The sequence below is a fragment of the Amycolatopsis sp. NPDC051758 genome, assembly GCF_044453095.1.
Lineage (GTDB): Bacteria > Actinomycetota > Actinomycetes > Mycobacteriales > Pseudonocardiaceae > Amycolatopsis.
In genome coordinates this window covers 139,833-181,263 of the sequence record NZ_JBITCJ010000017.1, presented here as the reverse complement: position 1 = coordinate 181,263, position 41,431 = coordinate 139,833, and the positions used below count along the sequence as shown (strand labels likewise).

General features: G+C 67.6%; 33 protein-coding genes and 5 pseudogenes (1 of these 38 running past the window's edge). 22 read left to right on the top strand and 16 right to left on the bottom strand.

The features are described from left to right. Positions 1-468: 468 nt before the first annotated feature. Genes ACIA5G_RS48845 through ACIA5G_RS48830 form a run of 4 tightly spaced genes read right to left on the bottom strand, consistent with a single transcriptional unit; the run spans position 469 to position 4,599 of the window. Positions 469-1,608 (bottom strand): acetyl-CoA acetyltransferase, encoded by a 1,140-nt coding sequence (locus ACIA5G_RS48845; protein ID WP_395936475.1) that lies wholly within the window; start codon positions 1,606-1,608, stop codon positions 469-471. Next, positions 1,605-2,018 (bottom strand): Zn-ribbon domain-containing OB-fold protein, encoded by a 414-nt coding sequence (locus ACIA5G_RS48840; protein ID WP_395936473.1) that lies wholly within the window; start codon positions 2,016-2,018, stop codon positions 1,605-1,607. Before ACIA5G_RS48840 ends, ACIA5G_RS48845 begins: the two co-directional genes overlap by 4 nt. Next, positions 2,015-2,986, bottom strand: coding sequence for a cyclase family protein (locus ACIA5G_RS48835; protein ID WP_395936471.1), 972 nt, complete (start codon positions 2,984-2,986; stop codon positions 2,015-2,017). Before ACIA5G_RS48835 ends, ACIA5G_RS48840 begins: the two co-directional genes overlap by 4 nt. Continuing rightward, a complete protein-coding gene (locus ACIA5G_RS48830) occupies positions 2,983-4,599 on the bottom strand; it encodes an AMP-binding protein (RefSeq protein WP_395936469.1) in 1,617 nt (538 codons plus the stop codon). Before ACIA5G_RS48830 ends, ACIA5G_RS48835 begins: the two co-directional genes overlap by 4 nt. A 121-nt stretch (positions 4,600-4,720) precedes the next feature. On the opposite strand from ACIA5G_RS48830, the gene ACIA5G_RS48825 reads away from it, so the two are divergent. From ACIA5G_RS48825 to ACIA5G_RS48790, 8 genes and pseudogenes are all read left to right on the top strand, one after another. Beyond that, positions 4,721-5,509 carry an IclR family transcriptional regulator gene (locus tag ACIA5G_RS48825; RefSeq protein WP_395936467.1) on the top strand — a complete coding sequence of 263 codons (789 nt, stop codon included), beginning with the start codon at positions 4,721-4,723 and terminating at the stop codon, positions 5,507-5,509. Positions 5,510-5,657: 148 nt separating this feature from the next. Beyond that, positions 5,658-7,028 (top strand): MFS transporter, encoded by a 1,371-nt coding sequence (locus ACIA5G_RS48820; RefSeq protein WP_395936465.1) that lies wholly within the window; start codon positions 5,658-5,660, stop codon positions 7,026-7,028. A 14-nt stretch (positions 7,029-7,042) separates the two neighbouring features. Further along, positions 7,043-8,392: a RidA family protein gene (locus tag ACIA5G_RS48815; protein WP_395936463.1), complete on the top strand. Its 1,350-nt coding sequence runs from the start codon at positions 7,043-7,045 to the stop codon at positions 8,390-8,392. Positions 8,393-8,403: 11 nt separating this feature from the next. Further along, positions 8,404-9,054, top strand: a complete 651-nt coding sequence (locus tag ACIA5G_RS48810) for a flavin reductase family protein (protein ID WP_395936461.1) — start codon at positions 8,404-8,406, stop codon at positions 9,052-9,054. Next, entirely contained in the window at positions 9,051-10,373 is a 1,323-nt protein-coding gene (locus ACIA5G_RS48805; RefSeq protein WP_395936459.1) for an MFS transporter, read from the top strand. Before ACIA5G_RS48810 ends, ACIA5G_RS48805 begins: the two co-directional genes overlap by 4 nt. Next, on the top strand, positions 10,370-13,225 hold the full coding sequence (locus ACIA5G_RS48800) for an FAD-binding and (Fe-S)-binding domain-containing protein (protein ID WP_395936457.1): 2,856 nt from the start codon (positions 10,370-10,372) through the stop codon (positions 13,223-13,225). The genes ACIA5G_RS48805 and ACIA5G_RS48800 overlap by 4 nt, the downstream gene beginning before the upstream one ends. Positions 13,226-13,478: 253 nt before the next feature. After that, positions 13,479-14,051: pseudogene (locus ACIA5G_RS48795) on the top strand (radical SAM protein); the annotation flags it as partial. Positions 14,052-14,086: 35 nt separating this feature from the next. Beyond that, on the top strand, positions 14,087-14,359 hold the full coding sequence (locus tag ACIA5G_RS48790; protein ID WP_395936487.1) for a hypothetical protein: 273 nt from the start codon (positions 14,087-14,089) through the stop codon (positions 14,357-14,359). Between the two features lie 601 nt (positions 14,360-14,960). Here ACIA5G_RS48790 and ACIA5G_RS48785 read toward each other — a convergent pair. From ACIA5G_RS48785 to ACIA5G_RS48775, 3 genes are all read right to left on the bottom strand, one after another. After that, positions 14,961-16,490, bottom strand: coding sequence for a UvrD-helicase domain-containing protein (locus ACIA5G_RS48785; RefSeq protein ID WP_395936455.1), 1,530 nt, complete (start codon positions 16,488-16,490; stop codon positions 14,961-14,963). Further along, positions 16,487-18,391: an ATP-dependent nuclease gene (locus ACIA5G_RS48780; RefSeq protein ID WP_395936453.1), complete on the bottom strand. Its 1,905-nt coding sequence runs from the start codon at positions 18,389-18,391 to the stop codon at positions 16,487-16,489. The genes ACIA5G_RS48785 and ACIA5G_RS48780 overlap by 4 nt, the downstream gene beginning before the upstream one ends. 611 nt (positions 18,392-19,002) lie before the next feature. Beyond that, positions 19,003-20,721: a caspase domain-containing protein gene (locus tag ACIA5G_RS48775; protein ID WP_395936451.1), complete on the bottom strand. Its 1,719-nt coding sequence runs from the start codon at positions 20,719-20,721 to the stop codon at positions 19,003-19,005. Positions 20,722-20,957: 236 nt separating this feature from the next. Here ACIA5G_RS48775 and ACIA5G_RS48770 point away from each other — a divergent pair, with 236 nt between their 5' ends. Beyond that, positions 20,958-22,022 carry a DUF4238 domain-containing protein gene (locus ACIA5G_RS48770; RefSeq protein ID WP_395936449.1) on the top strand — a complete coding sequence of 355 codons (1,065 nt, stop codon included), beginning with the start codon at positions 20,958-20,960 and terminating at the stop codon, positions 22,020-22,022. A gap of 342 nt (positions 22,023-22,364) precedes the next feature. Here ACIA5G_RS48770 and ACIA5G_RS48765 read toward each other — a convergent pair whose 3' ends face one another. The 3 genes from ACIA5G_RS48765 to ACIA5G_RS48755 form a co-directional block, all read right to left on the bottom strand. Then, complete coding sequence (locus ACIA5G_RS48765) at positions 22,365-22,706, bottom strand: hypothetical protein (RefSeq protein ID WP_395936447.1); 342 nt, start codon at positions 22,704-22,706, stop codon at positions 22,365-22,367. A 158-nt stretch (positions 22,707-22,864) separates the two neighbouring features. Continuing rightward, positions 22,865-23,119, bottom strand: a complete 255-nt coding sequence (locus ACIA5G_RS48760) for an ATP-binding protein (RefSeq protein ID WP_395936445.1) — start codon at positions 23,117-23,119, stop codon at positions 22,865-22,867. Then, positions 23,116-23,673: a transposase gene (locus tag ACIA5G_RS48755; RefSeq protein WP_395936443.1), complete on the bottom strand. Its 558-nt coding sequence runs from the start codon at positions 23,671-23,673 to the stop codon at positions 23,116-23,118. The genes ACIA5G_RS48760 and ACIA5G_RS48755 overlap by 4 nt, the downstream gene beginning before the upstream one ends. A gap of 56 nt (positions 23,674-23,729) precedes the next feature. On the opposite strand from ACIA5G_RS48755, the pseudogene ACIA5G_RS48750 reads away from it, so the two are divergent. Beyond that, a pseudogene (locus ACIA5G_RS48750) lies at positions 23,730-23,825 on the top strand (enoyl-CoA hydratase/isomerase family protein); the annotation flags it as partial. A gap of 60 nt (positions 23,826-23,885) precedes the next feature. On the opposite strand, the gene ACIA5G_RS48745 reads toward ACIA5G_RS48750, so the two are convergent. Next, positions 23,886-24,077 (bottom strand): hypothetical protein, encoded by a 192-nt coding sequence (locus tag ACIA5G_RS48745; RefSeq protein ID WP_395936441.1) that lies wholly within the window; start codon positions 24,075-24,077, stop codon positions 23,886-23,888. A gap of 986 nt (positions 24,078-25,063) precedes the next feature. Here ACIA5G_RS48745 and ACIA5G_RS48740 point away from each other — a divergent pair. Further along, a complete protein-coding gene (locus ACIA5G_RS48740; RefSeq protein ID WP_395936439.1) occupies positions 25,064-27,784 on the top strand; it encodes a dsDNA nuclease domain-containing protein in 2,721 nt (906 codons plus the stop codon). A 111-nt stretch (positions 27,785-27,895) separates the two neighbouring features. Here the strand turns inward: ACIA5G_RS48740 and ACIA5G_RS48735 are convergent, their stop codons facing one another. Next, positions 27,896-28,456 carry a hypothetical protein gene (locus ACIA5G_RS48735; RefSeq protein WP_395936437.1) on the bottom strand — a complete coding sequence of 187 codons (561 nt, stop codon included), beginning with the start codon at positions 28,454-28,456 and terminating at the stop codon, positions 27,896-27,898. 205 nt (positions 28,457-28,661) lie between these two features. Here ACIA5G_RS48735 and ACIA5G_RS48730 point away from each other — a divergent pair. The 5 genes and pseudogenes from ACIA5G_RS48730 to ACIA5G_RS48710 form a co-directional block, all read left to right on the top strand. After that, positions 28,662-29,234, top strand: a pseudogene (locus ACIA5G_RS48730) (radical SAM protein); the annotation flags it as partial. Between the two features lie 33 nt (positions 29,235-29,267). Next, a pseudogene (locus ACIA5G_RS48725) lies at positions 29,268-29,538 on the top strand (hypothetical protein). A gap of 394 nt (positions 29,539-29,932) precedes the next feature. Continuing rightward, positions 29,933-32,335, top strand: a complete 2,403-nt coding sequence (locus ACIA5G_RS48720; RefSeq protein ID WP_395936435.1) for a hypothetical protein — start codon at positions 29,933-29,935, stop codon at positions 32,333-32,335. Between the two features lie 279 nt (positions 32,336-32,614). Further along, positions 32,615-33,187: pseudogene (locus ACIA5G_RS48715) on the top strand (radical SAM protein); the annotation flags it as partial. A gap of 32 nt (positions 33,188-33,219) precedes the next feature. Continuing rightward, positions 33,220-33,486, top strand: coding sequence for a hypothetical protein (locus ACIA5G_RS48710; RefSeq protein ID WP_395936485.1), 267 nt, complete (start codon positions 33,220-33,222; stop codon positions 33,484-33,486). Positions 33,487-33,491: 5 nt separating this feature from the next. Here the strand turns inward: ACIA5G_RS48710 and ACIA5G_RS48705 are convergent, their stop codons facing one another. Beyond that, positions 33,492-34,172 carry a TetR/AcrR family transcriptional regulator gene (locus tag ACIA5G_RS48705; protein WP_395936433.1) on the bottom strand — a complete coding sequence of 227 codons (681 nt, stop codon included), beginning with the start codon at positions 34,170-34,172 and terminating at the stop codon, positions 33,492-33,494. A gap of 71 nt (positions 34,173-34,243) precedes the next feature. Here ACIA5G_RS48705 and ACIA5G_RS48700 point away from each other — a divergent pair, with 71 nt between their 5' ends. After that, a complete protein-coding gene (locus ACIA5G_RS48700) occupies positions 34,244-35,353 on the top strand; it encodes an FAD-dependent oxidoreductase (RefSeq protein ID WP_395936431.1) in 1,110 nt (369 codons plus the stop codon). On the opposite strand, the gene ACIA5G_RS48695 is transcribed toward ACIA5G_RS48700, so the two are convergent. After that, complete coding sequence (locus ACIA5G_RS48695; RefSeq protein ID WP_395936429.1) at positions 35,341-36,228, bottom strand: SDR family NAD(P)-dependent oxidoreductase; 888 nt, start codon at positions 36,226-36,228, stop codon at positions 35,341-35,343. The genes ACIA5G_RS48700 and ACIA5G_RS48695 overlap by 13 nt on opposite strands. A 130-nt stretch (positions 36,229-36,358) precedes the next feature. Here ACIA5G_RS48695 and ACIA5G_RS48690 point away from each other — a divergent pair, with 130 nt between their 5' ends. After that, positions 36,359-37,219, top strand: a complete 861-nt coding sequence (locus ACIA5G_RS48690; RefSeq protein ID WP_395936427.1) for a helix-turn-helix transcriptional regulator — start codon at positions 36,359-36,361, stop codon at positions 37,217-37,219. Here the strand turns inward: ACIA5G_RS48690 and ACIA5G_RS48685 are convergent, their stop codons facing one another. Beyond that, positions 37,220-37,660, bottom strand: a complete 441-nt coding sequence (locus ACIA5G_RS48685; protein ID WP_395936425.1) for a MerR family transcriptional regulator — start codon at positions 37,658-37,660, stop codon at positions 37,220-37,222. A gap of 24 nt (positions 37,661-37,684) precedes the next feature. On the opposite strand from ACIA5G_RS48685, the gene ACIA5G_RS48680 reads away from it, so the two are divergent. From ACIA5G_RS48680 to ACIA5G_RS48665, 4 genes are all read left to right on the top strand, one after another. After that, positions 37,685-39,085 carry an MFS transporter gene (locus ACIA5G_RS48680; protein WP_395936423.1) on the top strand — a complete coding sequence of 467 codons (1,401 nt, stop codon included), beginning with the start codon at positions 37,685-37,687 and terminating at the stop codon, positions 39,083-39,085. Between the two features lie 151 nt (positions 39,086-39,236). Continuing rightward, complete coding sequence (locus tag ACIA5G_RS48675) at positions 39,237-39,602, top strand: YciI family protein (RefSeq protein ID WP_395936421.1); 366 nt, start codon at positions 39,237-39,239, stop codon at positions 39,600-39,602. Between the two features lie 78 nt (positions 39,603-39,680). After that, positions 39,681-40,505 (top strand): NAD(P)H-binding protein, encoded by an 825-nt coding sequence (locus tag ACIA5G_RS48670; RefSeq protein ID WP_395936419.1) that lies wholly within the window; start codon positions 39,681-39,683, stop codon positions 40,503-40,505. An 8-nt stretch (positions 40,506-40,513) separates the two neighbouring features. Next, complete coding sequence (locus tag ACIA5G_RS48665; RefSeq protein WP_395936417.1) at positions 40,514-41,389, top strand: M48 family metalloprotease; 876 nt, start codon at positions 40,514-40,516, stop codon at positions 41,387-41,389. On the opposite strand, the gene ACIA5G_RS48660 is transcribed toward ACIA5G_RS48665, so the two are convergent. Next, a protein-coding gene (locus ACIA5G_RS48660; RefSeq protein WP_395936414.1) for an NAD(P)-dependent alcohol dehydrogenase crosses the window boundary here: on the bottom strand, positions 41,379-41,431 show its final stretch. It continues 910 nt past the right edge of the window; 53 of the gene's 963 nt are visible here — the last part of the coding sequence; its start codon lies beyond the right edge, outside the window; its stop codon occupies positions 41,379-41,381. The genes ACIA5G_RS48665 and ACIA5G_RS48660 overlap by 11 nt on opposite strands.

The following is a 41,431-nucleotide window of genomic DNA, read 5'->3' as shown; positions in this document are numbered from 1 at the left end:
CGCGCGGCCGGGGGGGGGGGGCGCCCTTACGGGGGGGGGGGGGGGGGGTGGCCGCCGGGGGGGGGCCCCCTCGGGGGGGGGGCGCCCCCGGGGCGCCGCCCCCCCCCCCCCCCCCCCCCCCCCCCGGCCGGGCCGGGTCACCCCGACCCGGCCCGGGCGGTATTCGGTGCGGTGCCAGCCCGTGCCCCGCCGCGACTCCAGGACCGTGCTGCCCTGCGTGACCAGCGTCAGGTGCAGGCTGTCGACGGCGGGCAGGTCGAACCGCTCGGCGACGGCGGTGTGGTCCACGAGCTGGACGAGCGGGGTCGGCCAGCCGTTGTCGCGCCGCGTGCACAGCCGCAGCCGCGCGACGGAGCTCTGCTCGTCGAACACCGCACGCACCCCCTCACCTCGGCGCTGGACACTCACGCTGCCCGGGCCGGCCGGCCGTTATCCAGCACCCGCTTTGCGTACGTCTGTCAGGGACAGTCACGGCGTGGTCCCGAGGATCGCCGTGGCGTGGGCCGCGAGCGTGAGGCCCATGCCGTGCACGAGCGACACCGCCGCGCCGGGTTGCTGGCGCGCCCCCGCTTCCCCGCGAAGCTGGCGGACCGCCTCGGTGATCAGGAACATCCCGAGCATGCCGGGGTGGGTGTAGGAGAGCCCGCCGCCGTTGGTGTTGAGCGCGAGCGAGCCGCCCGGCGCGGTGTTGCCGTCCGCGACGAACGGGCCGCCTTCGCCCTTGGCGCAGAACCCGACGTCCTCCAGCAGGATCAGGAGGCTGATGGTGAACGCGTCATAGACGTGCGCCGTGCTGATGTCGGCGTGGGTGACCCCGGCCATGTGCAGCGCCCGCTCGGCGCTGCGCGCGGCCTCGGTCGCCGTGAGGTCGGGCATCTGCGAGATGTTGCGGTGGTTGGCCGCTTCGCCGGTGCCGAGCAGGTAGACGGGCGGCTTCGCCAGGTCCCGCGCCCGCTCGGCCGAGGTGAGCACGACCGCCGCACCGCCGTCGGTGACCAGGCAGCAGTCCAGTTTGTGCAGCGGGCTCGCGATCGGTGTTGAGGCCAGCACGTCCTCGACCGTCAGCGGTTTCGGGTACGGCGCGTCCGGGTTGAGCAGGGCCCATTCCCGGGCGGCGACGGCGACCTGGGCCAGCTGCTCGCTGGTGGTGCCGTACTGCGCCATGTGTCGCTGAGCGATCAGCCCGAAGCTCCCCACCGGGTGCAGCAACCCGTACGGTTGCTCGTAAGCCAGCCATTCGGCGTTGCTGACCAGCTTGCCGCGGTCGCTGCGCTGGGTGCTGCCGTAGCAGACGAGCGCGACGTCGCAGAGCCCCGCTTCGATGGCTGCGGCGGCGTGCCCGAGGTGGGCGATGAAGGAACAGCCGCCGAGCGCGGTCGAGTCGGTGTACCTCGGGTTGATGCCGAGGTACTCGCTCATGGTGAGCGTCGGCATCGAGTAGTACGACGACGTCGTGAACAGCCCATCCACATCGGACAGTGTGAGGCCGGCTTCCTCGAGCGCGCGTTTCGAGGCGGCCGCCGCGAGGCCGGCGGGGGAGCGCCCGTGCGTCTGGAAGGTGTCGACCTCGGCGATGCCGGCGATGGCGGTCCTGCCGCGGATGCTCATTTCGGTTGCTCCTCACGGGCGCGCGGCCGGAAGTACGGCAGCGTCAGCTCGTCTTGTGGGCGGAACACGGCCTCGACGGGCATTCCCACCGTCACGTCGTCGACGTCGTCGAGCGTGGCCAGCAGCCGGAAGCCTTCGTCGAGATCCACCAGGGCCAGCGTCATCGGGCTCCGGTCGGCGAAGTACGGGTGGCTCGCCCGGTGCTGCACCGTGTAGCTGTAGACCGTCCCGCGGCCCGCCGAGTCGCGCAACCGCAGGCTTTCCCCGCCGCAGTGCGGGCAGACGGCCCGGAGGTAGAACACCGTCGACCCGCACCTGTCGCAGGTCTGGTAGGTCAGGCGGTTCTCCGCCGCGGCGTCGAAGTAGACCCGCTCTTCACCGCGCGGGGCCGGGTTCGGGGGCGTGGTCACTTGATCGCCATCGGGTTGACCGGCGAGCCGACCGCGCGACTGAACGGCAACGGCGGCGCGCAGAAGAAGAACTCGTACTGGCCGTCCTCGGCGCAGTCCTCGGCCAGGCTCTCGAGGTCGAAGATCTCCCCGACGTAGAGGCCCATTCCCACGAGGAAGACGCAGTGCAGTGGCTGGAACACATCGGGCGTCTCGTTCGGCAGCACCTCCATGCCCCAGGTGTCAGTGGCGAGTCCCGCGATCTGCCGGTCGGCGACCCACGGCACGCTGGCGAGCCCCATGCCGGGGGCGTGGCCGCCGGCGTAATCGCCCCAGTTCCCGCGCCGCGCCCCGAGCTGACCGGTGCGGACCAGCACAAAATCTCCTTGGCGCACCTCGACCTTCTGGCTGTCCGCGCAGGCGTCGAGGTCGTCGGCGGTGATCGCGTAGCCGTCTTCGAGCGCGTCGACTCCCTTCGCTCGCGCGATGTCGAGGAGCACGCCGCGGCCGGCGATGCGGTCGGCGGCCTGCGCGATGTCGTTGCGCGTGGCGCCCTTGCTGGTGACGGCGGTGGGGGCATAGCCGTTGTACATGCTGCCGTCGAAGAGGATGTGCGACAGCGCGTCCCACTGGGTGCCGGACTGCAGCGGCATGATGACGAGGTCGTCGGTGCCGCGGCAGTGCCGGTCGTTGCCGCCGTAGAAGTCGTCGACGATCGTGCCGGTCGCGATGTCCCCGCCGTCGCGGAACATCAGGTGGATCGGGTTGAACCGGCCGAACCCGCCGCGCTGCGGGCCGTCGGCGTCGAAGGGCAGCGCGAGCGAGAACCGCTTGCCGGTCCTGATCGCGGACGCGGCCGCGGCGACGGCTTCGGGGGTGACGTGGTTGAGCGTGCCGACCTGGTCGTCGGCGCCCCAGCGCCCCCAGTTGCCGTGCTTGGCGATGAGCGCGCGCACCGTCTCGACGTTCGGGGTGGTGGCGGTGGTCATGCTTCCTCCTGGCTCACGGTCACGGGTGCGGACAGGCGGGTGGCCGCCTCGCCGATGTCGATGCGGTCCCCGCGGGCGTAGTCGCCGTCGCGGAGCCGGTGCTTTTCGATCTTGGCCGTCGGTGTCATCGGGATCTCGGTGACGAACTCGACGTAGCGGGGAACCTTGAAGCGCGCCAGCCGTTCCGTGCACCACGCGACGAGCTCGCCGGCGGTGGGGGTGTGGCCGGGCTGGGGCACGACGATCGCGCAGAGGTCCTCGTCGAGCAGGTCGGACGGCACGCCGATGACGGCCGAGGTTCGGACGCCCGGGTGCGTGTTGAGCGTCTGTTCGACTTCCAGGGACGAGACGTTCTCCCCGCGGCGGCGGACGATGTCCTTGACGCGGTCGACGAAGTAGAACCAGCCATCCTCGTCACGCCAGGCGCTGTCGCCGGTGTGGAGCCAGCCGTCGCGCAGCGCCTCCGCGGTGCGCTCGGGGTCCTTGAAGTAGCCGAGCATCATGGCGGCGTTCTTCAGGACGAGCTCGCCGACTTCGCCCGGGCCGACCTCATCGCCGTTCTTGTCGACGATGCGTGCCTCGGTGCGGGGGACCGACGGGTCGGGGTGGTGCCGGGGCAGGCCCATCGTCCCGGCCCGTCGGGGCTGGTCGCGGGGTTCGAGCAGGCCGTAGGTCGTCTCGCTCATGCCGAACCCCGAGATGGCGCCCAGGCCGAAGCGCTGCTCGACCTGTTCGCGGACGTCGTGCGGCAGCGCGGGCACGCCGTACGCGACGCGCACGTCGTGGTCCTTGTCGAGGGGCGACGGCTCGCTCTTGCTGAGGATGACCGCCATCGCGCCGATGTAGTTGAAGACGGTGACGCGGTGCCGGCGCACCTCGGGCCAGAACCGGCTCGCGCTGAACCGCGGCGCGAGCACGAGCGCGCCCTCCGCGCCGATCGCGCCCATGGTCGAGTACGCCTGCGAGTTGATGTGGAACAGCGGGAGGCACGCGTACACGCGGTCGCCCTTCGCCATGTCCATCCAGTACGGGTACGCCTGGCCGGTCAGCACGTAGTTGCGGTGCGTCTGCATGACGCCCTTGGGCCGCCCGGTGGTGCCCGAGGTGTAGATGAGCGAGATGACGTCGTCGCCTCGCAGGTCGACGACAGGCACCGAGGCCGGATCGGCCTGCGCCATGGCCTGGGGGAAGTCGAGGAACCCGGCGCTGTCGCCGAAGCTGCAGAGGGTCCGCAACGCCGGTGCCGACTGCCGGATCGCCGTGAAGAAATCCGCGTGTTCCGGGTCGACCAGCGCGGCGACCGCTTCGGAGTGCTCGACCAGGTACCGGGCCTCGTCCAGCTTGAACCCGGTGTTGACCGCGACCAGGATCGCGCCGAGCTTCGCCAGGCCGAGCCAGGCGTGCAGGAACCCGGGGGAGTTGCCGGCCATGAAGGCGACCCGGTCGCCCTTGCGCACGCCCAGCCCGTGCCAGACGGCCGCGGCGCGGCCGACCTCGGCGACGAACCGCGCGTAGGTCTGTTCCTCGTCCTGCCAGATCAGGAACGGCTGATCGGGGTTGCGGGCCGCTGCCGCCTCGAGGAAGTCACGGACGTTGAGCTTGTCCAGATCCACCACGTCTCCTATGTCTCGTTCAGCAAGACTGTGTCTCGAAAATTGCACGAAGACCTCGCGCTGTCAAGGCTCTGAGTGAGACACTGTCGCGCAGAGGCTCCTTGAGGAAAGGAAGACTGTGGTGAGTGAAGAGCGGGCGGGCGCCGGGCGGCCCGGGGTCCTGGACCGGGCGGTCGTGCTGGTCGAGCTGGTGGCGGCGCAGGAAACGGGGATCGGTGTCCGGGAAGCGGCGCGGCAGACCGGCATCGACCGCAGCGCGGTCAGCCGGATCCTCACCCAGCTGGAAGAGCTCGGCTGGGTCGAGCAGACCGGCGAGCGGGGGGTGTACACCGCGGGCTCCCGGCTGTTCTCGCTGGTGGCGGTGCTGCGCGACCGGGACAGCCTGTGGAACGCGGCGAAGCCGATCCTGCGGGAGATCGTCGACGTCTACAACGAGACCTGCTACCTGGCCGTGCGGGAGCACCACCGGCTGGTCTTCCGGGACAAGATCGACTGCGACCAGCCCATCCGGTACGTGCTCGAGCTGGGCAAACCGATCCGGCTGACCTCCGGCGCGGCCGGCACGGCGATCCTCTGCGGCATGCCGGCCAGCGAGGTCGAGCTCGTCTTCGGCGAGGGCCTGGAGCGGCATACCCCCAACAGCATCACCGATCTGGCCGAATACCGGGAAACGCTCGAGCGGGACCGGAAGCTGGGTTATTCGGTGAGCCGCGGCCGCTGGGTGCGCAACGGCGCCGGCATCGCCGCGCCGTTCTTCGACGCGAGCGGGTCGTGCGCCGGGGCGGTCACGCTGAGCATGCCGGGAGACCGGCTCGAGCTGCTGCCCGTCGAGAAGGTGGGCGAAGCGGTCCTCGACGGGGCTCGGCGCCTGTCGCGCCGTCTCGGTTATCTGGGCACCTGGGGGAGGTGAAACCAGAAAAAATGAGACAGTGTCTTGACTTGAGGCGGTGGGTTACGCAGACTACGAACACGCTCGGCCGGTAGCCCGCGAGATCGCGAGGCAACTTGCCGTGGAGGCCGCCGGGCGCATCCCTTTCCCTGTTCGCCAGGAGGTGCGCATGACCGCGTCAACGCCGACGCCGTCGCAGCCGGGAGACCAGCGGGCCATGCGGCGCATCGCCGTCGCGGGCGTCGCGGCGACGACGGCCGAGTGGCTGGACTTCTACGTCTACACAACGGCGGCGGCCCTGGTGCTCGGCCCGCTGTTCTTCCCGGCCCAGAGCGCCGCGATGGGCACGATCGCCGCCTTCGGCACCCTGGCGGTCGGGTTCCTGGCCCGCCCGGTCGGCGGGATCATCGCCGGCCACCTGGGCGACCGCTGGGGCCGGCGCCCCACACTGGTGCTCGCCATGGTCGTCATGGGCACCGCGACGACCCTGATCGGGCTGCTGCCCACCCACGCCGTGGTGGGCGCGCTCGCCCCGGTCCTGCTCGTGCTGCTCCGGCTCGTCCAAGGTCTGGGTGTCGGCGCGCAGTGGGCCGGAGGCGCGCTGCTGCTCACCGAACACGCCCCCGTGCGGCTACGCGGCTTCTACGGCAGCCTCGGCCAGCTGGGCGCGTGCCTCGGCGCGGCGCTCGCGAACGGCATCTTCCTGCTGCTGACGCTGCTGCTGTCCGACGCCGACTTCCGCGCCTGGGGCTGGCGGCTGCCGTTCCTCGGCGGGTTCGTCGTCGTCCTCTTCGGAATGTACGTCCAACGGCGCATCGAGGAGACGCCCGTCTTCCTCCACCTGCAGCAGGCGAACGCCGCGAAGGCTTCGCCGGTCAAGAAGCCGCTTGTCGAGGTGTTCCGGACCCACCGCAAGGCGGTCGCCCAGGCCGCCGGGGCCTTCCTCGTGGGCAACGCGGCGTTCTACGTCCTGAGCACGGGGATGGTCGACTACGGCAGCCGCGTGCTCGCGCTGCCCCGCAGCACCGTACTGGCCTTGGTGATGTGCGCCGGGCTGGTGCAGGTCGTCGCGCTGCCGTTCTTCGGCTGGCTCAGCGACCGCGTCGGGCGCAAGAAGCTGTTCCTGGTCGGGACCGCCGCCATGGCGGTCTGGGCGTGGCCGCTGTTCTTGTTCGCCGACACGGGAAACCGGTGGCTGCTCGGCCTCGGCCTGGTGATCGCGTACGTGATCCATTCGTCGATGTACGGGCCGCTCGCCGCGATGTTCGTCGAGATGTTCCCCGCCGAGGTGCGCTTTTCCGGCGCCAGCCTCGGTTACCAGATCGCTTCCGTGGTGGCCGGCGGGTTCGCGCCGACCATCATGGCGACCCTGGTGGCGGTGACCGGCCGCAGTTGGTCCGTGTCGCTCTACCTCAGCGTGCTGGCGGTCATCACGTTCGCCGCCGTCTGCACGATCACCGAAGTCTTCCGGCGTGACCTCTTCGCCACCGGCACCGGTGCCGTCGAGGACGTCCGGTCGCCCAGCGTTCGCACCCAGTAGAAGGAGAGACCCCCATGGGGCAGCAGGAAACCGTCACGACCTCCGCCGACGGCCGGGGCCGGCTGATCGGCCCGTACAGCAAGATCGCCGACAGCGCGGCCGACCTGGTGTTCATCGGCTCCGTCACCCCGCACCTGCCCTCCGGCGAGCTCGTCCGGTCGTTCGAGCAGGTCGACGCGGACGGATCACGCGTCCGGCGCAACCAGATGCTGATCGACGTGCCCGAGGAGCCGGCCGCCGCGCAGGCGTACTTCGCCTTCGACCAGCTCGCCGAGGTGCTCGCCAGCTACGACCTGGACCTCCGCGCGATCGCCCGGCTGCGGGTGTTCGTCACCGACCGCGAAAACCTGGCAGTCGTCAACCGCGTCGTCCGCGACCGCCTCGGCGGCCACCGCCCAGCGATCAGCGTCGTGCTGGTGACGTCGCAGGGGCTGGACGAGCAGGTGGAGGTCTATCTCGACGCCGTCGCTTACACCGGAGAGAGCGGTGTCGAGGTCATCGAGGGCGAAGACGGCAGCACGGTGGCGCGCGCCGGGGACTACGTCTTCGTGCCCAGCACCACGGGCGTGACACCGGCGGCGGCGCCGCCGCGGCTCGGCGACCTGCCCGACGAGCTCGCCGGCCTGGAGTTCAGCACCCCCAAAGGCGCCGAGTCGCTGCGGCAGTCGTGGACGCTGTTCCAGAAGGTGGACGCCGCGCTCGAAACCGCGGGCGGTGGCGTCGAGGACGTGCTGAAGGTCAACGGCTGGCTGCCCGAGTCGATGCGCTACTTCGGCCCGGTCGTGCTGGCGCGCCAAGCCTTGGTCGACCACAACGAAAAGCGGCTGGTGGCGAGCACCGGACTGAGCATCGGCGGCCTGCCCGACCCGGCCGCCCGCATCGCTTTCGAAGCGGTCGCCTACCTGCCGCGCACCGGCGGCGACGCCAAGGAGGTCAAGTTGCCGCAGGCGGACATCGCGCGCTACTACGTCGGCGCCGTCCGGGGTGGCGGGCTGGTGTTCACCTGCGGCGAGGTGCCCATCGACGGTGCCGACCGGCGGCTCGTCGACCGGAACGCCGAGCTGACCGGCGAAGACCGCCGCCTGTCCTTCGGCCACCTCGAAGCGGACACCGGCATCCGGGCCAAGGCCTGGTACGTCTACCAGCTGCACGTCGGCTACCTCGAGGCGTACGGCCTCGACCTCACCGACGTGGTCCACCAGACCGTGTATCTGAAGGACGCGAGCGAACGCGCGGTCGTCGAGCGCGTCGGCACGATGTTCTTCGGGCCGGTGCTCCCGCCGACGACCTTCATCCCGATCGTCGACACTTCGCCGTTCGGCGAGGCGTCGATCGAAATCGAAGTTGTCGCCCGGCAGCGGTGAAGGAGCGACGGATGACCGGGTACGACGTTTCCGCACTGACCCCGCACCAGAACTACAAGCTGCTGTGCGGCGGCGTGGTGCCCCGCCCGATCGCGTGGGTGTCCTGCCGGTCGCTGGACGGGGAGCCCAACATCGCGCCGTTCAGCTTCTTCAACATCGTGTGCTCCGACCCGCCGATGCTCGGGTTTTCGGTGTCGAAGCCGCTGGTCCCCGGCAAGGACGTCAAGGACACTCTGGCGTTCGTCCGGGACAGCCGCGAGTTCGTCGTCAACATCCCCACCGCGGACCTGCTCGACCCGCTCGTCATCACCTCGATCGAGTACCCGCCGGACGTCGACGAGTTCGCGGCCGCCGGGCTGACCCCGGCGGCGTGCGAACGTGTTGCGGCGCCGCGGATCGCGGAAGCGCCGGTGAGCTTCGAGTGCGTCCTGCACTCGGCGATCGACCTCGGCCGCAGCACGTGGGTGATGGGCACGGTCGTCTACGCGCACTTCCGCGAGGGAATCGTGGCCGGCGACTGCAAGCCGGACCCGGCGAAGCTGCGTCCGCTCGGTCGCATGCCGGGGCCGACCTTCAGCACCGAGATGAACGTCGTCCCGCGGTCGGCGAGCCTGGCTGACCCGGCCGCGGGCCTGGCGTCGAGCGTGGTGTGGCAGCGGTGACGGCTCCGCGCGAGGCCGTCGCCGCCGGCACCGCCGTGGTGAAGCAGTCCAGGCGCGCCGCCCTCGGCGGCCTGGTGGGCACCACGATCGAGTGGTATGACTTCTTCATCTACGGCCAAGCCGCGGCGCTGGTGTTCGACAAGCTGTACTTCCCGGGCCTCGCCGCGCCGGCGGCCACGCTGGTGTCGTTCGCGACACTCGGCGTCGGGTTCGTCGCGCGGCCGGTCGGCGGGGTGGTGTTCGGCCACTTCGGCGACCGGCTGGGGCGCAAGCGCGTCCTGATCACCACGCTGCTCCTGATGGGCGGCGCGACCACGCTGGTCGGCCTGCTGCCCAGTGCGGCCGCGATCGGCGTGTGGGCGCCGATCCTGCTCGTGCTGCTTCGCCTGGTGCAAGGCATCGCCGTGGGCGGTGAATGGGGCGGTGCCGTGCTGATGGCCGTCGAGCACGCGCCGGACGGGCGTCGCGGCTTCTACGGGAGCGTCCCGCAGATGGGGGTCCCGCTTGGCTTGATCACCTCGGCGGGCGTCTTCGCGCTGCTTTCCGGTGTCATGTCCGACCAGACGTTCCTTGCGTGGGGCTGGCGCGTGACGTTCCTGTCGAGCATCGTGGTCGTCGCCGTCGGGCTGTTCATCCGGCTCGGCATCGACGAATCCCCGTCGTTCGCCAGGGTGAAGGCTCGGTCGGAACAGGTGCGGGTGCCACTGTTCGAGGTGGTCAAACACGCCAAGCGGGCCACGGTGCTCACCATCGGCAGCCAGGCGCTGCTGAACATCGCGTTCTACGTCACCAGCGTGTACGTGCTGACGTACGCGAGGGACCATGCGGGGTTCTCCCGGACGGAAAGCCTGTTCGCGCTGCTGCTCGCCGCGCTGGCCGACCTGGCCGTGATTCCGGTCTGGGCCGCGGTGTCGGACCGGATCGGGCGGCGCACGGTGTTTCTCATCGGAGCTGCCTTCGCCGCGCTCCTGGCCTATCCGATGTTCTGGCTCGTCGACACCGGCAGCTTCGGGCTGCTCGTGCTCGCCCTCGTGCTGATGCTCATGCTCGGGCAGGCGCCGATGTACTCGACGCTGGCCTCGTTCCTCTCCGAGTCGTTCGACGTCCGGGTGCGCTACAGCGCGATCTCGCTGAGCTACCAGGTGGCCGGCGCGCTGTGGGCCGGGCCGGCACCCCTCGTCGCGGCGGCCTTGGTCGCGGCGACGGGCGGAGTCGGTGTCCTCGTGGGCCTCATCTTCGGCGCCTTCGCGGTGACCGTGGGCTGCGTGCTCGGGCTGCAGGAGACGTACCGCGACCGGCTCGACGCGGTCGGCCGATGAGGTCCGGGGTGGTCACCGAGCTGGAACGAGCCGGAGTGGCGGTGGAGACCGACGGCCACCGCCTCGCCGCGTACGCCTACGACGCGTCCAACTACCGGGTCGTTCCGCTCGGCGTCGTCTTCCCGCGCAGCGTGGCGGAGGTCGCCGCGGCCGTCCGGGTGTGCCAGGCCGCCGGCACACCGCTGATCTGCCGGGGCGGCGGGACTTCGATGGCGGGCAACGCCATCGGCCCCGGGGTCGTGCTGGACTTCTCGCGGCACCTGACCCGGGTGCACTCGATCGACGAGGAGCGCGGCGTGGCCGACGTCGACGCCGGGGTCGTCCTGACCGACCTCGCGCGGGAAGCCGAGCAGGCCACCGCCGGCCGGTTGACCTTCGCTCCGGATCCGTCGTCGAAGACGCGGGCGACCATCGGCGGCGCGGTCGGCAACGACGCGTGCGGCAACCACTCGGTCCGTTATGGACGGACGTCGCACCACGTCGTCGAGCTGGATGTCGTGACCGCGGACGGGGCGCGGCTGACCGCACACCACGGTGGGCTGCGGGCGACCGATCCGGACGACGTCTTCGCCGTTGGCCGCGCCTTCGAAATCGAAGGCCGGCTCAAGTCCCTGGCGCGGGCGAACCTGGCCGCGTTCCGGACGGAGCTCGGCCGCATTCCCCGTCAGGTGTCGGGCTACCACCTTTCGCACCTGCTGCCGGAGAACGGGTTCAACGTGGCCCGGGCGCTGGTCGGTGCGGAGGGCACCTGCGTGGTCGTCGTGCGTGCCCGGATGAGGCTCGTGCCGAAGGCTCCCGCGGCATTGCTGGTCTGCCTCGGATACGTCGACGTCGTCGACGCCGCCCGGGACATCCCCGCGATCCTGGACTTCTCGCCCGCCGCGGTCGAAGGGATCGACCAGTCCATCGTGGACACGATGCGGATGCGCCGTGGGCACGACGCGGTCGGAGGCCTGCCCGAGGGCAACGCGTTCCTTTACGTCGATCTCGACGGTGAGCACGCCGATGACGTCGCCGACGCGGCCGACCGGCTCTTGGACCGGCTGCGCCTCGACGGCCGCGTCCTGGCGGGCCGTGCGGTTCCCGACGCCGGTGAGCGGGCCGCGCTGTGGCGGGTCCGCGAGGACGGTGCGGGGCTCTCGTACCGGCCCGCGAGCGGGGGCGAGTCGTGGCCGGGGTGGGAGGACTCGGCGGTCGCCCCGGAGAACCTGGCCGGCTACCTCGCCGATTTCCGCGCCCTGCTGCGCGAGCACGAGCTGACCGGCGTCATGTACGGCCACTTCGGGGCCGGCTGCATGCACATCCGCGTCACGTACGACCTGCGAACCGGGCAGGGTAGGAATGTCTACCGCGAGTTCACCACCGCCGCCGCCCACCTCGTGGTCCGGCACGGCGGATCCCTGTCCGGCGAGCACGGCGACGGGCGAGCCCGCTCCGAATTGCTCGGCGCGATGTACACGCCGGCGATGCTCGCCGCGTTCGCGGAGTTCCGCCGGATCTGGGACGGCTCCGGCCTGCTCAACCCGGGGTCGATCACCGCGCCGGACCCGATCGACGAGAACCTCGCCCTCGCGGGCGTTCCCGCCCGTGAGTGGCGCACCCACTTCACGCTGACCCCGGCCGGGTCCGGCGTCGACCCCTGGACCCACGCGGTCCAGGGCTGCATCGGCATCGGGAGGTGCCGTGCCGACACCGGCGGCGTCATGTGTCCCAGCTTCCGGGCCACCCGGGACGAGAAGGACTCGACGCGGGGGAGGGCGCGCGTGCTGCAGGAGATGGTCCGCGGCGCCGGTGAGAGCTGGGCTTCGGAAGACGTGCGGGAGGCGCTCGACCTGTGCCTCGGCTGCAAGGCGTGCTCGTCCGACTGCCCGGCGGGCGTCGACATGGCGACGTACAAGTCCGAGTTCTTCGCGCACTACTACGAGGGACGTCGGCGGCCGTTGTCGCACTACTCGCTGGGTTGGCTGCCGGCGTGGCTGAAGGTCACCGGGTACGTGAGCGGTCTGGTCAACGCCGTTCTGGCGAAGCCGGTTCTGGCGCGGCTGGGCGGGGTGACGACCGAGCGGAGGCTGCCCCGGTTCGCTTCCCGGAAAGAGCTGCGACGAGAACTCGCCTCGGTTCCCGACGCACGGGGACAGGCGGACGTCATCCTGTTCGTCGACTCCTTCACCAAGGGCTTCCGACCCCGGGTCGCCGGAGCCGCGGCGCGCGTGGCCGCCGGCACCGGCCGGCAGGTGGCCTGCGAAACCGATGCCTGTTGCGGGCTGACGTGGATCTCCACCGGACAGCTCGAGACGGCTGCGAAAGTCATGGCGCGCACGGTGCGGAAGCTCGACGACGGGGCGAATACGCCCATCGTCGTCGTGGAGCCCAGCTGCGCGGCCGCTCTGAAGAAGGATCTGCCGGAATTACTGGGATCCGCCGCGGCCGAACGGGTCTCGAACCGGGTCCGGAGCTTCGCTGAGGCCGTGGCCGCATGGGTCGCGGAAGGCTGGGAACCGCCTACGGTGCCACCTGGTGTCACCGTGCAGATGCACTGCCACGAGTACTCGACCTTCGGCGCCGGCACCCAGCAGCGGGCGCTGGCCGGCATCGGGGTCACCGAAGTGGTCGAAGCCACCGGATGTTGTGGTGTCGCTGGAAACTTCGGCTTCGAGGCCGAGCACTACGACGTGTCCATGCGCGTCGCCGAACAAGCGTTGGGACCGGCTCTGAGGGAGACGCCAGTAGACACCCCGGTCTTGGCCGACGGATTCAGTTGCGCTGTGCAGATCGGGCACCTCGAACCCGAGCGGCGGAGTCTGCACCTCGCCGAGCTCCTGGACCCGGACAGGCACGGAGCCCGGAGGTGACCGTCACGTCGAGGCGAAAGAGCTCCCGTCTGCCGGTCCACCCAGGGGGTCGGTGGGTCGGTGCTCTCGGTCCAGGGCAATCTGCGTGATCTCCGAAGGCGGACGTCCGTCGAGCGGCTGATCGAGAAGGGCGAAGCGGCCCAGGTGACCGTCAGATGTGATGCCCGCCCATGCTGCGGGTGACTAGGAACACAGTCAGCTCTACTGTGGCTCTGACCTGGTCAGATGTTGCTGCAGAGGGAATTGTAAAAGGGTAGGCATGGGTGAACCACTCGCGAACTTTCGTCGCGTTATATCGGCGATATATCGGATCGTTGATCCGGCTCCTGCTGGGCTTGGCATCTCTCAGCGGTCGGTGACGGTGTCGACGGTCGGTCTGGCGCCGGCGATCCGAAGGCTGGCGGACGAGAAGATGCAGGTGCGGCTGGCGGTGTCGCTGCACACGCCGGACGATGAGCTGCGGGATACGTTGGTGCCGGTGAACAACCGGTGGTCGGTGGACGAGGTGCTTTCCGCCGCCCGGTATTACGCCGACACCTCTGGTCGGCGGGTGTCGATCGAGTACGCGTTGATCCGGGATATCAATGACCAGCCGTGGCGGGCGGAGTTGCTGGCGAAGCGGCTGCGCAAGCACCTGGGCCAGTTGGTGCACGTGAACGTGATTCCGCTGAACCCGACGCCGGGTTCGAAGTGGGACGCGTCGCCGAAGCCGGTGGAGCGGGAGTTCGTGCGGCTGGTGAACGCCGGCGGTGTCGCGTGCACGGTGCGGGACACCCGAGGCCAGGACATCGCCGCGGCGTGTGGTCAGTTGGCCGCTGAGGGTTGAGATTTGTTCGTTTCTACGGTGGAGAGTTTGTCGTGATGTATGCCCCCAGCCTGTTGGATCCGGCTGCGGAGGAGCTTCGGCTCGCGGACGTGGTCGGTCGCGGCGCTACCGAGGTGGCTCGTGAGGCGCGGACCCTGTTGGGTGAGCGGTTCAGCTCGGTGACGTTCATGTACGTGTTGATGCGGGCGTTTGAGGTCGAGTACACCGCGGCGTGTGATGCGGCGCGATGGCACGAGTTCCACGGTGGGCCGCGGGCGCTGTCGGATGCTGATCTTGAGAAGCTGCTCGCTCCGTGGCTTGATCGCTGATTGAGCGTCTGAGGTGGGGCGTCGGCGGCCTCATTGGCTCGAACGTTTCACAGTTGGACAGCGACTGGCAGCTGAGTGTGTTGAGCTGCCACCGTTCGATCCGGCTGCATGCGACGCGGTCGCCCGGACGTCTGCCTCACGACGGACGTGCGCGGATGCTGAGTCGGTGCCTGGTGACTCGAGAGGCCTCAGGCTGGTGGAGGCACTGCATGCGGCTCCGGCGGCAGCGCAGGTCGCGACAGGGGGCAGGGTTCCGATCCGTCCCAATGTCGGGCGTTGAGACGCGAGTTTCAATGCCCGACGTGGGACGGCATGAGCAGCCGGCTGCTGGTCGTTCGCCTAGATGACCGGACATGGTCGAGGTTCCTCCTGCAGGTCACGCCCGCGCTCGATCCGCGGAGGTGACATGGTTACGACCTCTGGTGCGCCGGCTGTGCCGTCAAGTCACGCTGCCGCCACTCTCAGAGAATCCAGAACGCACCACCAACCGGCCCGACAATTCGGTCAATTGCAGCAGCTTGCTTCAACGGGACAAGAGAATTATCGCTGGTCATTATCTGCCTTGGGAGAGATGTACGTCCTCGTCATTCGCGGCCAGCCGCTATTCCGCAGTGTCGGTAGCTATCTGCACGGTGCATATCCGGGCACGGGTGCAGGCGACGTACAGCTTGCGGTCGGTGTCTTCCTTGTGGGTAAGTCCGCCTTGGAGTCGAGTTCGTTCGGACTTCGACAGCACTACGCCTACGGTGTCCCACTCGCCGCCCTTGGCCTGATGGGTGGTCAAGCCGGGAATCAGCCGACCACGTTGTTCTAGGCGAGCCGCGATGAGCTTCAGACGAATAGTGTGCGCAGCGTGTGGCCGTCGCAGTCGGCGTGGCGAGAAGGACTCGGTGATCGCTGTCAACTTGGCGTACGCAGATCTCACGGGGTCCTTTTCCGAGCCCATGAGCGTCTCGACGACTTGGTGGAGTTCGTTGTTCAGCCGTTCGGCGGCGTCCGGCGCGTTGATGGACAGCGTCATCAACGCGTCAGCGAGGTAAGTGGCGTTCTCGCCGAGCGCGGAACGCGTGAGATGGTTGAGCAGGAGAGTTGCGGCTGCTTCCTCAATTCCCCCCTTGAAGGAGTGGAACGCGAGGGGGAGGATGTCTTCGCTGGCTTGCCAGAGCGGTTTCCACTCGGTAGAGAGGGCCACGTTGAGGTTGCCTGCAAGCGCATCCGATGCCGTCGGGTCAAGCGTGACGCCATGACCCTTTCTGAGATTCGCAGCGAGCTTTCGTTGCTTCTGGCCGCGCCAGCGGAACGACTCGGTGAGCGCCAACGTTGTGATGCCGGTCCGGGCCAGTAGTGCGGGAATCGCATCGGGGCGGGCGCCGCGGAACACGTAGAGCGCCTGCCACGGATCGCCAACGAGCGTGACGGACAGTCCGGCTCGAGTGGCTAGCTCGATGATGGCTATGTCAAGGTCATTGGCGTCGAAAACCTCGTCGACGATCAGTGCTTTCGCGCTTACCCTCAGGCGGTCACGGGCGCGCGCTGCCATGGTCTCGTCCTTCAAGGCGTTTTCAAGCGCGTCCCGGACATCCTGATGAGTGCAGACGCCCTCGGCGAGATGCTTGCGGATCTCTGTCAGAGGTACGCGCGCGCCACGTTCGAGACGCACTTTGGCGAACTTCACGTCCGCAGTTTCGACATACACCTTGTAGGCTTCTCTGGTCCACTTCGTCTGCGCAAGCGCGTTCCAGCTGTCGATTACCGTGAGCTCCGTGTGCCTATTAGGCCATCGAAGGAGGCCAGCGCGGAGAAGGTCGTGCAAGAGGTCGCACATGATCGTGTCGAGAGTGACGATGCGGTGCGGCCATGTAAGGGCGGCCGGACCCCAGATACGTCTCACCCGCTGCCTCAGAGTCCAGGTGGCTGCTCTGGTGAAGCTCACGGCGATGATCGCGCGGTGGTCGGTTCTAGATTCTGGAGCGAAACGGAGAGCTCCGAAGCGCTGAGCTGCAACGGTTGTCTTGCCGGTACCGGGACCCGCGTCGATGAACAACCGCCGTTCCAGGCTGCCGCTCGCGGCAGCCTGCTCGCCTGTCAAGTTCTTGGGGCGGGCGTCACTTGGCGACGCGATCGACGTCATGTCGGCTCATTCGGAGGGTTCTCTGCAGGTTCCGCTTGCGCCGTGGGTTGATCTGTTGCGTAGAGGAATTCGAAGATCTCGGTGAAGTGGGTCGGCACCGCCGCGGTCAGAGAACCTGAGTGTCGCTGGTCCGACAGGCGTACAGCCAGAGCGAGTGCGAACTCGCCCTTGCGTGATGCGGCAGGGCCGGCAGACGTTGCGTCCCTTGACTTGGTCTTCTTGCGGGCGCTGCGAAAGAGCAGATGCACGGCGGCGACATCGAGCGGGATTGGGCGGTCGATCTCGAGATCCTCAAGTGCCGCAGCGATCAATGCTTCGTTCCCGGTGGTGATGGACGGCTCCAGCGTGGGATGACTGTGCACGACCTTAACGACGTCTGGGTCGTGAGCATCAGTTGTCAGCCAACTTGGAAGGGTTGGCGACTCTTCGAGCGGCTTGTCGCTATCGCGCAACACCGCTAGCCGACTGCATAGTTCGTGGTCGCGGGTGGCCAAGAGACGTACTGCCCACGAACCGACTTTCGTTCCCATGGGAACGATGCTCAAAGCGTCGATGAACGACTGTTTGTCGACATCCGCACCTGACCACACCCACCCGAATTCGCGGACGAGGGCGGCGTCAGTTACCCCTTCGACGAGCAGCAGTCGTTCGGCGAACAGCGCGGCCGATCGGCTCGCGTCGAGGTGCAGCCTCGTTTTCCTCATGACCTCGGCGCGGTCTGGCATGTTGAGTTCGGCGATGCCTCGGCTCACTCGTCGGCCGTCTTGCAGGCGACGCATTACCACGATGTCCTCAGGAGAACACGAGGTGATGATGTCGGTGGCGTGGCTGGAGAGGATGATCTGCAGCTCAGGACGTTCGCGCGCGATTCGCTGGAGATACCGGGCGAGGGAGTGCTGAAGCTGCGGATGTAGGTGGGCTTCCGGTTCTTCGATCAGAACGGTGACATGCAGCGGACGTGAGGGGAAGAACGAGTCTTCCTCGCTGTCGCGCTCGGCGCGTGCCTGGAGCAGCCTTGCTTCCGCGTCTGCGGGATCGACTGGCTCCTCGTCGGAGGTGTCTCCATCAGCGGGGGGCGCGAACACCAGTTGTTGATCCGGAATAGCCGCCAACGTGACTGCGATGTGCAGCAGGTTGACGTACCCCAGCCCGGAGACTTCGAGTGGTCTTGCGTGCTGACGCCCTTCGAGTACGGCGAGCATCAGCTCCAAGACCCTGGCGAGGTAGGTGTCGTCGATGACCTGGCCGCGGACGTAGGGCCAGTTGCGGGAGACGCCCGCCGACAATGAATGGAGGTGTGCCGCGATCCGCTCCTCCACGGCCCCGATGAGGCTGTCTGCGGCGAGTTGTTCGAGGAGCGCTGAGGCGCGGGCGCGTAGTCCGGCCAAATTACGTCCGTGACCAGCGTTCTGGCGCTGTGCTCGAAGCAGCTCCACCAGGACGCGCGCTTCCCGGCGAGCTAGCTCGTCGACAGGGTTTCGCCATGCCGGGAGGTAGACTAGACGGATAGAGTCCATCGCGTCGTGAGCGATCAGCGTTCTGGTGGCCACTCTCCCGAGGTCGCGGCTCAACTCACGTGTCCAGGCTGCGGCTGTTGTACCAGGTGCTGTGATGCCAGCCTGAGCTTGTAAGACGTGACCCAGCATTCCTTCATCGTGCTCAGTGCGTGAGAAGGAGTACTCGACCTCTACCGAGCGTTCGCCCTCGCCCAGAACGGCCGCGGTTGGTGCGGGCAGCCGAGGAAATACCTTGATGTGTGCAAGCTGCAGTGCCTCGGCGACCGTGGTCTTGCCGGCGCTGTTAGCGCCGATCAGCACTGCGAAACGGCCAGGCAGACGGACTTCGAGATCGTGTTCTGCGCTGGCGCGCAGTCCTCGGATCATGAGCTTGCTCAGGTGCACCTTTGAAGGTCGGGCCGGAACGATCTGTTGTTACATCGCGCCATCGGCTACGGAGTGGTGTCGACGAGGGCTCGATAGCGGCCTGAGCGGTCGCCAGCACCGTCCCTCTTGCTCTGCCGCGTTGATCTTCGAGGTGAGAGCGTCTGACTACGCAATCCGCCTGTCGAAGATAACGATTAGGTCCTGGGCGTCGGCCATGCCGAACCGCGAGGGCGAGGTATGCGCGACGACCGTCGGGGGTCCTGGCCGGACCTCGTGGAGGGCACCATCCTGCGCGGGATCGTTATGTGGAGAGCCGGACCTCGGGCGGGAGTACTAAAGGATGGGAACGTGGCTGACCTGCGGTTTATGCCGGCAGCCTGGTCGTGGAGTCAAGGTTCGGCCTATGCGCGCCAGAGTAGCGACTGGGGACGGGTCGCTCGGACCCGTCCTCACCGCGCTGGCGATCCCTCTCCAGTCGAACGACCGTGGGATGGTCTCGACCAGCCGGGAACGCGGGGAGCGGCGGGAGTGACTCGCTGGAGAGATCTTGCGGGAGCCGCTCGGGCTCTGCGGTGTAGGTAGCCGGTTTTGTCATCTCTTGGTGGCGTTGCGCGGAGATTGATGGGTGCTCATTTGCACTTGTAGTACGTTTCAGCGTTGCCGGTCTTCACGAATTGCCAGTTCTGCCCATCAGGTGACTCCGTCGCGTAGACCGGCGTGTCGCCGGAAGAAGCATTTGATTTGAACGGGCCGAAGGACTGCAGGTGCACGGCTGTGTCACCGGCGATCGAGTAGGAGACGTTGAGATTGAAGGTGTAGTTCGCTTTGCATCCGTGCGCGTCGATGCGGACTAAGGCCTGGTTGTCTTGGCTGACCGAGAAAGTCTGTCCGAGAGGTTCGGTTCGTGCGAGTTTGGCGTCAGGGTTGACGCTCGGGTCGAGGGTTTCGTCTGACTCTGAATCGATGCCTTTGTCGACGATTTTTTTGCTATCAAGGTTGAGGTCGAACACCCGGCTGCCGCGGCCTCCGCAGCCTCCTTGCGGTAGGTAGACCCAGGCGGCCTGGTCGTGGTTCGCTGGTTTCAGGGAGGGTGTGATCTCCAGGATGTCGACAGTTTTGCCTGTCTCGGCGGACATGAACAGGTAGATGAAACCTGACAGCCAGAAGGCGCCGCCGCGCGCGACGACCTGCTCGCGCAGGTCTGCGCCGCCGGCCGGGAAGGTGTTCAGGGCCGGTCCCTTGGCCGGCATTGCGACCGCAGTTCCGCCGTCGCAGCCTCGCATCGTCGGCCAGGTGTTTCGGACCAGAAGTGTGGCGTCGGGCGCTTGCTTGTTCGTCGTCGATGTCGTGGGAGCGCTGGAGGTTATTGTCCCGGAGAGTGACGACGGCGGTGCCGCGGAGACCGGCGACGGGTCGCTGGGGGTTGACGTCGGTGGTGGGGCAGCGTGGGATGGGGTGTCTGATTGCGCGGCGATCGCGTAGGTGAGGCCTGATGCCAGAAGGATGGCGGTCGCTGCCGTCGAGAGCGCGATGGTCGTTCGTCGAGACGGCCTTCTAGATTTCACCGGCACCGTCGGTGGCAGAGGTTCGGTTATGGTGATCTCGGTGTCGGTCAGGTCGCTGGTGGCTGTGTTGTGGAACATCGCCAGGTCGGCCGTGTGCCCGGTTGTTCGTTGCTGTGGCTGGGGAAGGCCTCGCTCGTTGAGTGCGTTCCACAGGTGCCCGTAGAGGTCGCTGAGCGTGAGTTTGGTAGGACCTTGGGGGATTCCGCGGCGAAGCAGTTCGAGAAGCGCGCCGGTGAAGGCGGTGTGTCTCTCGCCGATGGGGGCCAGTGCCATCTCGGTCGGCGGTGTCGCGGCCACGATGTAGGTGCCGGCGATGTTGAGACTGGGCGCGTTGCTCATCCCTTCGGTTGCGTTTCCGCTGAAGCAGCAGTCGAGGATGAGAATTCGGTTGGTGGCGCGGCTGTTGACGAGTATCTCGCGTAGAAGTTGGTACTGGAGTGCGCTGACCTGGAGCTCGTCGGGGTCGGTGCCGCTGAGGCTGAGGTAGAGGTCGTTGTTGTGTGACAGGAGGCCGTGGCCGGCGAAGTAGACGATGAGCGTGTCCTCGGTCGACATCGCGTACTGCCGCAGGGTGCGGAAGACCGAGCGCGCGTCGGGTGCGTTGCGGATCGTGAGGCATTGGCTCGGGGGCAGGCCGAACACGGCGGGGTCGGTCAGTGTCGAGGTGAGGTCGGTGAGGTTGTTGTCCACTGAAGGCAGATTGTGTAAGCCGGTCACGTTTGCGGCGTACACGCTTGTTCCGACGAGTACGGCTGATGATCGCCGGAGATCTGGTTCAGGCACCGCTGTCAAACTCCCGCCCCTGCGCCTTGGTGGCGCGTGTGTGAGGGATGTCGCCGGGTACCTGTGCTGTTGTTACAGCAGAGCTAACGGTCTTGCCAGGGCGTGGGAGGGAGGCGAGGGTGCTGAGCGGTGCGGCCGGGCTCGTCTCATTCGTGCGCACGCTGTTGCTTCGGTATCGGTCTCCTGGGCGCAGCCGCGGTGAGGACGGCAGCGTCGCCTGGCCTATCCTCGTGAGCATGTCCGGCCCGAAGCGCCACCACTTTGTGCCCCGAGCGTTCCTGCAACGCTTCGGGTGTGATGGGAGAGTGTCTGTGCGGCGCCGTGGTCGGGGGCGACTGATCACCGCCAGAGCCCTGAACGTGGCCGTCGAGTCCAGCTTCTACACGACGCAGACGCCTGAGGGTGGCAAATCGACCGAGATCGAAGCGCTTCTGGCGGAGGTGGACGGACCGGCCGATAAGGCGATCGCCGAGGTCATCGAGAAGGACGAGCTGCCCGCTGCGGGCACCGCGGGTCGTGAAGTCCTCGCCACCTACATGGCCGTACAAGTCGGGCGGACGCCCGAGGCGCGAGAGCAAGTCGCCTTCCCCGAGAACTTTCTGAAGTACGCAGACGGGCGTCGCGTCGATGCGAAACTCATGGCCGAGTATCTCCGGGAGGTCCACCTGGGGTTTGAGCCGAGCGACGGCGAGGTTGCCGGCGCCATCAAGATGGTCGAAGCCGCAGAGGTAATGGGCACGCTCTCGCACAATGACACGGTCACTGTGCCGCTGAGCGTGGCCGAGAAGTATGCGGGGGTGCTGATGCGTAAGCACTGGAGCCTGGAGGTCGCCCGAAAGCCACGTTTTCTCACTTCCGACGCGCCGTTGGTTGCGTGGCATAAGCCGACTCCGGCAGACCGCTACCGCGGTCGTGGGTTCGGTAACGCGGCGGAGGTCCGCTTCCCGATCAGTAGCGGGCATCAGCTGGTCCTCACCGATCAGCCTCGGCCGTTGGTGATTCGCGTGGAACCTGCTCGTGTGAGGCAGTGCAATGCCGATGTTGCCGCCGGCTGCCACAACTTCATCGTCGGGCATCCGAACCATCCGCGCCAGCTGCATGAGGTCTCGCTTGCGGAGAAGAGGCCTACGCTGCGCTTCAGCACCTTCCCCGGGTATCGCGTCGACGCTGATGGCACGGAGAAGGACTTAGGTGAGGTCCCGCTTCTGTGGGTCCAGCGAGCCGTATACCCCACGCAGAGCAGGAGTGGGTCGCCGCGGCGTCAGCGCCATGCGGCAGGTGGGCGTCGTGGTCGGCGCTGAGCTGTCGGTGGTGGTCATGGCTGACGCCTTGCCTGGCTCGGGACGATACGGTCGAGTCGTTGCGCGCTCGTCCGGTAACAGTCGTCGGCGTTCGTCGAGGCTTCCGCTTATGTCGGTGACGGGCGGGAGTCTCGGCGAGGGGACGCGCTACCGCGTCGGGAATTCGTCGGAAGCGACGATGGGGCTTGCCTCGTGCGGGGTCGGTGAGACAAGCCCGGAGGCTGGCCAGCTTGTTGCGGACCGCGGGCAGTCAGGCAGCTCCGGGTCGGTGAACGTGCTCGTCACGATCAGGACCACCCGGGGAACGGTCGGGATCCGACAGCGGCACGCTCAGTCCAGCCGTCACGGCTCGATCTTCGCCGCCAATGTGTCCGCGGCCGGTCCTGCTGCGGTGACCTCCTGGGAGCTGCCGTCCTTATGCACGATTTTCACGGTCAACGTCGATCGTCGCTGCCGGAGCCACACCGAGACCGACCCCGCCAGCACGGACAGTGCTCCGCCGCTGGCCAGGCCGATGCTCAACGCGTCGGTGCCCCCGCCCATCTGGCCATCGGTGAGCTGAGCACGGAGCATTCGTACACGGCCGCGGAACTCCGACTCGCCGCCGAGCCATCTCGACAGTGATGCCAGCTCGTCGTGTACGTCGGCTGCGCCGACGATCTCTACCCGGGCTTCTGTGTCCACACACTCTTATCGTGCGTTCCGAGGCCGGTGTTTCGTCATCGCACGTTCGGGGTTCGGTTCGACGCTCGTTGCCAGTGAGCCTGCCGACAGGCCGGACGTCCGGGAAGCCCGTAGAGTGAACCCTGCTGCCAACCCCGACCTTGCCCTCGACCATGACCTCACCGTGATGGGCGTACGAGGTTGCACACGATCGCCAAGCCGAGCCCGCTACCGCCGGTCGCGCGATTACGCGACTTTTCAGGTAGCCAGAAGCGCTCGAATACACGCGGAAGGTTGTCTTCGCTGGTCCCTGCGCCTGTATCGCTCACCGTGATCATAAAGCGACCTTCGTCGTCGCCCTCAATCCGGGCGACCTGGACCCTGGCCAGCACCGCCTCGAACTGCGGCGAGTCACCCCGCTGCCCGGCGGTCACCAGTAACGACAATGGCTTCTGGCCTTGCTCGGTGGCCAGGTGCAGCTTGGTCGTCCAGCCTCCCGCGACCGGCCCAGCGCGTGGTCGGCCGGTTCGGGCTCGCCGAGACCGCCTGGCGGTTCTTTCTGAAGGTCACCGTCGATGCGGGCGCCCGCTGCGTGCTGGTGCGCCCGGTTGATCGTGGAATCCACGCTCACCTCCCAGGTGATCAGCCCGGCGGCGTCGGCCCGGGTCTGCAACGCCGCCAAGCTCAACGCCCACACACCGGCGCGCTGCCAGCGTCGGAACAAGCCATAGACGGTTTGCCAGCAGCCATACACGGGGTGGGACGTCACGCCACGGCGAACCGACACAGACCCGCCAATGCCGTCCAGGAGCTGGCGTTTACTCCACAAGGGTGGGCGGCCGGGCTTCTTGCCGACGGGCAGCAGCGGTTCCAAGATCGCCCACTGCGCGTCGGTCAGGTCGGCTCGCCCCGTCGCCGCTGGGCTGGGCACGAGGTCTCCGGTGTTCTTGATCAGCTTGGTCGTTGATCGGTCTACCGGAGACCTCATCTATCTGATTCAAAGAAACGCCACACCGCTGGCCAGAAGCTCCGCTGGTCAGCACATCAAAACAGGCTCTAGTCGAGAAGGTCGTCGGCCTGACGCCGACCATGGGCTGCACCCAGCGGCTCGCCGCGCGGGCCGGCGTCGGACGCGTGCGACGTGGCCAGGCGTTGGTCTGGCCACGTCGCACCCGTTCGTGTGCGTGGCGCGACGACGTGCTACCAGCCGATGAGGTGAGCGATCACGTCGTAGCCTGTGGCGGCGATTAATCCAACGGTTCCTGATGCCAGCCAACGGAACCGCTCAAGGGAGCGTAGGCGGGTCTCGTGGTCAGCGCGTTCGGCAGCGAGGAAGTCAGCCGTGGCTTCCATCTTGGCGAGGCGACGCAGGTGCTTTCGGTCGAGTGTCACGTGAGTGATGCTTGCGGCGCACGACGGGCACTCTCGTGTGGGCTTAGGCATGAGGAATTCACCCTTTCGGGTCATTCCTGGTACCCATCTCCAGGCGACCGCGTGCGTGGGACGTGCCCAACTCACACCAATGCGGCGCGGGTGCTTGTGTTCGACTTTAGCACTGTGGGCCAGCGCGGGGGATCCATCGGTCACGTGGTGGCAGGTAGATCCTCGTGCGCCACGCGAGGCGGTGCCCGTCTGGGATGGTCTCGCTCTCGGGATCCAAGTTCTCCGTGAGCCTCGTGCGCACCCGTTCTGGCAGCTTGTCGAGAAATTCCGATGACGGCACAGTCGGAGGAACCACAAGCTCTACTAGATCGGCCGAGTCGAGTCGGGCATGGCCGTGTTTGCATCCGACCTGCCACCATCGGGTGAGTCCGTCAAAACTGTCGGCGAACGGCCAGTTGCATACGCCATGTTTAGGTTTGCCGCTCGATGTCCTGCCGACAAAATATATCCGGCTGCCGCCGCCTTGAAGTGCGAAACAGTACACCCGGCCGAGTAGGCAGCCCTTCTCGCGGCAACGCACGGCCACTTGGGGAAGGGACGTGCGTCGTCGTGGGCTCATGGTCTGTAGCTGAGATGCGTACCAGTCGTTCACCTTCTGCCATAGCGCAAGTTCGGCTGGCCATGTCACCGACTTCATCCACTGCTTGAATTCATCGAAGTCTGCTGGGTCTTTCGAGCGATACCAACGTTCGTCGAGCTCGTGGCGTCGTTCGTAGCCAGCCGTTGCTTCCAGCTCGGCCTGCCACGCCTCGCGTGGTTCGCGGATCATCGGTCCAGTTCCCGGGTCATGCGATCGCAGTCGTGCTCAGGGGAGGGTCAGGTTGGACGGTACGCCGGAGGCGTAGCAGCACGGCGACGAGGTGTCTGCGTGTGCGACCGCGGATGCTTGCACATGGTGAGTGCGATCTTCGAGGTCTAGAGCCAAACTGGTCGCTATGTTGAACCTGCCAGAGGATGCCCAGACAAGTCCGGTCCTCGACTCCGCGCAACTGGTGCGCATCGAGGCAACTCACCGTGGGTTTGGCTATCAGCATCTCTACGCGGTGGCGTGTCTGCTCACGATGGACCGGACGGACACCGACGAGGTAGTGATCGAGCACGATGAGGATGTCGAGCTGGTACGTCCTTCAGGCACGGTGTATGTGCAGGTGAAGACTCGTGAACGCCCGCTTCGGTTCAGCGACTTGGACGGAGTGTTGCCGCGGTTCGAGCAGTTGCGCCGGGCGCATGCTGGTGGCGAGCGGGTGGGTGACGCCGGCTTCGCGATCGTGAGCAACGCCGCCCCTGGGCCTGACCTTCGTGCCCGCATAGCGTCGTCGAGTTGGCCGTCTGACGTGGCCCTGGTGTGGCCCGGGGGAACGGCTGGCGGCGTCGATCTGTCGCTGCCGACGCCCTGGCAGGGGCTGCAAGAAGCTATGGAGGCGTGCGTCGAGTTAGCTGGCGGGGTTCCTTTCCCGAGCTTGGCGCCAGAGACGTTGGTGCTCAAGCTTGCCGGACTTGCGCAGTACATGGCGACCGGCCACGCTGGCCACGCGGTGACCAAGGCTCAGCTTCACGAGTTCCTTGAGCAGTTGGTTGTCCAGTTGCACGATTTCCCGCAGCCGCCTGTCGACTACCGTCAGCAGTCATTGGAACCGGATCTGTCAGCGCCAGGCAGGGTACAACTGGTCGTCGGAGTGTCGGGTGCGGGCAAGACCACCTGGGCCTCGATCATGTCGTTGCGCCATCCTTTCCCGACTGCCTACTTCGACGTTGGCGAACTTCCGAGCCAGGCCGTGGCTTCCTCGCTGGCCCGCGAACTGGTTGCGCGGTTCTTGCCAGGGCGAGCTTTGGGCGGAGGCGGCGCAGCACTACCCGCAGCGAGCGGCCTTGAGTTGATGGCCTTCCTGTCGCGGCGGCTTCGAGAGGAAGAACTCGAGGTCACCGTTGTTCTGGACAACGTGCACCGCTTGTCCGCAGAAGCGTTGCGCTCGCTCGTCGATGCGGCGCCTGACGTGCGGTTCGTGTTGCTTGGTCAGCCTTGGCCAGGGCAAGCTCCGGTTGAAGCCCTGTTGGAGATCCAGGCCGAGGAACTCGGTGGTTGGTCGCAGGACGATGTCGCGGCCGTGTTCGCCGCGGAGGGATGTCCAGTTGAGGTAGCGGCCGTGCATCGTCTTCTTCGGCTGACTGCTGGGGTACCGCTCTATGTGAAGGCAGCTGTCCGACTCGCTGTTCGTGCCTACGACCGCGACGTTAGTGAGTTCCTAGACGCAGTGGAAGCAAGGCTCACTCACGTGGAGACTGCGCAGGAAGTCATCCTTGCCGAGACGTTCAAGCAGCTAACGCTGCCCGCTCGCTTCGTTGCTTCGTTGCTCGAGCTCGCAGATGTACCGCTAACCACCGAGGAGGCACTCGACCTCGTCTCGGCGGCAGGGTTGACGCCGGCAGCGGCGGCAGCGGCGGTCCGGGATCTTATGAGGTCAAGCATTCTCCAGGTGACTGGCGACGGAATCAAAATCCATGATGCATTTCGGCTTCTGGCCCGCGATCACCGTGCGACCTTGGATCCAGAGATCCTCAGTGCAGCCCTGGAGAACCTCGTCGTGCTGGTGCAACGATCTCTTCCCGCGCGGTGGACGGTCGGCCGGTTCGGCTTGTGGCTGCGGCTGCTGCCGCAGACCGGCCGGCAGGAAACGTTGATCGACATTGCCACTCAGGAGGAATTCCACCAGGTCGGTGATCCAAGAGAGGTTAGGGCCGCTATTGAGGCGGTCGCGCAGTCCACCGATCTTGGCGACGAAGTACGCTTCTGGGCGCTTGATGCCTTAGCGTTCTGGGACTACAGCGTGGGCAGCTATGGACCTATTCCTAGCATGGTGGACCAGATGACTACCGCTGTGGGCGCAGGCACGGATGCGCGTGCTGGGTCGGCGCTCGCAATGAAGCAGATGATCGCCGCGTCCCTGCGAAAGGACCGAGATGGAGTCGAGGCTGCATTCAGGGTCGGGCTAGAAAGCGCTGAGGGAGATGCGATGGTGCAACTGATCATCCGTTACAACCGCGCACTATCGTTGTTTCACCTCGGGGTTTATGGGGACGCAGCATCTGAGGCGCTGAGCCTCGTCGAGGACTACTACGATCGCCTCGGGCTTGGCCTTGGAGATGTCTTCGGCGCGAACCCTGGTGACTTGCGAGCCGCCGTACCCGACACCGCTACTCGTGACGACGACTTCAGGCACGTCGCCGACAGTCTTTATCTCCTCGCTGCTGCCAACAAGCGTCTAAGCGAGTCTTCGGTCGCGATGGCCTTCCTTCACGCGATGAAATTCTACAGCGCTGCATCGGCTTGGCGATCAGCTGTCCGAGCCGGGCAGGAAGCCATCGATGAAGTGCTTGATCTGGGCGATCTCCAAGGTGCACGTAATATTAGTGAGAATCTCCTCCTGCCCCTGGTTTCGGAGTACCAGTTGGTCGATCTGCTTGTTCCAGTCCGCGCTCAGTATGCTGTCCTTCTCGCTTTGTGCGGCGAGGTCCATGCCGCCCGTGAAGAAATGACAAAATTGGCGGCATATCAACAGAACGACGCTGGAGCGGCAGAGTTGGCCAACCAGCGTCAACTCATTGACCGAATCGCTGAGAGGGGAGACCTGCCAGGGAATCCTGTCGTCGACGGCTAGCTGGCCAGCCGTCTTGCGGGTGAGTTGATTCCTGTTCGCGTCTCGGATGTTCGTTGTCGGGTCGGCCGGTGCACCGTCATTCGCGCTGGTCCAGTGCTGTCCGATAGGTGATCAGCTGTCGGTGCGGGTGGCAAAGAGGATGTCGTGAATTTTCTGGGTCGGGCGTACTCGCCGCTCGCCAGTTGTGGTGTCGACGGTTGTGTACGCGTACAGGCTGGGAGTGACTGTGTCCTCGTCGACGTGGCCGAAGTACACCTGCAGCAGGTGACCGGTGAAGAACAGGTTGCGGTCGGTCGGCTCGAACTGTAATTGGGCCTCGTCGTGTGGGATGGTCGCCAACAGGTGGGCGTCGCCGTGGAGCTCGCCGTTTTGGTCGCGGAACGCGAAGATCACGGGCTGGCGTCTGCCTCGTCCGATGAGCTGCTGGGCACGGGATCGGGTACCGACGGAGAGCAAACCGGCAACGCGTGCAAACGATTCACCCTTGCTGGCGAGGTCAGCTGCACACTGAGCCTTCTCGTCGGCGATCCGGGTCACGACGCGATCGTAGACGGTGAGCTGATGGCCGAGTTTCTCGTAGCGCTTCACGGGGTCGTCCTCCTTCAGGATCGCGCCGATTGCTGCGGAAACAGCAGCCTCTACCTCGGCAGCGAGAGTAGTGTCGGAGTGCATACCTATCACTATGAACTGCGCCCTGTGTCATGTCAACCCATGGCTATGCAGCTTGCGGTGGTCACTGTGGTCGTGGCAATGGACCCTGTGAGGCGGCACCTGTCGAGCCTTTCGGGGCGGGGGGCGCCCTATGGTCAAGGTCACTTTCGACTACTGGCCTGGTGTCAACCTGCGGTTTTGTGGCATAGCACGGTGTTGTAAAACGGTAGGGAGAGGTGAACCTCTCGCGAATTTTCGTCGCGTTATATCGGCGATATATCGGATCGTTGATCCAGCTCCTGCTGGGCTTGGTATTTCTCAGCGGTCGGTGACGGTGTCGACGGTGGGTCTGGCGCCGGCGATCCGGAAGCTGGCCGACGAGAAGTTGCAGGTGCGGCTGGCGGTGTCGCTGCATACGCCGGATGACGAGCTGCGGGACACGCTGGTGCCGGTGAACAACCGCTGGTCGATCGATGAGGTGCTCTCGGCCGCGCGGTACTACGCGGACACCTCCGGACGCCGAGTCTCGATCGAGTACGCGCTCATTCGGGACATCAACGACCAGCCATGGCGAGCTGATCTGCTCGCGAAGCGGCTGCGCAAGCACCTGGGTCAGCTGGTCCACGTCAACGTCATTCCGCTGAACCCGACGCCGGGCAGCAAGTGGGACGCATCGCCGAAGCCGGTCGAGCGGGAGTTCGTGCGCCTGGTGAACGCCGGCGGTGTCGCCTGCACCGTCCGGGACACCCGAGGTCAGGACATCGCCGCGGCCTGTGGTCAGCTAGCCGCCGAAGGCTGATTTGTTCGTTTCGATGATGGAGAGTTTGTCGTGATGTATGCCCCCAGCCTGCTCGATCCGGCTGCGGACGAGCTTCGGCTCACGGACGTGTGCGCTCGCGGTGCGACCGAGGTGGCTCGTGAGGCTCGGACTCTGTTGGGTGAGCGGTTCAGCTCGGTGACGTTCATGTATGTGCTGATGCGGGCGTTCGAGGTGGAGTACACCGACGCGCGGGACGCGGCGCGTTGGCACGAGTTCCGCTGTGGGCCGCGCGCTGTCGGATGCTGACCTGGAGAAGCTGCTTGCTCCCTGGCTCGTCCGCTGACCCGCTCAGCAGGTCAGCGGACAAGCTCCGTCAGCGCGGTCCAGACTAGCGCGTGGTGGTCAAGCGCCCAGCTGGTCAACGCCGGGCGATGCCTGACGAGATTCCGGTGACCAGAGCAAGGACTATCCGCTTACGCCAAGTGGGCGATATGCAGTGCTTCGGCATCCGCTTACTCCAGTGAGGTTCTGAGACGGAGAGGAGTTGGCCGGTCTCCTGGGGACACGCCGAGTGCAGCAGACGGCAGGGATGTCCGGCGACAGCGCCGGACAAGCCCGGCTGGCTTGGCCTGTGGACGGAGCCGCGAAGCGGTGACAATCCGAGTGTGCCGACCGATCCTCTACGGTGGTCCGGCAGGGTCCGGCGGCTGCCGCCGGACGGAGTCGGGAGTGTTGTGATGCACGACCATGCCGGAGAACCCCCGGATCCGGGTGAGATCACCACCTTGAAGCAGCTTGCTGCGGGGCTGAGCAGGCTGCGCGGTGCCACGACCTACGCCGCGCTCGACAAAGCCGCGCGATCCTTGCGGCGCGTTGATGGGCGCGAACAGGTCTTGCCGTCGAGCACGCTATGCGACTTGCTTCAGGGCCGGTCGACTCCGTCGCGGAACACCGTGGACCTATTCCTGACGGTCTGCGGGCTTGCCACCGAGGAGCAGCGGCGGCCATGGCTGGCCGCTTGGGAACGGGTCACGACGACATATCAGCCGCGACCGCCCGGCGCCGTGCGGGTGCGGACTGCGCGAGCCCGACTCCTCGGAGTGCACGCCGCGATCCGGGTCGCCGACGCCGAGGGCGACCTGCCCGCTTACGTGCCACGGGATCTCGACGCGGATCTGCGATCCCAGCTCGCGGTCGCAGCCAGCCGCGGTGGATTCGTCCTGCTGACCGGCCGATCGTCGGTGGGCAAGACTCGAGCTCTCTACGAGGCCGTGACGGCAGTGCTGCCGGAATGGTGGCTGGTTCATCCGTCCGGCCCGGCGGCGATCGAGGGCATGTCGGCGGAGCCGGTCCCGCGAACGGTGCTGTGGCTCGACGAGTTGCAGCGCTACTTCGATCAGAAGGCCGCCAGCGCAGTGCGCGACCTAATCGGGGCTGGCGTGGTCGTCGTGGCGACGCTGTGGCCTGACTACTACGAGCCGCAAATCGCGAAGAAGAAAAGTCGCGAGCCAGATCGCTATGCGAACGACCGTGAACTGCTCCGGCTGGCCCATATCATCGATGTTCCCGCGGATTTCAGTCCTGCTGAACGTCGCCGGACCGCCGCTCTCGCGTCCGTCGACCGGCGGCTGGGGGTGGCGTTAGACAGTTCCGATGCCGGTATCACCCAGGTGCTCGCAGCCGGGCCGGAGCTGGTTCGGTGGTGGGAACAGGCGCCCGCTGCCCAGTGTTACGGCCAGGCCGTCATCACCGCGGCCCTTGATGCGCGCCGGGTGGGAGGGCAAGCTTCGCTGAGCCGCCAGTACCTGGCCGACGCGACTCCGGCGTATCTCACTCCGAGCCAGCAGGCGACGGCGCCTGAGGATTGGCTGGACCAGGCACTGGATTACGCTACGACCCCGTTGCACGGGGCCGCTTCTGCGCTGCTGGCTTCACCCGCTGGCATGGGGAAGATCGCGGGCTACGTTGTCGCGGACTACCTTCATCAGCATGCTCGCCGTGAACGCCGTGGTGTTCACTTGCCCGACCGCGTGTGGAAAGCCCAGATCGACCACCATCATCCGGACGATGTGAAGAGGTTTGCGGACAGCGCTGTCCGGCGCGGTCGTGAAGCAGACGCAGAAGCTTTCTATCAAAAGGGCATTGCGGTCGGTGACAAGCAGGCCTACTACGACTTCGTTCGTTATCTGGTCGATCGTGAAAGATTCGACGAAGCGATGGTGGTGCTCCGCCCGATTACGGAGCAAGGCGACATGCTGGCACTCGTTCAGATGGGCATATTTCTCAGTGTCCGTAATCGGATCGACGAATTCGGCCAACTCGCCGGGGTCGACGATCAGACTGTCCGTAAGACCGCGAGGTCGCTCTACGAACTCTTCATCGAAACCGAGAGCGAGTATGACGTATCGGTACCGCCAAGGGAGATTCCCGTAGCCGAGCTGACGGTCGCCGCCGACCGTGGTGACACGATTGCTGCGTACCAACTGGCCAGTTTTTATGCCTCTCAGGGGCGGCTGCCTGAACTGACCGAGCGTGCTGATCGTGGTGACCGGTTTTCTGCGTATCGCCTGTCTGATCTTCTGAGCAAACAGGGAAAGGCTGACGAGGCGGTGGCCGCATTGCGTCCCTACGCGGACGGCGGTGACGATCAGGCGCTTGACCGGTTAGTGAAGCTGCTGGCCGACCACCATTGCATCGAAGAACTTGAACGATACGCCAGTCTCGGAGACCGCCACGCCTGCGACCGACTCGCCCAACTGCTGGCCGATCGAAATCGTATCGACGACCTCGACCGCCGCGCCCGAAGTGGAGACAAAGCGGCCTTGCTTCGGTCGGCTGAATGGCTGGTTGGTCAGGGGGATATCGACGGCGCTGTGACTCTGTTGCGCCCTTGTGTCACGGAAAGTGGCTGGCTCGGAATCGGGGAACACATCAGGCTATTGTCCCGGCTGCTCGCCGCACGCGGCACGACCGACGAGGTCGTAGCCGAACTGCGCCTGCTGGTGGACGCTGGCCACGCCAGCGCGGCTGGCGCGCTAATCGGGCTACTGGTCGCCCACGGACGGTTCGACGACCTTGACGAGGAGGTGGCCGCCGGGACTCCTGGCGCGGCTGACGCTGTGCGCGCCGGGGAAGAATGAACGCGCCACATGATGGCCGAGTGGAAGTTCGTCCTCTCCACGGCAACGATGCGTCCGTAGTTCTCGTGCAATGGTCAGCATCTGGGCATGCCCTGGACGTGCTCCATCGAGGATGGCGTGCGTGCCGGTCAAAGTCGCGTACGTCGCCGGGAGGGCCGGTGTGGGCCTGCGCGGGGTGGGTAGGCGGCTGGCTCGAGCGGTCATGTGGCGCACGACACATCAATAGCTTCGGTGCGCTTGAACTGCAAAAAATGCGGGCAGACCGGATGTTGTAAAAGGGTGGGGATGGGTGAACCTCTGGCCAACTACAAGCGTGTGGTGGCCGCGGTCCGCCGGATCACCGATCCTTCGCCGGACGGGCTGGGGATCGGGCAGCGGTCGGTCACCGTGTCGACGGTGGGGCTCGCGCCGGCGATCCGGAAGCTCGCCGACGAGAAGATGCAGGTGCGGCTGGCCGTTTCGCTGCACACGCCGGATGACGAGCTGCGGGACACGCTGGTGCCGGTGAACGAGCGCTGGTCGGTGGACGAGGTGCTCTCCGCTGCTCGGTACTACGCCGACACTTCGGGTCGGCGGGTGTCCATCGAGTACGCGTTGATCCGGGACATCAATGACCAGCCGTGGCGGGCGGAGCTGCTGGCGAAGCGGCTGCGGAAGCACTTGGGACAGTTGGTGCACGTCAACGTGATCCCGTTGAACCCGACGCCGGGCAGCAAGTGGGACGCCAGTCCGAAGCCGGTCGAGCGGGAGTTCGTGCGGCTGGTCAACGCGGGTGGGGTGGCCTGTACTGTTCGGGACACCCGGGGCCAGGAGATCGCTGCGGCGTGCGGGCAGCTCGCCGCCGAAGGCTGAGTTTTCGTTTCAGTGATGGAGAAATCGTCGTGATGTATGCCCCCAGCCTGCTGGACCCGGCTGCGGAATCGTTGAAGCTCACGGACTTCGTCGGCGCGACGGACGTCGCCCGTGAAGCGCGGACGTTGCTGGGTGAGCGGTTCAGCTCGGTGACGTTCATGTACGTCCTGATGCGGGCGTTCGAAGTCGAGTACACGGCGGCGTGTGACGCGTCGCGGTGGCACGAGTTCGACAGCGGGCCGCGGGCGTTGTCCGACGCCGATCTCGAGGCGTTGCTGGCTCCTTGGCTCGCCCGCTGACCTCGTCACCTTGAGATGCGGGCCTCGATGCCGTCGAGCAGGCAGTCGAGGCCGATCCGGAACGTCTCGTCGGCGTCCAGGTGGGCGGCGTCGCGCACCACTGTCTCCAGTGCCGGGAAGCGGCCGGTGGCGAAGACCCGGTTCAGGTAGGGCCCGAGCGCGGACTGGTGACGCTTCATGTCCAGCCCGGAGGCGCGTTCGGCCCGGCGCTCGGCGATCTCCCGGCGCACCGCGCCGATCACGTACGCGTTGACCGCGGCGGCCATCGGCATGACGGCGTCCAGCTCGACGCCGGCCAGTGCGGCCACCACCGTCTCCCCGTTGGCCAGCGCGTGCGGCCCGAGCTGTGGCCGGCCGCCCAGGAGATCGGCGAGCCATTCGTGCTCGTGTACGGCGTGCCGGGTGGCTTCGGCGTGGGACCGCAGCACCTCCCGCCAGCCGTCGCCGGCCGGCCGGATCTCGACGTAGACCGCGTCGACCATCAGGTCGAGCAGCTCTTCCTTGCTGTCGATGTAGCCGTACAGCCGCATCGGGCCGACGTCCAGCGCGGCGGCGACCTTGCGCAGCGACACCGCGTCCAGGCCGTCCGCGTCGGCCAGCCGGATCGCCGCCCGCACGATCAGCTCCCGGCTCAGCGGCACCGGCACCGGACGGTTCGGCGGCTCCGGCCTTTCCCACAACAACATGCCGGTGACAATACAACGCATCAGTCGATACACTGTATCGACAAGTACGGTGTATCGAAGGAGTGGCCAGGATGACCATCACGATCGTCGGAGCGGGCCTCGGCGGCCTGGCTCTCGCCCGGGTGCTGCACGTCCAGGGGATCGACGCCGTCGTCTACGAGCGGGAATCGTCCCGCGACGCGCGCGGCCAGGGCGGCATGCTCGACATCCACTCCGGGCAGCGGGCGCTGCGCGAAGCCGGCCTGATCGACGAGTTCCACCGGATCGCCCGGCCCGAAGGCCAGGACCTGCGGCTCCTCGAGCCGGACGGCACCCTGCTCCTCCAGGAGGACACCCCGGACGACGCCCCCTCCCTCCGTCCCGAGGTCGACCGGGTCGACCTGCGCAACCTGCTGCTGGATTCCCTGCCCGAAGGCGCGGTGCGCTGGGGGCACGCGTTCGAATCCGCCGGCAACGGCCTGCTGCGCTTCGCCGACGGCAGCACGGCGACGTATGACCTGCTGGTCGGCGCGGACGGCGCGAACTCCCGGGTCCGCGCGTTGCTCACCGACGCCCGCCCGGCGCACCTCGGCCAGAACGTCGTCGAGCTCGGCATTCCCGACATCGACCGCACCCACCCCGACCTCGCGGCGATGGTCGGGCGCGGCAACTACTGGGTGTTCGGCGACGGGCTGTCCCTGGCGGCGCAGCGCAACGGCGACGGCCGCGTCCGCATCGGCGTCAACTTCTACAACACCGCCGAGGACTGGTTCGCCACCAGCGGGATCCCGTTCGACGACCCGGCGGCCGCCCGGGCGCGGCTGATCGACCTGCTTCCCGGCTGGGACAAGCGGTTCCACGCGCTGATCGAGGCTTGTGACGACACGGTCGAGCCGCGGTCGATCACCACGCTCCCGATCGGCCTGACCTGGCCGTCGACGCCCGGCGTCACGCTGCTCGGCGATGCCGCGCACCTGATGCCCCCGGTGGGGGAGGGCGCCAACATGGCCCTGCTCGACGGCGCGCTGCTCGGCCTCGCGCTGGCCGCGCACCCGGACGACCACCGCGCCGCCGTCGAAGAGTACGAACGCGAGATGTTCGAACGCACCGGCGCCGCCGCCCGGATGTCCGCGGGTATGCAGGAACTGCTGAACTCGCCGGATGCGGCCCAGCGGTTGCTCGCGTTCTTTCAGCCTGGCTGAGGGCAACCGAACTCCGGCTGCCCCACCGCCCCGACGAGGTCGGCGGTCCTGTCCCATAGACGGCCGGCCAATGCCTCGTCGAGACCCGCCTTGCCCTGCCGGCGAATGGCCGGATAGCCCCGCAGACCGCCCGGACCGTCCGGGCCGACGTAGGCATTGCCGGGCACGTCTTCGGTGGCGGCGTAGAGCACCGACAGCGCACCCTGCTCCGGGGCGTTGGTCAGGAACTTGAACCGGTTGACGACGTTCGACCGCGAATGGGCGGCCAGGCCGGTTCGGGCGATCCCCGGACTGGCCAGCACCGAACGGACCCGGCTGCCGCGCGCGGTCAGCCGTCGCTGCAGCTCCAGGGAGAACAGCACCACGGCGAGCTTCGACGCCTGGTAGGCGGCCATCCCGCGGTACCTACGCGTGCGCCAATCGAGGTCGGCCAGGTCGATCTTGCCCTGGGTGTGCAGCTGGCTGGTCACGTGCACCACCCGGTCGGTGACGTGGTCGAGCAGCAGGTTCGTCAGCAGGAACGGACCGGTGTAGTTGGTGGTGGTCTGCCGGTCGAGCCCGTCACCGGTCCGCTCCGCGGGGATGTCCATCACGCCGGCGTTGTTGATCAGGACGTCGAGGTCGCCGGACCAGGAGTCCGCGAACGCCCGCACCGAAGCCAGGTCCGCGACGTCGAGCGGCCGGACCTCGAAGGCGCCGGGCAGCTCGGCGACCGCGGTGCGGGCCTTGCCGACGTCCCGCACCCCCAGCACCACCCGGGCGCCGGCCCGGGCGAGCTCCCGCGCCGTGATCAACCCCAGACCGCGGCCCGCGCCGGTGATCACCACCGTCCGGCCGGCGAGCTCCGGCAGGTTTTCCGTTGTCCACTTGGTCATCGCTGCTCCCTGGCTTGTCGTTCGATCGCTTCCCCAGTAAAGGCAGGCACAGCAAGCGGAAGAAGGACACGCTCAGCCACTGACCGGCAGTCAGTGGCTAAACCCCGCGCGACGGCCAACGATGAGGACCATGAGCGACACTTTCGACCGGGCGTCCTTGGGTGCGTTCCTGAGCACCCGGCGGGCGGCGCTGCAGCCGGAGGACGTCGGGTTGCGGCGGGGGCAACGGCGGCGCGCGCCGGGGCTGCGTCGTGAGGAGGTGGCGGAGCTGTGCACGATGTCCGCCGACTACTTCGCCCGGCTGGAACGCGGCAACGGGCCGCAGCCGTCGGAGTCCATGCTCGCGGCCATCGCCCGCGGCCTGCGGCTGACCCCGGACGAGCGTGATCACCTGTTCCTGCTCGCCGGTTACCGCGCCGCCCGGCGTGATCTGCGGTCGCGGCACGTGAGCCCGGGGCTGATGCGGGTCATGGACGGCTTGACCGGCACCACCGCGCAGGTCATGGGTGCGCTGGGCGAGACGTTGCTGCAGACGCCGTCCGCGGTGGCGCTGCTCGGCGACGAGACCCGGCACACCGGCAACGCCCGCAGCGCGGCGTATCGCTGGTTCACCGATCCCGCGGCCCGTGCGCGGTACGCGCCCGACGAGCACGAGAAGAACAGCCGGACCAACGTCGCGTTGCTGCGCGGGGCGGTCACCCGGGACGGCTCCGGCTCGGAAGCGGCAGCCCTGGTCGACGTCCTGCTGCGCACCAGCGAGGAGTTCGCGGGGCTGTGGGAGCGCCACGAGGTGGGCCTGCGGTTCAGCGAAACCAAAGGGTTCGTCCATCCCCAGGTCGGCCGGCTGGACCTCTACTGCCAGCTGCTGCTCGAGCCGGACCAGGGGCAGTCGCTGCTCGTCTTCACCGCGACCCCGGGCACGGAAAGCCATGAGAAGCTCGCCCTGCTCACGGTGCTGGGCACGGACAGTTTCGCCGTCGACCCCGGGTGATCAGCGCCGGGACACCGGTTCGCCGGGTGCCCACAGACCGTCGGCCTCGCCCGCTTCCAAGCGGCCCCGGTAGACGCCGATCTTGTGGTCGATCAGCTGCAGGTTCTCCTGCAGCTCGGCCAGCCGGGCCAGCACCTCACCCCGGTGCTCCTCCAGCAGCGCCAGCCGTTCGGGCTCGTTGCCGCGGCCGGCGGCGACCAGCTCGGCGTAGCGGCGGATCGTCTTGATCGGCATGCCGGTGGCGCGCAGCTTGGTGCAGACCCGGATCCACTCCAGGTCCAGCTTCCGGTAGCGCCGCCGGCCGCCGCTGGTGCGGTCGACGTGCGTGACCACCAGGCCCGCGCGTTCGTAGTACCGCAGGGTGTGTGCGCTGACCCCGGTGCGCAGGGCCGCGTCCGCGATGGTCAGTCCTTCGGCCGGGATCGGGTTGACTTCGAGCACGCTCTAAATCCTAGCGTCGCCGGTATGAAAGTTCGCCCCTCGCTCGTGCTGGCGACCTGCTGCGCCAGCATCGTCGTGGTGGTGATGGACATTTCCATCGTCACCGTCGCCCTCCCGTCGATCCGCCGTGACCTCGGCGCTTCGGTGTCCGGTCTGCAGTGGACGGTCGACGCCTACACGCTGGTCCTGGCCGCGTTCCTGGTGCTCGCCGGGTCCACCGCCGACCGGTTCGGCCGCAAACGCGTGTTCCAGTGCGGCCTCGCCGTCTTCGGCATCGGATCGCTGCTGTGCAGCCTGGCCCCGGACATCGGCTGGCTGATCGCGGCCCGCGCGGTGCAGGCCGCCGGCGGCACCATGCTCAACCCGGTCGCGATGGCGATCGTCGCCACCACCTTCCCCGCGCCCGCCGAACGCGCCCGCGCCATCGGCGTGTTCGGCTCGATGTCCGGGCTGGCGCTGGCCCTCGGGCCGATCCTCGGCGGCCTGCTCGTCGACGGCTTCGGCTGGCGCGCGGTGTTCTGGGTCAACGTGCCGATCGTCGCCGTCGCGCTGGTCGCGACCGCGCTCTTCGTGCCCGAGTCCCGCGCGGCCCGGGCGCGCCGGTTCGACCCGATCGGGCAGGTGCTCGTGGTCGTCGTCCTCGGCTGTGTGGTGGAAGCGATCATCGAGGCGCGGTGGCTGGGCTGGACGTCGCCGGTGATCCTCGGGCTGCTCGCCGCGGCCGCGCTCGCGCTGCTGGGTCTGCTGTTCCACGAGCCCCGCCGCGCCGACCCGCTGCTCGAACTGCGGCTGTTCCGCAGCCTTTCGTTCAGCGGGGCGATCGTGATGGCGCTGTTCTCGCTCTGCGGATTCGGCGCGTTCCTGTTCGTCACGACGCAGTACCTGCAGGACGTCCGCGGCCTGTCGGCGTGGGCGGCCGGGCTGTGCCTGCTGCCCGTGGGGGTCGCCGTCGTGATGCTGTCCCCGCGGATCGGACGGCTGGTCGGTACGAGCGGTCCGCGGCTGCCGCTGGTGGTCGCCGGGGTGACGCTCGCGCTGGGCGGCGTCGCCTCGGTGGCCCTCGGCCCGGCCACGCCGTTGCCGCTCGTGCTGACGGTCTACCTGCTGTTCGGTGTTTTCCTCGGGACGGTGAACCCGCCGATCACCAACACCGCCGTCGCCGGGATGCCGGGGTCGATGGCCGGGGTGGCGGGCTCGCTGGCCTCGACCGGCCGGCAGACCGGCACCACCCTCGGTGTCGCGATCGCCGGGACGATCACCGGGACGGGCGCCGGTTCGGCCGGCGGGGTCTGGTGGCTCGTCGCCGGGCTCGGCGTGGGTGTCCTCGTCCTGGCGCTGCTGTGCACCGGCCGCCGGGCCGCGGTGACGGCGGAGCGTGCGGCGGCGCTGTTCGCCGAGGTCGAGCGGGTGCCGGCGGTCCGCTGACCCGGCTACGCTGCCCCCGGAAAATCTCCGGAAAAAATCTTCGGGGAGAAATGTCGAACGCCACGAGCGGCCGTTCGACGCGGGGGTGAAGGCCGGTCACCGCGTCCGGAAGACCACCGGACCCCGGCCGAGAACGACCAGGGAGCAAGCCATGCGTTTCCTCATGATGCACCGCCTCGACGAGAGCCGGCCCGAAGCCTGGAACCCGAGCCAGGAGTTCATCGAGAAGATGGGGGCGTTCATCCAGGACTCGGCGGAGAAGGGCATCCTCATCACCGCGGAGGGTGTCCACCCGTCGGAGAAGGGCGCGCTGGTCCGGAAGCCCCGCGGCGCGGCCATCCGTGTCACCGACGGCCCGTTCGCCGAGGCCAAGGAGGTCATCGGCGGGTTCGCGCTGATCAACGCGGCCGACCGCGCCGAAGCCGTCGAGTTCGCGAAGAGCTACGTCGAGCTGTTCGACTCCGAGATCGAGGTCGAGGTGCGCCAGGTCGTCGAGTTCGACGAGATCCCGGGCTAGGCGCCGGCTCCCCGGCGGCGGGCGCTTCCGCCCGCCGCCGGACGGCGCTACCCTCGCCCGGACACCTGGGGAGGGGCCATGTTCCTGGTCACCGGCGCCACCGGAAACGTGGGCGCGGAAGTGGTTTCGGTCCTTGCGGCGTCGGGTGAGCCGGTCCGGGCGCTGGTGCGCCGGCCGGACGCCGTGCTCCCCGACGGGGCCGAAGCCGCCGTGGGAGACCTCAACGATCCCGCCGGTCTCGGCGACGCGCTCAAGGGTGTCGACGGCGTCTTCCTCATGGCCGGCTACAACGACATGCCGGGCATGCTGGCGAAGGCGCGCGACGCGGGGGTGCGCCGGATCGTGCTGCTGTCCGGTGGTTCGGCCGCGCTGGAAGACCTCGGCAACGCGGTTTCGCGGTACATGACCCTGGCCGAACGCGCGGTGCGCGCGTCCGGGCCGGCTTGGACGTTCCTCCGGCCGCGCGCGTTCATGTCCAACGCGCTGCGCTGGCTGCCGCAGCTGCGTGAAGGCGACACCGTGCGCGCGCAGTTCCCGGACGTGGCGGCCGCGAGCGTCGACCCGGCCGACATCGCGGCGGTGGCGGTTCGCGCGCTCGCCGGCGGGCACGAAGGACGCGTGTACGACCTGACCGGGCCGGCGGCGTTGCGGCCCGCGGAGCAGGTCGCCGTGCTGGCCGAGGTGCTCGGCCGGGACCTGGAGTTCGTGGGGCTGACGAACGACGAGACGCGTGCTGAGCTGGAGGCGAGCATGCCGGTCGAGTACGTCGACGCGTTTTGGAACTTCTACGTCGAGGGCACGCTCGACGAAGCGACGGTCCACCCCGCCGTCCCCGAAGTGACGGGACGGCCGGCGCGCACCTTCGCCCAGTGGGCGGCCGCGCACGCGGACCTGTTCCGCTGAGGGCGGTCGTGACCGAAGGGAAGCGCGCCGACCTTTCCGCCGTGCTGGGTGTGGTGCTGGCCGTGCCCGTCGTCGCCAGCAGCCTGCTCGTGCTCTGGCTGATCGGGAAGCTGGCCTGGCCCGAGTACTTCTGGGTACTTCCCGCCGGCTGGGCGCTGGCCGGCGCGATCACGTTCGTGCCCGCGTTCGAGCACTTCCTGCTGCCGCTGCTGTTCGGCATGCGGTCGCCGACCGCGCGGGAGCTCGAGCGGCTCACGCCGTGCTGGCAGGCCGTCTGCACGGCGGCCGAGGTGGACGGCCGCCGCTACCGGTTGTGGGTCGAGCGGTCGCGCGAGCTGAACGCCTTCGCCGCGGGTGGCCACACGGTGGCGGTGACGCGGACCGCGCTCGACCTCCCGCCGGCCGGCCTGGAGGCGATCCTGGCGCACGAGCTCGGCCACCACCTGTCCGGGCACACCCGGATTTCGCTGCTCGTCTGGTGGCTGGAGCTGCCGGCCCGAGTCTTGACCCTCGTGGTCCGGCTGCTCGCGTTGGCCGTGCCCCACATCGGACGCGCCTTCGCCGCCTTCGGGCGATCGGTGGCGGTGCTCGTCACCGTGCTGCTGACGCTGGGCATCCTCACCGCGCTCGCCTTCCTCGACCCGTGGCTGCTGCTGGCACCGCTGCTCGGCCCGGTGCTCGCCTGGTCGAAACGGCTCGGCGAATTCCGGGCCGACCTGATGGCGGCGCGGCTGGGGTACGGCCCGGAGCTGATCACGCTGTTCCGCGAGTGGATCCGGGTGAACGGCGGTGACGAGCGGCGGCTGTGGTCGCGGCTGCTGGCCGGGCACCCCGCCCACATCGACCGGATCAAGCGGCTGAAGGACCGCGGCTTCAGAGGGTGAGGACGACCTTGCCCGCCGCGTGCCCCGCGCGGATGTGGCCGA

Coding starts and splice junctions, on each gene's coding strand:
- ACIA5G_RS48845 (WP_395936475.1), bottom strand. CDS start 1,608: ATGAGCATCCGCGGCAGGACCGCCATCGCCGGCATCGCCGAGGTCGAC.
- ACIA5G_RS48835 (WP_395936471.1), bottom strand. CDS start 2,986: ATGACCACCGCCACCACCCCGAACGTCGAGACGGTGCGCGCGCTCATC.
- ACIA5G_RS48820 (WP_395936465.1), top strand. CDS start 5,658: ATGACCGCGTCAACGCCGACGCCGTCGCAGCCGGGAGACCAGCGGGCC.
- ACIA5G_RS48815 (WP_395936463.1), top strand. CDS start 7,043: ATGGGGCAGCAGGAAACCGTCACGACCTCCGCCGACGGCCGGGGCCGG.
- ACIA5G_RS48810 (WP_395936461.1), top strand. CDS start 8,404: ATGACCGGGTACGACGTTTCCGCACTGACCCCGCACCAGAACTACAAG.
- ACIA5G_RS48800 (WP_395936457.1), top strand. CDS start 10,370: ATGAGGTCCGGGGTGGTCACCGAGCTGGAACGAGCCGGAGTGGCGGTG.
- ACIA5G_RS48790 (WP_395936487.1), top strand. CDS start 14,087: ATGTATGCCCCCAGCCTGTTGGATCCGGCTGCGGAGGAGCTTCGGCTC.
- ACIA5G_RS48785 (WP_395936455.1), bottom strand. CDS start 16,490: ATGACGTCGATCGCGTCGCCAAGTGACGCCCGCCCCAAGAACTTGACA.
- ACIA5G_RS48770 (WP_395936449.1), top strand. CDS start 20,958: ATGTCCGGCCCGAAGCGCCACCACTTTGTGCCCCGAGCGTTCCTGCAA.
- ACIA5G_RS48755 (WP_395936443.1), bottom strand. CDS start 23,673: ATGAGGTCTCCGGTAGACCGATCAACGACCAAGCTGATCAAGAACACC.
- ACIA5G_RS48740 (WP_395936439.1), top strand. CDS start 25,064: ATGTTGAACCTGCCAGAGGATGCCCAGACAAGTCCGGTCCTCGACTCC.
- ACIA5G_RS48735 (WP_395936437.1), bottom strand. CDS start 28,456: ATGCACTCCGACACTACTCTCGCTGCCGAGGTAGAGGCTGCTGTTTCC.
- ACIA5G_RS48720 (WP_395936435.1), top strand. CDS start 29,933: ATGCACGACCATGCCGGAGAACCCCCGGATCCGGGTGAGATCACCACC.
- ACIA5G_RS48710 (WP_395936485.1), top strand. CDS start 33,220: ATGTATGCCCCCAGCCTGCTGGACCCGGCTGCGGAATCGTTGAAGCTC.
- ACIA5G_RS48705 (WP_395936433.1), bottom strand. CDS start 34,172: ATGTTGTTGTGGGAAAGGCCGGAGCCGCCGAACCGTCCGGTGCCGGTG.
- ACIA5G_RS48700 (WP_395936431.1), top strand. CDS start 34,244: ATGACCATCACGATCGTCGGAGCGGGCCTCGGCGGCCTGGCTCTCGCC.
- ACIA5G_RS48695 (WP_395936429.1), bottom strand. CDS start 36,228: ATGACCAAGTGGACAACGGAAAACCTGCCGGAGCTCGCCGGCCGGACG.
- ACIA5G_RS48690 (WP_395936427.1), top strand. CDS start 36,359: ATGAGCGACACTTTCGACCGGGCGTCCTTGGGTGCGTTCCTGAGCACC.
- ACIA5G_RS48680 (WP_395936423.1), top strand. CDS start 37,685: ATGAAAGTTCGCCCCTCGCTCGTGCTGGCGACCTGCTGCGCCAGCATC.
- ACIA5G_RS48675 (WP_395936421.1), top strand. CDS start 39,237: ATGCGTTTCCTCATGATGCACCGCCTCGACGAGAGCCGGCCCGAAGCC.
- ACIA5G_RS48670 (WP_395936419.1), top strand. CDS start 39,681: ATGTTCCTGGTCACCGGCGCCACCGGAAACGTGGGCGCGGAAGTGGTT.